Origin of the sequence: Streptomyces sp. NPDC005533 (genome assembly GCF_042871845.1) — a bacterium.
In the GTDB taxonomy this organism is placed as follows: Bacteria; Actinomycetota; Actinomycetes; order Streptomycetales; family Streptomycetaceae; genus Streptomyces.
Genome location: NZ_JBIAJH010000001.1, coordinates 1 through 55,643, shown reverse-complemented (window position 1 = coordinate 55,643; position 55,643 = coordinate 1). Strand labels below are relative to the sequence as shown.

Here is a 55,643-nt window from a genome sequence, read left to right as displayed (position 1 = left end):
TCACCGTCGCAGATCGCGTTGAACGCGGTGATCGACTCGTCGAGCGGAACGTCCGAACCGTCGACACCGGTGAACTGCTTCGCCACGTGGGTGTTCTGCGACAGGAAGCGCTCGACGCGACGGGCACGGTGGACAACGAGCTTGTCCTCCTCGCCCAGCTCGTCGATACCGAGGATCGCGATGATGTCCTGGAGGTCCTTGTACTTCTGCAGGATCCCCTTGACGCGCATCGCCGTGGCGTAGTGGTCCGCCGCGATGTACCGCGGGTCGAGGATGCGGGACGTCGAGTCCAGCGGGTCCACGGCCGGGTAGATGCCCTTCTCGGAGATCGGACGGGAGAGAACCGTCGTCGCGTCGAGGTGGGCGAAGGTGGTCGCCGGCGCCGGGTCGGTCAGGTCGTCCGCGGGGACGTAGATCGCCTGCATCGAGGTGATCGAGTGACCACGCGTCGAGGTGATGCGCTCCTGCAGCAGACCCATCTCGTCAGCCAGGTTCGGCTGATAACCCACTGCGGACGGCATGCGGCCGAGCAGCGTGGAGACCTCGGAACCGGCCTGGGTGTAACGGAAGATGTTGTCGATGAAGAAGAGCACGTCCTGCTTCTGCACATCGCGGAAGTACTCCGCCATGGTCAGACCGGCGAGCGCGACGCGAAGACGGGTGCCCGGGGGCTCGTCCATCTGGCCGAAGACAAGCGCCGTCTTGTCGATGACGCCCGAGTCGGCCATTTCCTCGATGAGGTCGTTGCCCTCACGGGTACGCTCACCGACGCCCGCGAAGACCGACACACCGTCGTGGTTGTTGGCGACGCGGTAGATCATTTCCTGGATCAGAACGGTCTTGCCGACACCGGCACCACCGAACAGACCGATCTTTCCACCCTTGACGTACGGGGTGAGAAGGTCGATGACCTTGACGCCGGTCTCGAACATCTCGGTCTTCGACTCGAGCTCGTCGAAGCGAGGCGCCTTGCGGTGGATCGGCCAGCGCTCGGTGACGTTGGCGTTCTCCTCCGGGTAGTTCAGCACCTCACCGAGGGTGTTGAACACCTTGCCCTTGGTGAAGTCGCCGACGGGGACGGTGATGCCCTCGCCCGTGTCGGTCACCGCGGCCTGGCGGACCAGACCGTCGGTCGGCTGCATCGAGATGGTACGGACGATGCCGTCACCCAGGTGCTGCGCGACCTCGAGGGTCAGGGTCTTCAGCGCGCCGTCCTCGGCCGGGTCGGCGACCTGGACCTTCAGCGCGTTGTAGATGTCGGGCATCGCGTCGACGGGGAACTCCACGTCGACGACCGGGCCGATGACCCGGGCGACGCGGCCCGTGGCGGCGGCCGTCTCAACAGAGGTCGTCATTACTTGTCACTCCCCGCGGTCGCGTCGGCCATGGCGCTGGCGCCACCGACGATCTCGCTGATTTCCTGGGTGATTTCGGCCTGGCGGGCCGCGTTGGCAAGCCGGGAGAGGCTCTTGATGAGGTCTCCGGCGTTATCGGTCGCCGCCTTCATCGCGCGGCGGCGGGCGGCGTGCTCGGAAGCGGCCGACTGCAGCAGTGCGTTGTAGATACGGCTCTCGACGTAGCGCGGCAGCAGGGCGTCGAGGACGTCCTCCGCCGACGGCTCGAAGTCGAACAGCGGAAGGATCTCGCCCTTCGTACCGCTCTCCTCCGCAGCCTGGTCGAGGCTGAGCGGCAGCATCCGGCCGTCGACCGGGTTCTGCGTCATCATCGACACGAATTCCGTGTAGACGATGTGCAGCTCGTCGACGCCACCCTCGGCCGTCTCCGTCTGGATGGCTTCGATCAGCGGCCCCGCGACGCGCTTGGCGTCGGCGTAGGCCGGGCTGTCGGTGAAGCCGGTCCACGAATCCGCGACCTTGCGCTCGCGGAAGCCGTAGTAGGCCAGACCCTTGCGGCCGACGATGTACGTGTCGACGTCCTTGCCCTCAGCGCGCAGCCGCTCGGTGAGCCGCTCCGCCTGCTTGATGGCGTTCGAGGAGTAGCCGCCGGCCAGACCGCGGTCGCTCGTGATGAGCACGATCGCGGCCCGGGTCGGCGTCTCGACCTCGGTGGTAAGGGCGTGCTTGGTGTTCGAGCCGGTGGCCACCGCGGTCACCGCACGGGTGAGCTCGGTCGCGTACGGCATCGATGCCGCCACCTTGCGCTGCGCCTTGACGATGCGCGAGGCGGCGATCATCTCCATCGCCTTGGTGATCTTCTTGGTCGCCGTGATGGCACGGATGCGACGCTTGTAGACCCGGAGCTGCGCTCCCATGAGTCAGGTCCCTTCCGTCGTCACTTGGAGACGTTGACGGCCGGTGCGTCCTCGCCCAGGAGCTTGCCGTCCGAGGTCTCGAACTGGCGCTTGAAGGAAGCGATGGCGTCCGCGATCGACGTCAGGGTGTCGTCCGACATCTTGCCGCCGTCGGCGATGGAGGTGAGGAGGTCCTTGCGCTCGCGGCGCAGGTGCTCCAGCAGCTCCGACTCGAAGCGACGGATGTCGTTGACCGGGACGTCGTCCATCTTGCCGGTGGTGCCGGCCCAGACGGAGATGACCTGCTCCTCGACGGGCATCGGCTGGTACTGGCCCTGCTTCAGCAGCTCGACCAGGCGCTTGCCGCGCTCCAGCGAAGCCTTCGAAGCGGCGTCCAGGTCGGAACCGAAGGCGGCGAACGCCTCCAGCTCGCGGTACTGGGCGAGGTCCAGGCGCAGACGGCCGGACACCTGCTTCATGGCCTTGTGCTGGGCGGAACCACCGACACGGGAGACCGAGATACCGACGTTCAGCGCCGGGCGCTGGCCCGCGTTGAACAGGTCGGACTCCAGGAAGCACTGGCCGTCGGTGATGGAGATGACGTTGGTCGGGATGAACGCCGACACGTCGTTCGCCTTGGTCTCGACGATCGGCAGACCGGTCATCGAACCGGCACCCATGTCGTCGGACAGCTTCGCGCAGCGCTCCAGCAGACGGGAGTGCAGGTAGAAGACGTCACCCGGGTAGGCCTCGCGGCCCGGCGGGCGGCGCAGCAGCAGCGACACGGCGCGGTAGGCGTCGGCCTGCTTCGACAGGTCGTCGAAGATGATCAGGACGTGCTTGCCGGCGTACATCCAGTGCTGGCCGATGGCGGAACCGGTGTACGGCGCCAGGTACTTGAAGCCGGCCGGGTCGGACGCCGGGGCGGCGACGATCGTCGTGTACTCGAGCGCGCCGGCGTCTTCCAGGGCGCCGCGAACGGACGCGATGGTCGAGCCCTTCTGGCCGATGGCGACGTAGATGCAGCGAACCTGCTTGTTCACGTCGCCGGAGCGCCAGTTGTCGCGCTGGTTGATGATCGTGTCGACGGCCAGGGCGGTCTTACCCGTCTGGCGGTCACCGATGATCAGCTGACGCTGGCCGCGGCCGACGGGGACCATCGCGTCGATGGCCTTGTAGCCGGTCTGCATCGGCTCGTGGACCGACTTGCGGACCATGACGCCGGGGGCCTGCAGCTCGAGGGCGCGGCGGCCTTCGGTCGCGATCTCGCCGAGACCGTCGATCGGGTTGCCGAGCGGGTCGACGACGCGGCCGAGGTAGCCCTCGCCGACGCCGACGGAGAGCACCTCACCGGTGCGCTGCACCGGCTGGCCCTCCTCGATACCGCTGAACTCGCCGAGGACGACCGCACCGATCTCGCGCTCCTCGAGGTTGAGGGCGAGACCGAGGGTGCCGTCCTCGAACTTCAGCAGCTCGTTCGCCATGGCGGAGGGCAGGCCCTCCACCTTCGCGATGCCGTCGCCGGCAACGCTGACCGTTCCGACCTCCTCGCGCGAGGCCGCGTCCGGCTGGTACGACTGGACAAAGTTCTCCAGTGCGTCCCGGATCTCCTCCGGCCGGATCGTGAGCTCCGCCATCTGGGTTCCCTGCTCTCCTTGTTGGGCCTGAAGCTTCTTAGGGGTCTGGGGGCGACCCCCAGGAATCTTCTGCAAGTTCTGCACGGCCCAACCGGGCCGCTAGGAATGCTTTGTTCTTTTGGTGGCTGGTCAGCCGGCCATGCGGCGGGACGCCTCTGCGAGGCGGTCCGCGATGGTGCCGTCGATGACCTCGTCGCCGACTCGCACCGAGATCCCGCCGAGGACCTCGGGGTCCACGTCGAGGTTCAGGTGCATCTGGCGGCCGTACAGCTTGGCCAGCACCGCGCCGAGGCGTGCCTTCTGCACGTCGCTGAGCGGAACCGCGCTGGTCACGGTGGCGACCATGCGGTCACGGCGCTCGGCGGCGAGCTTGGAAAGGGACTCGAGTCCCGCTTCCAGGCTACGTCCACGCGGGTGCGTGACAAGACGGATCACCAGGCGCTCGGTGACGGCGTTCACCTTGCCGCCGAGCAGGCTGCGCAGCAGCGCGCTCTTGGCGGAGGCGGTGGCCGCGCGGTCGGTCAGCGCGGAACGCAGCTCGGGGCTCGAGGAGACGATCCGGCCGAACCGGAACACCTCGTCCTCGACGTCGTCGAGCGCGCCGGCCTGCTGGGCCGCCGTGAGGTCGGCGGTGGCCGCCAGCTCCTCCAGCGAGTCCACCAGGTCGCGGGACTGCGACCAGCGGGACCGGACCATGCCGGACACCAGGTCGAGGGTCTCCCCGCCGACCTGGCCGCCGAGCAGCCGCCGGGCCAGCTCGGCCTTGGCCTCGCCGGACTGCGCCGGGTCGGTGAGGACCCGACGCAGCGAGACCTCACGGTCGAGCAGCGCGGTGACGGCGGCCAGCTCATCGGCGAGCTTCGCCGCGTCGACGGACGTGTTGTCCGTCAGCGCGTCGAGACGCTCACGCGCGGAGGCCAGCGCCTCGCGGCTCGCTCCGTTCATCGGGCCGCCTCGGCCTTCTCCTCAAGCTCGCTGAGGAAGCGGTCGATGGTGCGGCTCTGTCGGGCGTGGTCCTCAAGGGACTCGCCGACGAGCTTTCCGGCCAGATCGGTGGCGAGCTTGCCCACGTCCTGACGCAGCGCGTGGGAAGCGGCCTTGCGGTCCGCCTGGATCTGGGCGTGGCCGGCAGCGATGATCTCCTCACGCTGCCGCTGGCCCTCTGCGCGCAGTTCTTCCTTGAGCGCAGTGCCCTGCTCCAGCGCTTCCTGGCGCAGGCGCGCGGCCTCGTGCCGGGCTTCGGCGAGCTGGGCCTTGTACTGCTCCAGGACGCTCTGGGCCTCGGTCTGAGCGGCTTCCGCCTTCTCGATACCGCCCTCGATGGCCTCGCGGCGCTCTTCCAGAACCTTGTTGATGTTCGGGAGGAGCTTCTTCGCGAGGAAACCGAAGACGATGACGAAGGCGATCAGACCGATGACGAGCTCGGGGATCGGCGGAACGAGGGGGTTCTCTCCACCCTCAGCCGCGAGAACCAGGAGGTTCACATCAGTGCCTTTCGTCGGTTCGGACTAGTGATCGCGGTTCGTCAGCTGTAGACGAACGGCATGACCAGACCGATGAGGGCGAGCGCCTCACAGAAGGCGAAGCCGAGGATCTGGTTGGCACGGATCAGACCGGCAGCCTCGGGCTGACGGGCAAGGGCCTGCGTGCCGTTACCGAAGATGATGCCGACGCCGACGCCGGGGCCGATGGCCGCGAGACCGTAACCAACGGAGCTGAGGGAGCCGGTGACGGCGGCAAGGGTCTGGGACATGCCAGTTCTTCCTTCTCTTTCACGGACCGGTGGGGGTTGGCCACCGGACGAATACGGGGTGCTGAGCGGGGCGGGCGTGGCTCAGTGGTGCTCGGCGAGCGCGCCCTGGAGGAAGCTGCAGGCCAGGAGGACGAAGACGTACGCCTGGACAGCCTGGATGAAGAGCTCGAACGCGGTCATCACGATGACCATGACGAACGAGACGCCCGCGTACGCGATGCCGATCCCGTTCAGCAGGTACCAGCTGGCGATGGTGAACAGCAGCAGCAGGGTGTGACCGGCGAACATGTTCGCGAACAGTCGGACCGCGTGGGTGAAGGGCCGGACCAGGACGTTCGAGAAGAACTCGATGACCATGACGAGCGGGAGGACCGGGCCGAGCGACTTGTCGTAGCCGGTCAGGTTCTTGAAGCCGCCGACGAAGCCGTGGCGCTTGAACGTCACGCTCATCCAGATCACGTAGACGATCAGCGCGAGGCCGGCCGGGTACGCGATGATCGAGGTCACCGGGAACTGGGCGAGCGGGATGATCGACCAGAGGTTCATGACCCAGACGAAGAAGAAGATGGAGACCATCAGGGGGACGTACTTCTCCCCCTCCTTCTTGCCGAGCGTCTCGTAGACGATGCCGCGGCGCACGAAGTCGTAGCCGGCCTCGGCGACCATCTGCAGCTTGCCCGGGACGACCTTCGGCTTGCGGAAAGCCATCCAGAAGAAGCCGACGATGATGACGGAGCCGAGAAGGGCCAGCAGCATCGTCTTGTTGAAGTACAAGTTGCTGTCCGCGTCGCCGAAGATCGGCTGGAACAGGAACGAGTGCAGGCCGGGAGCCGGGAAGCCACAACCGTCGAAGATGTGGCAGTCGGTCTCGAAGGCGAGCACCGTCGTCGGGTCAGCACTCACCGCGGGCTCCTTCAGCGTGGCGCATAGGTACGGCAACCTCGTTGTGTCGGCGCGGCGGACAGCCGCTGTTCGGCACTGGACTGGTGTTACGGGTGTGGGGGCGGCGGTCAGGCATCGAGCCTCGCGATGGGACAGGCGTCAGCTCAGATGCCCGCGCCCGCAGTGCCGCAGTTGGCAGCACCGGACGATAGCAGGATCTCGAACGCCCGCTTATCCCGGCCCTACCCTTCACGACTTCGGCCCCGGATTTTCGGGCTTGTCGCCCTTCACCGAGTCCGGTTCGACGTAAAGAATCTTGGCCTTCATATGAGCACGCGTCTGCGCGCCGATCCACACCAGGGTGGTGGCGACGAGCGTGATGGCGAAGGCCTTGGGATTGAACAGGGTGGTGTTCTTGAACACCGCGACGAACACGAAAAGCAGCAGGATCTGGGCCGTGTAGAGCATGAGCCCCATGGCCTGGAAAAGGTGCGGGAGTGACTTCGCCGTGCGCTGCAGAACGACGAATCCGATGCCCATGAAAAGAATCACGACCAGCGTCGCGACGACGGCCCCGACCGCGCCCTTGCCCCCGACGACCAACGCGCTGATCGCTGCGGCGAGAGCGCCGGCGACAGCCGTGGGTACGGCGGCTTGCAGGAGGGATCGGACGTCATCTGACCGCATGGCGGTTTGCTCCGCGTGGTGGTGGGGGCACGGGACTCGTACGGGACGAGCGTAAGCCCGGTCCGAGAGGGAACCTCGGGCCAAGGGGCCGTCGCACTACGGTCCTTCGGCTCTGTCGCCGGGTTTAGTGAACGGTATCACAAACTATTTGATGAGAGCTTTACCTGCCCGGTGTGCTCACTGTCACACATGAGAGGGACCCTGCGCGTGTGTGCGCGACAGGCGTGCGGGTTGTCTGGTAAAGGGCATCCATGTCCGACATGCGACGCGGCTGTCAGCGGGTGGATTCAGCCTTACGCCGGTCGGGGAAGCGCGAACGGGGGCCCACGGCGGTCGCCCCGTTGACGCCGGAGACGCCCGCCGCGATCGGCCTGGCGGGCTGCGGCTCCGCGCCCGAGGCATCCAGTGCGGCCGCTTCCGCGGCCGCCTCGGCCGCCCGTGCGGCGTGCCGGTACCGCGGCGGAACCAGACCCTCCGCCCAGCGCGGGGTGCGCGGGGTGAAGCGCGGCAGGAGCAACAGGATCAGGCCCAGGGCGCTGAGCGCGGCGATCGCGAGCACGATCCACATGGTGGCGGAATGCACCGAATACGCCACCGTGCCGAAGGCGATGAGCCCCGACCAGAAGTACATGATCAGGACCGCGCGGCTGTGCGAATGCCCGAGCTCCAGCAGCCGGTGGTGGAGGTGTCCGCGGTCGGCCGCGAAGGGCGACTGGCCCTTCCACGTACGCCGCACGATGGCCAGGACCAGGTCCGCCATCGGGATCGCGATGATCGTCAGGGGCAGGATCAGCGGGATGAAGACGGGGAGCATCGCGTGCGTCGCGTTGCGCTCGCCCTGCGCGTACAGGGCGAGGGCGTCGGGGTCCACCTGGCCGGTGATGGAGATGGCGGCGGCAGCGAGCACCAGTCCGATCAGCATCGAGCCGGAGTCGCCCATGAAGATCCGCGCGGGATGCATGTTGTGCGGCAGGAAGCCGAGGCACATGCCCATCAGGATCGCGGCGAAGAGGGTGGCCGGGGCGGCCGCCTCGATGCCGTAGCCGAACCAGATCCGGTACGCGTACAGGAAGAACGCCGCGGCGGCGATGCAGACCATGCCGGCGGCCAGGCCGTCGAGGCCGTCGACGAAGTTCACCGCGTTGATGGTGATCACCACGAGGGCCACGGTGAGCAGGTTGCCCTGCCACTGGGTGAGCGCGACCGTGCCGAAGAAGGGGACCGGGATCCACAGGATCGTCAGGCCCTGCATGACCATCACGCCGGCGGAGATCATCTGCGCGCCGAGCTTGATGAGGGCGTCGATCTCGAACTTGTCGTCGAGCACGCCGACCAGCCAGATCAGGGCCGCGCCGGAGAGCAGGGCGCGCGGTTCGTTCGACAGCTCGAAGACGCCGTTGAGGTTGCGCAGGTGGTCGGCGACGAGCAGGCCCGCGCACAGACCGCCGAACATGGCGATGCCGCCCAGCCGTGGCGTGGGCTCTCGGTGCACGTCGCGGGCACGGATCTCCGGCATGGCCCCGGCCGCGATCGCGAACTTCCGCACGGGCCCGGTCAGCAGGTAGGTCACCGCGACCGTGACGCAAAGCGTCAGCAGATATTCACGCACGGGCTGCCCCAGATGTATCGCCGGCCATCTCAGCCCCACACATTAGCTGCGATGTCCCCTCCCCAGAGGACGCGAGGGGCCCGTATCCCGGTTCCACTACGCCCCTCTTGTCCCACTTACTCCCCGTAAGGGGGAAATTCCTGCGCCAGCTCATTGACCTCCGTACGGGTCTTCGCGCCGTCCCCGCGCAGGCTCGCGGCGAACAGCGCCGCGATCCTGCTCATCTCCGCCTCGCCCATCCCCTGGGTGGTCACCGCCGCCGTGCCCAGCCGGACCCCGCGCTGGTCCCCGTACGGGAGGGCGCAGGTGTCGAGGACGATCCCCGCGGCGGCCAGCCGGCCGCGCGCGGTCGGACCGTCCATGCCCAGCGGCGCCGGGTCGGCGGTGATCAGATGGGTGTCGGTGCCGCCGGTGGTGAGGGTGAATCCGTGCTCTTCGAGGGCGCCGGCCAGCGCCCGGGCGTTGGCGACGACCCGGTGGGCGTAGGTGGTGAAGGCCGGCCGGGCCGCCTCGCCGAAGGCCACGGCCTTGGCGGCGATGGTGTGCATCTGGGCACCGCCCTGGGTGAACGGGAACACCGCCCGGTCGATGCGCTCGGCGAACTCGGCGCCGCACAGGACCATCCCGCCGCGCGGTCCGCGCAGCACCTTGTGCGTGGTCGCGCAGACGACGTCGGCGTAGGGCACGGGGCTGGGCGCGGCCCCGCCGGCCACCAGCCCGATCGGGTGGGCCGCGTCGGCGATCAGGTAGGCCCCGACCTCGTCGGCGATCTCCCGGAAGGCCGAGTACTCGGGGTGGCGGGGGTAGGAGATGGACCCGCAGACGATCGCCTTGGGGCGGTGCGCGCGGGCGAGGTCCTGCACCTGCCGGTAGTCGATGAGACCCGTCTCGGCGTCGACCCCGTACCCGACGAAGTCGAACCAGCGCCCGGAGAAGTTCGCGGGCGAGCCGTGGGTGAGGTGCCCTCCGTACGGGAGCCCCATCGCCAGCACGGTGTCCCCGGGCCGCAGCAGCGCGGCGTACGCGGCCAGCACGGCGGAGGAGCCGGAGTGCGGCTGGACGTTCGCGTGTTCGGCCCCGAACAGCGCCTTGGCCCGTTCCACGGCGGTCTGCTCGGCCAGGTCGGCGTATTCGCAGCCACCGTGGTACCGGTTGCCGGGGTACCCCTCGGCGTATTTGTTGGCGAGCGGCGACCCCAGCGCGGCCAGCACGGCGGCGGAGGTGAAGTTCTCGGCGGCGATCAGCTGCAGGCTGCCGGCCTGCCGCCGCCGCTCCCCGTCGAGCACGTCGGCCATCTGCGGATCCTGCTGCCGCAGCAGGTCCGTGGGCTGGGTGAGGACGCTCATGGCACGACTCCAGGTGGTACCGGGTACCAGCCACTGTAGGCCCGCGACCCTCACCCCGCCCTGCGGCGCCACGTCCGGCCCCGCCGACACACATCCAGCCCCACCGGCACAGATCCAGCCTCGCCGGCACACATCCAGCCCCGCCGGCGTTTGAGGCGCGGGGTCCGGGGCGGAGCCCCGATCTTTCAGCCCCGCCGACACATTTCAGCCCCGCCGGCGTTTGAGGCGCGGGGGCTGGGGGCGGAGCCCCGATCTTTGAGCCCGGCCGGCGCTTGAGGCTCGGGACCTGCGGAGCCCCCGGCGGGCCCGGCAGGGTCAGCGCGCGGCCGTGACGCCCGTCAGGGCCGTGACCACGGGGTCCAGCGCCTGGTTGATCTCGTCGCCGATCGAGCGAAAGAAGGTGATCGGCGCGCCGTACGGGTCGTACACCTCGTCGGCGTCCGGCGAGGGCGCCAGCAGCCACCCGCGCAGCGCCGCGGCGGCCCGCACCAGCGCCCGCGCGCGCTCCGCCATGCCGTCGTCGAGCGGCGGCAGCGTGGCCGGATCTATCGCCCGCACCAGCCGGGTGAACTCCTTCAGCGTGAAGGTCCGCAGGCCGGCGGAGTGGCCCATCGAGATGACCTGCGCCCGGTGGTCACGGGTGGCGGTCAGGACGAGATCGGCGCGTATGACGTGCTCGTCCAGCAGCTCGCGCCCGGTGAAACCGGAGGCGTCGGCCCCGAAGTCCGCCAGGACGGCGGCCGCGTTGGCCTCCATCGGGGCGCCCTCGTGGCCCCACGTACCGGCGCTCTCCACGATGAGGTCGCCGGTGACGATCCCGCCCAGCCGGTGCGACAGGGCGTGCCGCGTCAGCCGCTCGGTGATCGGCGAGCGGCACACGTTGCCGGTGCTGACGTGGAGTATGCGGAAAGTGTTTCCCCCAGCTATGCCACGCCCCTCAGGGCTCACGGGGCGACCTCGAGGTCGGGTACGACCTCCCGCAGCTGCTCGGCGCTGAGCGCGCCCTCCCGCAGCAGGACGGGAACCTTCCCGGTGACGTCGACGATCGACGAGGGCTGGATGCCGGGCGTCGGGCCGCCGTCCAGGTACACGGACACGGAGTCCCCGAGCATCTCGCGCGCGGCGTCGCAGTCCTCGGGCGCCGGCTGCCCGGACAGGTTGGCCGAGGACACCGCCATCGGGCCGACCTCGGTCAGCAGCTCGATCGCGACGGGGTGCAGGGGCATGCGGACGGCGACGGTGCCGAAGGTGTCCCCCAGGTCCCACGCCAGGGACGGCTGGTGCTTGGCGACCAGCGTCAGCGCGCCCGGCCAGAAGGCGTCGACGAGCTCCCACGCCTGCTCGGAGAAGTCCGTGACGAGGCCGTGCAGGGTGTTCGGGGAGCCGATGAGCACCGGGGTGGGCATGCCGCGGCCCCGCCCCTTGGCGGCGAGCAGGTCGTGGACGGCCTCCGGGCTGAAGGCGTCCGCGCCGATCCCGTACAGGGTGTCGGTGGGCAGCACGACGAGCTCGCCGCGGCGCACGGCGGATGCGGCTTCACGCAGACCCGTCTTACGGTCCGTCGCGTCGTTGCAGTCGTATCGCCGGGCCATCAGCGGGCCTCCTCGTGCAGCAGGGGGGTGGCGGGGATCGTGGCGCCGGTCACGGCAGTGCCTTGCGCGCGGTCGCGAAGCGGGGACGGTTGTTGAGGTCCGGGTGGTCGGCCGCGTCGGCCCAGCCCCGTTGCTCGGCGAAGATCCACGGGACCTGGCCGCCCTGGGTGTCGGCGTGCTCGATGACGACGATGCCGCCGGGTCGCAGCAGCCGGTGGGCGGTGCGCTCGATGCCGCGGATGGTGTCGAGGCCGTCCTCGCCGGAGAAGAGCGCCATCTCCGGATCGTGGTCGCGGGCCTCGGGGGCGACGTACTCCCACTCGGTGAGCGGGATGTACGGCGGGTTGGAGATGACCAGGTCGACCTGGCCGTCGAGCTCCGGCAGGGCGCTCAGGGCGTCACCCTGGTGGACCGTGACCCGGGAGCCCTCGGCGTTCTTGCGGGTCCACCGCAGGGCGTCCTCGGACAGCTCGACCGCGTGCACGCGCGAGCGCGGCACCTCCTGCGCCATGGCGAGCGCGATGGCGCCGGAGCCGGTGCACAGGTCCACGATCATCGGCTCGACCACGTCCATCGCCCGGACGGCGTGTATGGCCCAGTCGACGACCGACTCGGTCTCGGGACGGGGCACGAACACCCCGGGCCCGACCTGGAGCTCCAGGTACCGGAAGAAGGCGCGGCCGGTGATGTGCTGGAGCGGCTCGCGCGCCTCGCGGCGGGCGACGGCCTCCCAGTAGCGGGCGTCGAAGTCCGCGTCCTTGACGTGGTGCAGTTCCCCCCGCTTGACGCCGTGCACGAAGGCCGCGAGCTCCTCCGCGTCGAAACGCGGTGAGGGCACGCCGGCGGCGGCCAGCCGCTGGGTGGCCTGGGCCACCTCGGCAAGCAGCAAGTTCACGCTGGTCCTCCGGGCTGCTGTCGAACGGGGGGGGGTGGAGCGGGGATCAGGTCAGTGCGCGGCCGCGAGCTTGGCTGCGGAGTCGGTGTCCACGCAGGCCTGGATGACCGGGTCGAGGTCACCGTCGAGCACCTGGTCCAAGTTGTACGCCTTGAAACCGGTCCGGTGGTCCGAGATCCGGTTTTCCGGGTAGTTGTACGTACGGATCTTCTCGGACCGGTCCACGCTGCGCACCTGGCTGCGGCGCACGTCGGAGGCCTCCTGCTCGGCGGCTTCCTGGGCGGCGGCCAGCAGGCGCGAGCGCAGGATGCGCATGGCCTGCTCCTTGTTCTGGAGCTGGCTCTTCTCGTTCTGGCAGGAGGCGACCACACCGGTCGGGAGGTGCGTGATGCGGACGGCCGAGTCGGTGGTGTTGACGGACTGGCCGCCGGGGCCGGACGAGCGGTACACGTCGATGCGGAGGTCGTTCATGTTGATCTCGACCTCGACCTCCTCGGCCTCCGGGGTGACGAGCACGCCGGCGGCGGAGGTGTGGATGCGGCCCTGGGACTCGGTGGCCGGAACCCGCTGGACGCGGTGCACGCCGCCCTCGTACTTCAGGCGGGCCCACACGCCCTGGCCGGGCTCGGTGGCGCCGTTGCCGCCCTTGGTGCGGACGGAGACCTGGACGTCCTTGTAGCCGCCGAGCTCGGACTCGGTGGCGTCGATGATCTCGGTCTTCCAGCCCACCCGCTCGGCGTAGCGCAGGTACATGCGCAGCAGGTCGCCGGCGAAGAGCGCCGACTCGTCGCCGCCCGCGCCCGCCTTGACCTCCAGGAGCACGTCCTTGTCGTCGCTGGGGTCACGCGGGACCAGCAGCAGACGGAGCTTCTCGGTGAGCTCCTCGCGCTGCTGGGTCAGCTCCTTGACCTCGGCGGCGAAGTCCGGGTCGTCGGCCGCGAACTCCTTGGCCGTCTCGATGTCCTCGGCCGACTGCTTCCAGGCACGGAAGGTCGCGATGATCGGGGTCAGCTCCGCGTAGCGCTTGTTCAGCTTGCGCGCGTTGGCCTGATCCGAGTGGACCGAAGGGTCGGCGAGCTTCTTCTCAAGATCGGCGTGTTCGCCGACCAATTCCTCGACCGCCTCGAACATCGGGGGCTCCTGTGGTGAAAGTACGAACGGGGTGACTTGGCGAGACGACGACAAAGGCGCCGGTCCGGCCGCCCCCGAGTGGACAGGGGGCGGCCGGTGACCGGCGCCTGGGTCGCGCTACTTCTTGGCCGCACCCTTGCCGAAGCGCGCCTCGAAGCGGGCCACGCGGCCACCGGTGTCGAGGATCTTCTGCTTGCCCGTGTAGAACGGGTGGCACTCGGAGCAGACCTCGGCTCGGATGGAGCCCTCGGTCAGGGTGCTACGGGTGGTGAACGACGCGCCACAGGTGCAGCTGACCTGGGTCTCGACGTACTCGGGGTGAACATCGCGCTTCAAGGTGTCTCCTAGATTCGGGAGGGCGCCGGGTCGCAGGAGCCGAATTGCGCACTGCGTGAACCGGGGCCGACAGACCAGTCTGCCAGGACCGGGCTGCCTGTCAAAATTCTGAGGACGCCTCCCTCAACGGAGGGGGGCCGCCGTCTATTCCGCGCCCTCGCGGAATGCGTCCGAAAGCCGGCTGAGCAGGGGCTCGCTACTGGACGATGCCGCCGACGGTGCCCTTGTCCCCCATGGACTTCTCGGTGGCCTCGGCCGGGATCGGCTGGTCCGCGAGCAGCGCTTCCCAGACCAGCTTCGACTCCTTCGTCAGCGGGGCGACGCGGTCGGCGTCGCGCGGGTCCACCGTGACCGGCAGGGTGATCATGTGCATGTTCTGGGCCTCGATGCCCTGCAGGCCCTGGGCGAAGCCCATGAGGGACTTCACGTCGCCGAGCGACTTGTCGGTGGTGAGCGCCTTGGTCGCGGAGTCGGCGAGGTCGACCAGCCGCTTCGGGTTGTCGAACACCCCGATGCTCTTGACCTGCTTGATCAGTGCCTTGATGAAGGCCTGCTGGAGCTGTATTCGGCCCAGGTCGCTGCCGTCGCCGACGCTCTTGCGGGTCCGCACGAGGCCGAGGGCCTGTTCGCCGTCGAGGTGGTTCGGGCCGGCGGCGAGTTCGAGGTGGCTGGCGCCGTCCTTGATCGGCTTGGTGGTGGTCACGTCGACGCCGCCGAGGTTGTCGATGATCTTCTTGAAGCCCGTGAAGTCGACCTCGATGTAGTGGTCCATCCGGATCCCCGACATCTTCTCGACGGTCTTGACCGCGCAGGCGGCCCCGCCGATGGTGTACGCCTCGTTGAACTGCTTGCGCGGGCCGCCGGGGTCGGTCTTGCCCTTGCCGGTGGGGCATTCGGGCCGGGCCGTCATGGTGTCGCGGGGTATCGATACGACGGCGGCCTGCTTGTGGCCCTCGTAGAGGTGCACGATCATCGCGGTGTCGGAGCGGGCCGAGCCGCCGTCGTCCTGGCCGTACTCGCCGTTGGCGCCGCCGCGGGAGTCGGAACCGAGGACCAGGATGTCCATCGAGCCGTTGTCGACGTTCTGCGGGCGGTCGGTGCCGAGGGCCTGGTCGATGTCGACGGTCTTCAGATTGCCGTTGAGCTTGAAGTAGAAGTAGCCGAGGCCCGCGCCCCCCAGCAGGACCACCCCCGCTGCGCTCCACGCGGCGATGACGAGAGCCCTGCGGCGCTTCGCCGGTTTGCGTCGGCGCCGGCCCGCGGCACGTCGGCCGCGGCCCTTGCTGTCCTCGGTCATGCTCTCCTCAGTCCCTGAGTCCGGTCCCCTGGTCCGTTCCGGGCCGCCGTCCACTGCGCGGGCCCCTCTCACACAGACGGGCGAACGCCCTGCAGGGTTCCGGCGCGGCGTGTGGTGAAGCCCGCACCGGCCGCGCCCGGGGAGCCCGTACGAGGCCCTGGGGACGCGCAGCAGCCCCCGCCGCTGGTGCGGCGGGGGCTGCTGGGGTGATGCCGCGGGTCAGGCGTCGGACGCCCGGCCCCGGACCTCAGTCGTCGTTCTTGCCCGACGGGGTCGTCTTCGCGATCTGCATCAGGAACTCGGCGTTCGACTTCGTCTGCTTCATCTTGTCGAGCAGCAGCTCGATCGCCTGCTGCGAGTCGAGCGCGTGCAGCACCCGGCGCAGCTTCCACACGATGGCGAGCTCCTCCGCGTTGAGGAGGATCTCCTCCTTGCGGGTGCCCGACGGGTCGACGTCGACGGCCGGGAAGATGCGCTTGTCGGCGAGCTTGCGGTCGAGCTTGAGCTCCATGTTGCCGGTGCCCTTGAACTCCTCGAAGATCACCTCGTCCATGCGCGAGCCGGTGTCGACGAGCGCGGTGGCCAGGATGGTCAGCGAGCCGCCGTCCTCGATGTTGCGCGCGGCACCGAAGAAGCGCTTCGGCGGGTACAGCGCGGTCGAGTCGACACCACCGGACAGGATGCGGCCGGAGGCGGGCGCCGCGAGGTTGTACGCGCGGCCCAGACGGGTGATGGAGTCCAGCAGGACGACCACGTCGTGACCCAGCTCGACGAGACGCTTGGCGCGCTCGATGGCCAGCTCGGCGACGGTGGTGTGGTCCTCGGCCGGGCGGTCGAAGGTCGAGGAGATGACCTCGCCCTTGACCGACCGCTGCATGTCGGTGACCTCTTCCGGACGCTCGTCGACCAGGACGACCATCAGGTGGCACTCGGGGTTGTTCGTGGTGATCGCGTTGGCGATCGCCTGCATGATCATGGTCTTGCCGGTCTTCGGCGGGGCCACGATCAGACCGCGCTGGCCCTTACCGATCGGCGACACGAGGTCGATGATGCGGGTGGTCAGCACGCCCGGGTCGGTCTCCAGACGGAGCCGGTCCTGCGGGTAGAGCGGCGTCAGCTTCTGGAACTCGGGGCGGCCACGGCCGGATTCGGGCGCCATGCCGTTCACCGAGTCCAGACGCACGAGGGCGTTGAACTTCTCGCGGCGCTCGCCGTCCTTGGGCTGACGGACCGCACCGGTGGTGTGGTCGCCCTTGCGCAGGCCGGCCTTGCGGACCTGGGCGAGGGACACGTACACGTCGTTGGGACCGGGCAGGTAGCCCGAGGTCCGGATGAACGCGTAGTTGTCGAGGATGTCGAGGATGCCCGCGACGGGGATCAGCACGTCGTCGTCGGCGACCTGCGGCTCGTTCGGGGCGAACTCGTCACGGCCGCGACGGCCACGGCGGTCGCGGTAGCGGCCGCGACGGCCACGGCGGCCGCTCTCGTCGTCGAAGTCGTCCTGCGGGCCGTTGTCCTGGCGGTCCTGACGTTCCTGACGGCCCTGCTGACCCTGGCCCTGGCCCTGGCCGCGGCCGCCCTGCTGCTGGCGGTCCTGACGGTCGGCGCGGTCCTGACGGCCGCCGCCCTGGCCGCCCTGCGGGGCCGCCTGGCCCTGGCCGGCCTGGCCCTGGTCGTCGGCCTTGGCACCGCGGTCACGGCGGTCGCGCTGGCGGTCGCCGCGCTCGGCGCGGTCCCGGCGGTCGCGACGGCCGCGGCCCTCGCCGTCCTGACCCTGCGCCTGGCCGGCGGAGACCGCCGTGGCGTCGGCCTTGACCTCGGACTGCGCGGGAGCGGCGGTCACGGTCTCGGTCTTCTGCTCGACCTGCACGGCGACCGGGGCCGAGGCCTCCGGGCTGCCGGTGGGGGCCGTGGCCCGACGGCGGCGGCGCTCGCCGGCCGGCGCGTCGTCTCCCCCGCTCTCGGCTGCGCTCGAGCGGGAGGGGCCCCCAGCCGGCTGGCCCGGGATCTCGATCTGCGCCTGCGTCGCGGCAGGCTTCTCGGCGGGCGCCTCGGCGGCGGCCTCACCCGTACGGGCCTTGCTGGTGGCGCGGCGCTTCGGCTTGGCCTCGGCGGTGTCCCCGGCGGCGGGGGCCGCGGCCTTGGGAGCACCGCTGCCCGCCTGCGCCTCCTTGATGACCTCGATCAGCTGGCTCTTGCGCATCCGCGCGGTGCCCCTGATCCCGAGGCCCGACGCGACCTGCTGCAGCTCGGCCAGGACCATGCCGTCAAGGCCGGTGCCGGTGCGGCGACGCTTGGGTGCGCCCGCGGCGGGGGCACTGGTGTCGACAGAGGTGTCGGCAGCGCCCATCAGATCGGTGGTGTCGCTCACGAAGGGTCCTTCCCTGGAGCGGACGTCGGCCTGTCTGGCTCGGCGACCGGTTGTGCTGTCCGACAACAGTCCTAGGTGTGGACCGTGCCGGGGCGGTGGTCCGCCGATAGAGATACGGCGGAGAGAAAACGTGCGTGGGTGGTTCCGGCGAGAAGCCCCCGAGCTGAAAGCGTGGGAATGTCACGCCGATTCCGGAGCGTGCTCGAAACTGCTGGAAGTGATCAAAGCAGTCGGGGAGGCTCCCGGAAGAAATGTGGTCCCGGATGGGGACACTGAGCACCGAGCCATGGCGGCTTCCGATGCGCACTTGAGACTAACACTACCGGATCCAATAGATATTCCCCCTCTCAATCACCGGCAATCGCGCCCTTCCGCGCGGGCGGCCTGCCCTGGCCGCCCGCCCCTGACCGGCTGCGCACCCCACGGGAACGGCTTCAGCCGCCCTGGGTGCCCAGCGGAAGTACGCTCGCGCCCGCGGCGTCGAGGGCGAGCCGGTTGGCCGCCCATCCCTCGCCCGCGAGCTGCGCGACCTTGTCGGCCGCGCCGTTGTCGACCAGCGCGAGGACCGTGGGGCCCGCGCCGGAGATGACCGCGGGGATCCCGTCCGCCCGCAGTCGGTTCACCAGGGCGACGCTCTCGGGCATCGCCGGGGACCGGTACTCCTGGTGGAGCCGGTCTTCGGTGGCGGGCAGCAGCAGCTCGGGACGCCTGGTCAGGGCTTCCACGAGCAGGCCCGCGCGGCCCGCGTTGACGGCCGCGTCCACGTGCGGGACGCTGCGCGGCAGCAGGCCGCGCGCGGTCTCCGTCAGGACCGGCTTGGACGGCACGAAGACCACCGGAACGATGGACTCGGCGGGCTCCATTCGGATCGCCTTGGCACTGCCGCCGTCCATCCACGCCAGGGTGAATCCGCCGAGCAGACAGGCGGCGACGTTGTCGGGGTGTCCCTCGATCTCGGTGGCGAGCTCCAGCAGCGCCGCGTCGTCGAGCCTGGCCTCGCCGCCTATGGTCACGGCGCGGGCGGCGACGATGCCGGCGCAGATCGCGGCGGAGGAGGAGCCGAGGCCGCGGCCGTGCGGGATCCGGTTGGCGCAGACGACCTCGAGGCCGCGCGGCTGCCCGCCCAGCAGGTCGAAGGCGGTGCGCATGGAGCGTACGAGCAGGTGGCTCTCGTCCCGCGGGAGGGTGTCGGCGCCCTCGCCCGCGATGTCGATGTTCAGGCCGGAGTCGGCCACCCGGACGACTACGTCGTCGTAGAGCCCCAGGGCCAGGCCCAGGGCGTCGAAGCCCGGGCCGAGATTGGCACTGCTGGCGGGGACGCGCACCCGTACGGCGGCGGCGCGGAACGCTGGACCGGCCATCGTCCGATGACACTCCTTGTGACTGTGCGAGATCTTCGCTCTTCGCTGGCTCGCTGCGAATGTACTGGAGAACGTACGACACCCGAAGGCCCTCGGGGCAGCACCGCGTCATATGCGCGGTGGCGGATGTAAGTACAGCGTATCGAAGGAAGGTTCTCTCGCGACATAGGGCGCACAGGAGGCGCACGATGCGTGTCGCGGGCTTCGACGGCTTCGGCCGCACTTTTGTTGTCGTACGGGGTGAGTTGCCGGGTTCCGGAGGGCCTCGGAAGCCCTCCGGAACCGGCTCACACGTGGTGTGCGTTACTCCCGGGACCGGGCAGGACCGGGCGCGTGGGCGCCGGGTCCCCGCACCGGATCCGGCCTAGACCAGACCCAGACGGACGGCGGCGGCCTCGGCGTCCACCGGAACGGTGACCGGCTGCGGAGCGCCCGCGATCGCCCAGTCGGGGTCCTTCAGGCCGTTGCCGGTGACGGTGCACACGATCTTCTGACCGGGATCCACCAGGCCCAGCTCGGCGGCCTTGAGCAGGCCGGCCACCGAGGCGGCGGAGGCGGGCTCGACGAAGACGCCCTCCTGGGCGGCCAACAGCCGGTAGGCGGCCAGGATCTGGCGGTCGGTCACCTCGTCGATGAAGCCGCCCGACTCGTCGCGCGCCTGCAGGGCGTACTCCCAGGAGGCCGGGTTGCCGATGCGGATCGCGGTGGCGACGGTGTGCGGCTCCTTGACGATCTCGCCGCGCACGATCGGCGCGGAGCCGGAGGCCTGGAAACCCCACACGCGGGGCGTACGGGAGGACAGGCCGTCGGCCTTGTACTCCTTGAAGCCCTTCCAGTACGCCGTGATGTTGCCGGCGTTGCCGACGGGCAGCACATGGATGTCGGGGGCGTCGCCGAGCGCGTCGACGATCTCGAACGCGGCCGTCTTCTGGCCCTCGATGCGCACCGGATTGACCGAATTGACCAGCGCGACCGGGTAGTTGTCGGAGAGCGCGCGGGCCAGGTTCAGGCAGTCGTCGAAGTTGCCGTCGACCTGGAGGATCTTGGCGCCGTGCACGAGGGCCTGGCCCATCTTGCCGAGCGCGATCTTGCCGCGCGGCACGAGCACCGCGGAGACCATTCCGGCGCGCACCGCGTACGCGGCGGCGGAGGCCGAAGTGTTGCCGGTGGAGGCGCAGATGACCGCCTTGGCGCCCTCCTCCTTGGCCCTGGTGATCGCCATGGTCATGCCGCGGTCCTTGAAGGACCCGGTGGGGTTGGCCCCCTCGACCTTCAGGTGGACCTCGCAGCCGGTGCGCTCGGAGAGCACCTGCGCGGGGACGAGGGGAGTGCCACCCTCACGAAGCGTGACCACCGGGGTCGTGTCCGTGACCGGCAGGCGGTCCCGGTACTCCTCGATGATGCCGCGCCACTGGTGGGTGCGATTGCTGCTCATGGGTCCTTACTCCCCTTCAACACGCATGATGCTGGCGACACCGCGGACGGTGTCCAGCTTCCGCAGTGCCTCGACGGTCCCGGAGAGGGCGGCGTCGGGCGCGCGGTGAGTGACGACGACGAGGGAGGCCTCGCCGTCCTTGCCCTGCTGACGGACCGTGTCGATGGAGACACCGTGCTCCGCGAAGGTGGTCGCCACCTGGGCGAGGACGCCCGGCTTGTCCGCCACATCGAGGCTGATGTGGTAGCGCGTGACGACGTCCCCCATGGGGCTGACCGGCAGCTGGGTGTACGCGGACTCGCCGGGCCCCGTTGCCTCGGCGAGCTTGTTGCGGGCGACGGCGACGAGGTCGCCGAGAACCGCGGACGCGGTCGGCGCGCCGCCCGCGCCGGGCCCGTAGAACATGAGCTGCCCGGCGGCCTCCGCCTCGACGAAGACGGCGTTGTACGCCTCGCGGACGGAGGCGAGCGGGTGGGTGAGCGGGATCATCGCCGGGTGGACGCGGGCGGTGACGGACTCGCCGTCCGCGGCGCGCTCCAGGATGGCGAGGAGCTTGATCGTGCAGCCCATCCGCTTGGCGGAGGCGAAGTCGGCGGCGCTGACCTCGGTCATGCCCTCGCGGTACACGTCGTCCAGGCGAACGCGGGTGTGGAAGGCGATGCCGGCCAGGATCGCGGCCTTGGCGGCGGCGTCGTAGCCCTCGACGTCGGCGGTCGGGTCGGCTTCGGCGTACCCGAGGGCGGTGGCCTCGTCGAGCGCCTCCTGGTAGCCGGCGCCGGTCGAGTCCATCTTGTCGAGGATGAAGTTCGTCGTGCCGTTGACGATGCCCATCACCCGGTTGATCTTGTCGCCCGCGAGGGACTCGCGCAGCGGGCGGACCAGCGGGATGGCGCCGGCGACGGCGGCCTCGTAGTACAGGTCCAGCCCGTGCCGCTCGGCCGCCGCGTGCAGCGCGGCGCCGTCCTGGGCGAGCAGCGCCTTGTTCGCGGACACCACGGAGATGCCGTGCTCGAAGGCGGTGGTGATCAGGCCGCGGGCGGGCTCGATGCCGCCGATGACCTCGATGGCGATGTCGATGTCGCCGCGTTTGAGGAGGGCGGTCGCATCGGTGGTGATCAGGGAGGGGTCGATGCCCTCGCGCACCTTCGAGGGGCGGCGCACCGCCACACCGGCGAGCTCCACGGGCGCGCCGATCCTCTGCGTGAGGTCGTCGGCGTGCGTCGTCATGATGCGGGCCACCTCTGAGCCGACCACTCCACAGCCCAGCAGCGCCACCTTCAGCGGACGCGTACGCATCATTCGACCTACGCCTTTCGATCTTCCATCAGTACCCCGCGCGCGGGTTGCGCGCCGGGTGGAACCAGTCTCACTCAATGGACAGCAGTTTCCATCCTCGGTCCATTGAGTGAGACACCGATTTCATTATCCGAGGTCGAGACGCAGGAGATCTTCCTCCGTCTCGCGCCGGACGATCACTCGGGCCTGTCCGTCACGCACGGCGACGACCGGCGGGCGGAGCGCGTGGTTGTAGTTGCTGGCCATGGAGCGGCAGTACGCGCCGGTGGCCGGGACGGCCAGGAGGTCGCCGGGGGCCAGGTCGGCGGGCAGGAAGGCGTCCTTCACGACGATGTCGCCGCTCTCGCAGTGCTTGCCGACGACGCGTACGAGCATGGGCTCGGCGGTGGAGGTGCGGGAGACGAGGGAGATGGAGTACTCGGCGTCGTACAGGGCGGTGCGGATGTTGTCGGACATCCCGCCGTCGACGCTCACGTACGTACGGAGTCCTTCGAGGGGCTTGATCGTCCCGACCTCGTAGAGGGTGAAGGCGGTCGGGCCGACGATGGCGCGGCCGGGCTCGACCGAGATCCGGGGGGCGCGCAGCCCGGCGCTCTCGCACTCCCGGGCCACGATCTCGTGCAGGGCCTTGGCGATCTCGTGGGGCTCGCGCGGGTCGTCGTTCGAGGTGTAGGCGATGCCGAGGCCGCCGCCGAGGTCGATCTCGGGCAGCTCCACACCGTGCTCGTCGCGCACGGCGGCGAGCAGCCGCACGACGCGCTTGGCGGAGACCTCGAAGCCGGCCATGTCGAAGATCTGCGACCCGATGTGGGAGTGGACGCCGAGCAGCTCCAGGCTGTCGTGCCCGAGCGCGCGCCGCACCGCCTCGGCGGCGGACCCGTCCGCGACGGCGATCCCGAACTTCTGGTCCTCGTGGGCGGTCGCGATGAACTCGTGCGTGTGCGCCTCGACGCCGACCGTCACGCGGATCTGCACGGGCTGGCGTACGCCCAGCTCACGGGCGATGTGCGCGACGCGGGCGATCTCCTGGAAGGAGTCGAGGACGATCCATCCGACCCCGGCCCCGACGGCCCTGCGGATCTCGTCCTCGGACTTGTTGTTGCCGTGGAAGGCGATGCGGGAGGCGGGCATCCCGGCGGCGAGGGCGGTGGCGAGCTCCCCGCCGGAGCAGACGTCGACATTCAGCCCCTCTTCCTTCAGCCACTTCACGACGGCCTTGGAGAGGAACGCCTTCCCGGCGTAGAAGACGTCGGCGTCGGGACCGAAGGCGTGCGCCCAGGCCCGGCACCGCGCCCGGAAGTCCTCTTCGTCCAGGAAGTACGCGGGCGTGCCGAACTCCTCGGCCAGCCTGGTCACTTCGATGCCGCCGACGGACACGACCCCGTCGTCGTCGCGCGTGACGGTCCGCGCCCAGACCTTCTCGTCCAGCGCGTTCAGGTCGGCGGGCGGCGGGGAGTAGTGCCCCTCGGGCAGGACGTCGGCGTGGCGGGGTCCGGCGGGGTGCGCGGAACGGCTCATCGGTATCTCTCTTCGCGGTTCACAGTCGTGTCGGTGCGTCTATGCCGAGCAGGGCCAGGCCGCCGGCCAGCACCGTCCCGGCGGCTTCGGCAAGAGCCAGCCGGGCGCGGTGGGCGGCCGAGGGTTTCTCGTCGCCCCGGGGCAGTACGCGGTACTGGAAGTCGAGCAGCGCCTCCGCCAGCTCGACGAGGTCCCGGGTGAGGCGCTCGGGCGCACGGTGGTGCGCGGCGGCCTCGAGGGCGAGGGGGTGGTCGGCGAGGGCGCGCAGCAGCGCGGGCGCGTCGGGGACCTCCCCGGTCTCGGGGTGGAAGCCCAGCTGGTCGGCGTTCCTGAGCAGGGCCCGGCTGCGGGCGTGGGCGTAGCGCACCCGGAAGAACTCGTTGCCCTCGCCCTGGAGGAGCAGGTCGTCGGAGAAGACGGGGGTCTCGCGGGCCGGCACGGAGAGCATCCGCCAGTGCGCGGCGTCGGCTCCGTACCGGGCGACGACGTCGCCGTCCCGCTTGGCGAGGGGGGCGACGGGCAGGCTCGCGGGCAGGTCGCGCGCGGTACCGCCCTGGGCGTGCACGAGCCGCAGGACGCTGCGGCGCACGACGCGCTCGCGCAGCCCGGGGCCGGGCCGGGGCCCGGTGGGGTGGTCGGGGGCGGGCTCGTCGTCGGGGGCGGGCTCATCATCGGGGGCGAGCTCGCCCTCGGGGGCGGCGAACATGGCGCCGCCGCGCACATCCCGGATGACGATGTCGCGGAGGAGGGCGTCGCGGACGAGGGAGGGCGCGCAGGGCGCGGCCAGTACGAAATTGAGGAAGCCGGCGCCGGTGACCTCGACGCGCTCGATCCCGGGCTCCGCGCCGAGCCGGCGGGCCAGTACGTCCGCCACGTCACGGGGCGGACAGCCGGCCGTCCTGGCGACCTGGAAGGCGACGGGGGTGGCGTACTCCCCCACCCCGCCGGGCCGGGTCCGCTCGATCACGACCCGCTCGGGCGGTGCCGCACCGGCGGCCAGCTCCCCGTCCGCGACGGCGCAGCGCACGGCGCGTACGACGCAAGGGGAGAGGTCTGCGGGGGTCACGGGACCAGCCTAGGGGAGACGCAGTGTCATCCCACGAAGGGTTTCGCCATGTGAACAGGAGGCGCGACGTCAGCCCCTGCCCCGCCCGGCGGGCGCCCCTTTCCTCCCGTCGCGCCGGTCCTTGCGCTCGACCAGCCTGCGTACGACGCGCACGAGCTCGGCGGGCTCGAAGGGCTTCGCCAGGAAGGCGTCCACCCCGGCCTCGATCCCCGCCTCCACCTCCGGCTGCGTGCAGGCGCTCACGATGGCCACGGGCACGTCCCTGGTGCGCGGATCGGCCCGCAACTGCGCGGCCGCCCCGAACCCGTCCAGCCGCGGCATGACCACGTCGAGCGTGATCACGTCGGGGCGCACGCGATGGACCACGTCCAGACACTCGGCACCATCGTTCGCGGTCACGACCTCGAAGCCCTCCAGCTCGAGATTGACCTTGATCAGCTGCCGGATGACCTTGTTGTCGTCGACAACAAGCACCCGGCCCGAGACGCCTGACACAACTCGAGAGTAGGTCGAGCCGGGCCCCCGCGTCCGGGTTTTTGCCACTTCCACCCCCTGCGGGCGACCCACCCCCTCGTCCCCCCGAAACCAGTTCCTGATCACCCCACGGAAGCTGGTAGTGTTCAACCCGTCGCCGCAACACCGGCGACCGCGCCCCCGTAGCTCAGGGGATAGAGCAACGGCCTCCGGAGCCGTGTGCGCAGGTTCGAATCCTGCCGGGGGCACTCCTGCTGGACCAGCGTGAAACACCCGCTGACCTGCACGAGTGCCAAGCACGAAGACCTGGACCCAGTCCCACTGAGTCCAGGTCTTTGTCGTTGTTATGCACTGATCGCGATAGACCTGCGATAGAGCAGTCGGAACCAGTGACGGCCGATCAACGAGCACCTAACGTGTCGCCATGGCACCGCAACAGGACAACCCAGCTGCGCGACTTCGAGACGTACTGCTCGCCGTACACGCCAGGTTCCCCGGCCAGCGAGACCAGGAACAGGTCCTCGCATGGACCGCGTTCGCCCAAACACTTGAGGTGGGCGAGAACACCGCGGACGGCGTACACGCCATCGCCAGTGTGATCCAGCTTCCCAGCCAAATCATCGCGGCGGTACGCGCCCTGGGCGAGGAGCAAGACGAGGAAGAGCACCTCCTCCACGGCCTCGACCTCCTTGAAAGGGCGGCAGCCGGAGTCGCCGCACGCAAGCCGCTCTACCAGGTGTTCTCCGAAATCGTCCACGGTGGGCACATACCCCAGAGCGCGGCCGTCCACGGGCTACTCTCCGTTAGTCGCGTATTGCATCGCGCCAACCCGGTCCAGTTCTTCTCTGAAGACGACCTCGCACGGCTCGAAAGCCTGATCACCGAGATGATGAGCGAGGTCGGCACGGCTGCACTCCCCGGGCAGCTCCGAATTTTGCTCCTTTCCCACCTGCACTCCATGCTCCAAGCAGTGCACGTCGCCCGAGTGACAGGCCGCGAAGACATTGAGGCGACATTCGATGCTCTTTTCGGATCCGTCATCCGAAGACCCGAACACGTCGAGTCGATGCGCGAGGCAGGATTCGTCGACAGGTTCCGCGATTGGATCAATTCCATCAACGGGATAATCAGCATCGGCACCGGCGCAGTCGGGCTCGGCCAACAGGTAATGCGGATGCTCGGCTGAACAGCTAGAACTCCCAATCCAGCTCCGCTTCAATCTTCGAGTTCATAGCTGCTTCCTGTCCGTAGATGCAGCCCTCATAGACACGGTGGATTACCTCGGGCGAGTTGCCCACCCGACGGGCGACTTCGGCTACCGGAACCCCAGCGTTCAGCCAGGTCGTGATGCAGGTGTGCCTGAGGTCGTACGGCCGGCCGCCGAGGATGGATTCCTGAAGGTCCGGCGGGAGAGCGTACTCGCGGGCGTCCTTCCAGACGCGCCAGTAGGTGCTGCTGCCGACCAGGCCGAGCCGCTCGTTCGTAAACAGCCTGCCGTCCTTGGCGGTGCCGAACTCTCGAAGGTGGTCACGGAGTATGGCGACCAGCGGCGGCGGGATCGGGACCGGGCGGTCCTCCTTGGCTTCGCGGGACTTCAGGCCTCGCTTGTCGTGGCGCTCGCCACTGTCGGTCCACTGCTTCCCGGACACTGGATTCGTATCGCGGAGGGTGAGTGTCCCCCACCCCTGGTCGGGCAAGTGGCAGTCCCTCTGCTTCAGCCCCACAGCCTCACTCGGGCGGAGCGCCGCGAAGTACATGACGGCGAAGAAGGCGACCAGTCGGCGCCCCTTCTTGCGGTCCCATGTCCCGATGTAGGAGACCGCGGCCAGCAGCTGGGCGGCCTGTGTCTTGTTCACGAGAACCCGCGGGTCCACGCGGTCCGACGCCGAGGTCTTCACCTTCTTGAGTGCCACAAGGGGGTTCTCCATCAGAAGCTTCCGCTCGATGGCGTACTCCACCGCCGTATTCAGGGCTCGGCGCCGCCGGCGTGCCGTCTCCCCCGCGGCCGGCGCACCATCCAGCTTGAACGAGAGGCGGTAGTGGACGTCTCGCAGGATCTTCGGGTCCTCCAGAGCCGAAACGAGCAGCGCTCGTTCTGACAGCCATTGGTGAGCGTCATCGAGTTCGGCCGGCGGCTCCAGCTCGGCGTTCGCTGGCACAACGGCCCAGCGAAAAGCGAGGCGCAGTTCCTCCACCTCGGGCATCTGCTTGTCCTGCTCCACCATGGCCAGGGTCACCGCCGCGAGGCCGTCCGCGATGCCCTCACGAGTCTTGGCAGCAGCTGTGGGCCAGCGCATGGCCATGTACTCACGGCAGAACGTGAACCAGGACAGTTCCTCGCGGGCATCCTCGGGCTCTGCGACCCGCGCGGCGGCTCGGACTTCAGACTCAGGCAGGCCGTCCTTGATACGGAAGGCCTCGCCGCGCTTCATGGCCAACCACAGTTCGGACCGGCGGCTTCCAGCAAGCGCCACGGTCGCGAACGTCTTACTGCTGACCTTGCCTCCTACGATCCAGCGAAGTTGATAGGGGCGGGTCTTGCTCTGGGCCTTGGTCACATTCCATAGCCGGATGTCGAGGGAAAACCCTTCCGGGCCCGAGCCATTGATCTGCTCGGACCCGGAATCAGCGCCGTTCGTCACGCGGTTTCCTCTCGCATCTCCAGCCAACGGGTCAGCTCAGACCGCCGGATGCGCACGGACCCGTTCGGGAGCTTGATGGACTTGGGACCCTTCTTGCACTGCCGCCAGCGGTAGAACGTGGCTCGCGGAACACCGATTTCTTCGACCACCTGTGGGATGGTCAGCATTTCGTCGCGAGGCTTGGCCACGGCGAGGCTCCTTCAGGGAGACAAGGGGATGGGTTGCGGAGCAGAAACCCTCGGACCACTGACAGAACTGACAGAACCTGGGTGAGAGCGCGCTGACCTTCGAGTTCCAGGCCTGGAGCAGCTCTGACAAAACTCGCGGAAACTCTGACAGAACCTCCGGCGGTGAGCTCTGCCACGGTCTGAGGGTGGGTTCTGTCAGGGTTTCCAGAGGTTTTGTCACGACGGCCGGAAGGGCTGTTTACGCAGGTCAGCGCGCTAGGTCGGAGGTTCTGTCAGTTGTGTCGGTCTGACCGGGGTTCTGTCAGGCGTCGCCACGCACGAGGCGGGGGTGCGTGTCGTACTTCGGGGAGGGTGGCCGGCCTCCGCGTCCGGTGCGCGGGATCGGGGGCTGCTGACGGAGCCAGCCGTGTTCCTCCAGCAGGGCCAGGGCCGGATCGAGGTCGGCCATGGCTGGAAAGTCTCCGCGGGAGAGCTGGCGGAACAGGTCCCGCTTGGTGAATCCGCTCAGCCTCGCGTCCCTGATGTGGGTGAGGAGCTGGCGCGCTGCTTCCTGCGCCGGGTCGGCGCCCATAGCGTCGAATACGTGCTGCGCGTGGGCGGTGAAGTAGTCCCCGAGACGGCTGGCATCCGCAAGCGTGGCGGCGGCGATCGGTCGGGTCCACCCGTTGTCGGGGTGGGTGGCCAGGTGGAGCAGGCCGGCGATACGGGCGACCGCGCCGTCTCGCTTGCTCGCCCACTTGACGATGCCCGAGAGGGAGCCGCCCTTCCCGATGCGGGATTCGGTGACCTTCTGGTAGGCGAGCATGACCGCATCGGCCTCGGGTGTGAGGGTGAGTACCGCTGGGTCGGTCCAGCCATTCAGGGCCATGGCCAGCCCGCCGAGCTGCCGGGTGTACGCGTCGGCCACATCGTCGGGGATGAGGTCCGGGGTGAGGTTGCGCCGACCGACCAGCGATTCGGGCTGCGCGTACAAGAACCGGGCCAGCAGTCCGCGGCCATCGGCCCCCTTGATCTGCCCGATGGATTCAAGGACTTCAGGTTGAACGGCGAGGCCCATCGTGACTGCGGGGCGTTCGACGTGCTGCGCTTCGCGGCCCTGCCGGTTGACCCTCACCATGTCCCCGGCATGGCCTTTGAGGAAGATCTCCATGTTGGGTGCCCCGCTGTAACGGCCCGAGATGATTTCGAAAATTCCGCCTTCCGGGGAGAGGACGGAGATCCGGCCTTCCTGCTCGGTAAGCAAGGTGGCCAGGTTCTCCGGCGTCACGTCATCCGCGACGAGCTGAGGCTTGCAGGGGACCTTGATCTCCTCGGCGGCCTGGGCAAGAGCGACGGCTTCGGCGGTGAGTTGGTCTCGCATACCCGCTTCGGCGTTCGCTGCCTTGGCCGCTGCTTTGTCGGCGGCAGCCTTGGCAAGGCGCGCGGTGGTCTCGGCCTCGGCGCGGGCCGGGCCGGAGAGTTCCACGAGTGCCTTCTCTACGGCCATGAGTGGCTCGGTCATCAGGGCGAACACGGCGCTCTTGCGGTTGCCGGGGTCCAGGGCCACAGCGGTGTAGAGGTTGACCGGCTCGCGCCACCGGCCGCGTACACATACGGCGGCCCGTCCGCCGGCAGCCGTGGCGATGACGGCCAGGCCCAGGCATCCGGCGAGGTCTGCAGGGGTCTGGGTCTCCTCGGCGACGGCGGCCACCATGGTGGCCAGCCACGGCGGGAGCGTGTCCACGGGGAAGGCGGGAAGCTCCCGGCGGCCGGTAAGTGGGACGGGCTCGTCCCAGACCGGTCCGGTTACCTCCTCGGCGGCGAGGGCGTCGAATCCGGCCCACAGATCCGAGTCCACAGGCTGTGTGGTCACGCCGCTCCTCCCAGGGTGTTGCGGGCGCTGCGGTGGATGCCGTCGCGGAGGCTGGCCGCGATCCGGGAAGGCGCGAGCCCCTCCGGCGCAGCGGCGGTGAGCGCGTCGGTGACTTCCGTCTCCGTGAGGGCGCCCGCGGCGATGAGGCGGCCGAGGGCGTAGGCCGCGTTGTACAGCGTCGTGTTCTGGGCGCCAGTGACGGCAGCAGCGACCTTGGCAACCTCACCGTTCAGGGCGGCCGTCGCGTACCGGTCTGCCTTGCCGATGCGGGAGCGGAGAACGGCCACAGGGACGGGGGCGGGCGCTGGCGGCGTGATGAGCAGGTCACCGAGCCACGTGGGGAGGGGGGCCGGGGGTGCGTCGTGAATGATCTCGTAGGACCCGGTGCCGACGGTGCTGCCAGCCGCGACCACGTACCCGCCCCAGGCTCGCGTGTCGACCTTCCACCCCAGCCGTCCTGCGCTCCCACGTAGCTGCTTTTCGGCGGGGGCGGTGAAGTACAGGTGCTGTCCGCCACGGCGGGTCCGCACCATGAACGTCTCGGTCGGCAAACGCTCACCGGCCCGCTCGCAGATCATGGCGAACACATCCAGTCCATCGGTCGCCCCCGCCCAGTCCTCGGGCGCGGGCCCGTCGTCGTCCTTGGGGATGTCGAGGTCGACGACCAGGAGTCCGGCGGGGCCGGTGGCGATGCCGACGTTGTACGTGGCGCTCTGCCAGCACGCAGCGATGTGCCCGTGGTCGAGGGTGGCGCGCTGTTCGGGGGTGCGGTGGCCGTCCGTGCAGCGGCCGGTGTGGGGGCAGTTGCGTTCGGGGTGTCCGGCGGGCCGCTTGTCCCCAGGCCGGAGCGGGAAGACCGGCCAGCCGCGCTCTGCGGCGGCCAGGGCGGCGCGCAGCAGCGCCGGGGTGGGGGTTGGTGTCATGCTGGGGGTCTCCTGTTTCTGCGAAGGGACTGGGGAAGCCGGGGCGGTCGCGGTCTTGTGGTGAGAGGCGACCGCCCCGGGCATAGCTAGAGGTCGGTGAGTGCGGCGGTGGGGATCTCGTAGACATCGATGACGTCGTTCACGCCGTGCCAGCGGCCCGGGGTGTGGTGGATGTAGACGACGTGAAGCGGGATTCCGTCGCGGCTGGTGAAGGCGTAGACGTTGACCGCGTCGACGTTCTTGGGGCTCTTGCGGGCGCTGCGGATGTGGGACAGGGCCGCGATCACGCTGATGCGCTCGGGCCGGTAGCTGAGGCCATCGACCTGCGTGTGCATCGTGGGGTGCTGCGTGGCGCTGAGGGCGGGGCTGGTGCTCATGGCGTTCTCTCCTCAGTGGTGGCGGATCCAGAGGGCGTATTCCTGGCGGGCGTAGCCGCGGGGTTCGCGGACGCTGTCGGGGTGGTCGGGGGTGTAGGGCCCATCCGCGTAGCCGGACGGGCCGAGGCCGGCGGCATGGTCGATCTCCATCAGCCGCCGGGCCGCTCCGACCGCGCACGTGATGGCGTCGCCGCTGACGGGGTCGTCGTCGGTGAGGGCGATACGGTCCAGGAGCGCGGCCTTGCGGAGCCAGAACTCGCGGACCTGGACTCCGTGCAGGCAGTCACGGGCGCCTCGGAAGGTCCTTCCGATCTCGCTGATGATGCTCGGCGCGGTGGCGTACGCCGCTTCGGGTGTGGGCCAGTGGCGCATCACGAGTGGTCCTCCGGCGTCCAGGCCACGGTCTGCCAGGCCTTCCACTCTGCGCGGTTCACGCCGAGGCGGTGCGGGGCGAAGGCCGTGGCGGCCGCGAGTGCGAGGGTGGCGTGGACCTGCGCGGCGGTGACGTAGTACCGCTCCAGGTCGGATCCGCTGGTCTTGCTCAACGCCTCCTGGAGAAGCTCCTCGGCCTGAAGATAGTGCTCGGGTCCGGTCATCGGTCTTTCCTTTCGGCGGTGGGAAGCTGCGGGAGTCCTGCGTCGGTGAGGGCTTGCGGGTTGAATCCGGGAAGGCCGGCGCGGGTGATGAGGGCGCTGGCGAGCTGTTCGGCGTAGGCGACGCCGGAGCGGGCGACTTCGATCTGTGCTCCGGCGCGCAGCGCTTCCACGCGCTCGATGTGGGCGTGGTCCTCTCGGCGGCCGAGGGTCTGCCGCTGGTGGGCGACGGTTTCGCGGCGGTCGGTGCGCCAGTAGCGGGCGGCGAGTCCGTAGGCGACGGCGGTGGCGAGCGCCCACAGCAGGATCGGCAGGGAGAGGCCATCGGCGTATCCGGCGACTCCGGCCAGGGCCAGTCCACCGGATGCGGCGAACGCGGTTCCGGCGATCACGCTGTCACCGGACCGGCCGCCCGAGGCGAACGCGCCGGCCGTCGCGGCCCCGGTGGCGAGGACGACCATCAGGGCCGCGTTGCCGACGGAATGTTCGGCGCCGTTGGCGTTCCAGATCCGGCCCAGGATGAGCACGGTCGTGGTGGCCAGCGCGGGCGCTGCCTTGGGGGCGAGGTCGATGGCCCAGTGCCGGTAGGTGAGGGGTTCGTTCATCCCTGGCCCCCCATGTCCGAGACGGCCTTGATGATCGCGGTGGTGAGTTCGTTCATGGGGCCGGATGCGCCGGTGGAGGCGAGGAAGAAGCCGAACATCATGGCGACGAACGCGGAGCCGTAGCCGAGGGTCTTGGAGCGGAGGAGGAAGAACAGGACCAGCCCGAACAGGGCGACGAGCGAGACGGTGACGGCCATGGGTTATCCCTTCGGGGCGAATGTCTTGCGCGGGGCGGGGTTGGCGTCGCGGTAGAGGCGCAGCCACAGGTTGTAGAGGTGGCGGCCGGTGCGGATGCGCTTGCCGTGGCCGTCGCAGCGGCGGCAGTGCTTGCCGCGCTTGAGGCGGCCCTTGCGGTCGGTCTTCATCGCGAAGCCGAAGCCGCGGCACTTGCGGCAGGTGCCGAACGGCGATCCCGCACACAGGCTGACGTAACCGAGTGTGATGATGAGCAGGCATGCGCTAGCAAGGAGGATGAGGGCCATGGGGTGCCTTCCGGGCGGGGTTTCCGGTGTTTTCGCAGGTCGGCTGCTAGGTGCGAGATCGCTGATGGGAGCCGGTTCGGGGTGCTAGCGGGGGTGCTAGACCTAGCAGCGTGGGCCGCTAGGTCTAGCAGCGGTGCGAGTCAGCTCCCGGACTACTTACCGTCACGTTGGGTAATGGCGGTGGTGATGTCGGCGCGGGCGATGCCGCGGCGGGTGGTGCCCTTGCCGGAGGTGGTGGAGCCCCAGACGTCCTGGGCGGTGATGCCGTGCGGCTTGAGGTTGGTGGTGACCGTCTCGGCCTTCCAGCCGCTGTAGACCTCGGGGCGCAGGGCGGCGAGGCGGGCGGCGACCTTCTCGTTCCAGACCTTCTCTTCATCGGCCGGCACGACCTTGAGGATGTCGGCGAGGAGGTCGAAGGAGGCTTCGCCGCTTTCGGGTTCCTGGCCGATGGCGTGGCCGGTGACGTTGCCGTACTCCTCGCGCATCCGGCGGGCCCGCACGACGACCTGTTCGGCGCCGAGCGCGTCCACGAACGCGGAGGCGACGATGCGGGGGTCGTCCCCTTCACCGGCCATCCAGCAGATGCCGCGGTCGGTGCGGGAGAACATCGTGGCCCGGTACCCGGCCTTGTACATCGAGGTGCCCAGGACCATGTCGTTGGCGGGCTGGCCCATGACCTTGAGGCAGAACCGCAGCACCGCGTTCGCGGAGATGCCGGTGGGCAGCGACTTCGCGTCGGGGCGCTGGGTGCCGAACAGGGTCACCATGCCGAGGGCAGGGCCGCGCTTGCCGAGGTCGGTGCAGATCTCTTCGATCTCGGCGCCGTACTTGTCGTGCTCGAAGGGGACCTGGCACTCATCGAACGCGGCGACGATCGGGTGCAGCCCGAGGCTCTTGTCGTTGGCCAGGTCCGGGGTCACCTTCGACTCCGGGCAGCGTGAGCGCGGCAGGGACTTGATGACCTTGGCTCGGCGGCGCAGCTCGGCCCGCAGTTCCCTCAGCGATTCGAGGACGTAGAGGATGTCCTCGTCCTCATCCCCGGCCCGGTAGCGGTGGCAGACCGGTTCCAGAGCGCCGAAGTCGCCGGTGCCCTTGAAGTCGAACGCATACAGCTGGGCGCGCGGGTCGAGAGCGGCGATGAGCAGGAACAGGCGCATCAGGAACGTCTTGCCCATGCGCGGGATGGACCCGACGACCACGCTCGCGAACATGAGGGTCACGGCGACGTCGCCCATGCGCTGGTCGTTGCCAAAGACGACCGGCTTGAACAGGTCCACGCTGCCCGACTTCAGCAGCGGCCAGGCAGGCTTCTTGGTCTCGTTCATGGGCTTGTCGCCCACCCACAGGATCAGTCGCCCTTCGTGTTCTGTCGGGTCGGCAGAGGGCCAGACGGAGCCGACCTTGCGGCGCAGGCCGGAGGCCAGCGGCTTGCGGGCCTCCATGATGTCCTCGGGCGTGACACCCCAGGGAAGGTCGAGGTCGGCGCGGTAGCCGGGCCCGTCCCGGGTGATCTCCGAGGTGAAGCGCAGGCCGTTCATGTCGCCGCCCTTCTTGATGGCGGCCGTCAGCTTCGCGTTGCCGATGTTGTCCAGCGCCCGGAGCACGAGCGTGCCCGTGAGCTTCTGGAGTTCGGTCTTGAGGACGGCGGGCCCGATCACCGGCTGGTCCTGGGGGGCTCCCCAGAAACCGGCGGTGAGTACAGCGGCCGAGGCGAGCACGGCGAGCCAGCCGGGAGCCATCACGTACATGGTCAGCGCGAAGCCGGTACCGAAGATCAGCGCCACCACGGTGACCAGCGTCCGCAGGCGTACCCGGCTGTCCCGCTGCCGCGACAGCTTCAGGTACTCGGCGGTGTTCTCCTTGTAGACCTCATAGGCCCGGAGCGGGGCCGCCTCGGCGTCCCACACCCACCTGTTGGTGTCGCGGACCAGCCGGGCCATGCCGCGCGGGGCGAGCAGACCGAGCTGCAGCGCGTACCAGGGGGTGCGGATCCCGTGGAAGGCCGTGGCGTAGAACGCGTTGCTCGCGGCGCGCTGCGTGGTGGAGACGAACCCCGGCTTCGACTTCAGCCAGGAAGGGATGATCGGGAGCCGCTTATAGGTCGTGATCCCGGGGGGCGGCAGGTCCGGCGAGTCGACCGGCCGCAGCCGCGGCGACTCGTCTTCGTCGTCCAGGTCGGCCGGCGGGGCGGCCGGGGCCGAGACGGTGGGGCGCTTGGTGGTGATGTCGAAGACCTCGGCGCCGGGGCGCTCAAGTTCTTCGCTCTGCTCTGTGACGTGGACATCAGACACGGTGGGTCTGCTCCCTCGTAGCGAGTGGGCTGGTGGAGGTTCAGGCGGCGCGCTGTTCTTCGGGGTAGGCGCAGGGCACGCACATGCCGAGAGAGGCCGGGATGACGTATCCGGCGTCGGCACGGCACTCGGGGCAGGTGCGGCGGGCGAGCATCGCCAGAGCGAGCGCACCCCACTTGCGAGAGGTCATGGGCCGCACGGGCTTGGCCAGCTCGATTCGGTAGAGGTAGGCCACCAGCGGCCCGCGCCGGAATCGGGGCCGCAGAAGCTGCGCGGCGATCGGCTGGCCGCCGGGCCGCAGCCCCTCGGCGCGGAGCTGCCGGCGGGTGGCCATGCCGTCGGGGGCGAGGCGCCACGGGTAGGTGGGTATCCCGAAGCGGGTGCCTTCCGGGTCGAAGCACTTGCCGTATGTCACGGCCCCCATCACGCAGCTGCCTGTTCGGCGCGCTCGGCCTTGAGCGTGTCGCGCAGCAGGCGGCCGTTGGCGGACGACGTACGGACCGCCTTACGGATCGCCTCGGCCGTCAGCTCGCCATCGGACCAGTTGGCCGTGACCGACCGGGCTTCATCCAGCAGCTCATCCGAATCACGCGCCGGCCGGGGTGTGCGAGCCGACTTCGGTACCCGACCGGTCGCCCGACGCGGCGCCGACTCGACAGCCGCAACCGCCTTCACCGGAACCGACTGGGCAAGCTCGACCGGCTCGACCACCGCAACCGACTCGGCCGCCTTCACCGGCTCGATCACCGGCACCGGATCGGCCGACTCGGAGGCGGGAAGTTCGGCCGCCGCAGTCGGGACCTTGGGGGCCGACTCGCGCAGGTCAGACCCCAACCGATCTACGGTGAATTCAGATGATTCGTGCTGGTTTGCGGAGGCGGTGAACATGGCGGTCAGGGCGGCATCCGCACCGCTGGCGAGTCGGTCTCGCTGGACGTCCAGCAGTCGGGCGCCCAACGACGCGTCGCCCAGCCCGACTTTCCGGGCCAGCCGCCAAGACGTCCGGTCGGACCACTTGCGGACCCAAGGCGACGGGTGGTTCGCGGCACGGGCCCGGTGGTAGGCCAGGGCCCGCACGACGGTGGCCGCCTCGGCCTCGGCCTCGGCGTCGCGGCCGTCCTGGTGGACCACGATCCGCCGGGCCAGGAACGCCATGCCCTCGGCCGCCACACACATGCCCATCGGGGTCACGGCGTAGATCACGGTCCGGCCCGGGTCATCGGCGGCCATCGCCGCCATCACCGAAGCGGCAGCGGGCAGGGCCCACAGCCCCACCCTGATGATCCGGGGCGAGGACTGGCCCAGCATCGTCAGCCCGAGCAGCACCAGGGCCAGAACGGCGGTCGCACCCTCACCGGCCGCCACCGCGCCGAGCGCGGTGCCGGATCCGTAGGCGCGGCTGATGTTGCTGAACGTCCCTACCCCACCGGCGACGCCGGTGGCGAGCATGGGCACGAACGCGGCCGTCAGCACTACCTTCTGCACCCTGGTCAGTAACCGGCGAGTCGTCATCACGCCGCCTTCCCGCTGGTGCCCCGGCGGCCGTCGCGACGGCCGTTAACCGTGAGCGTCTCCGGGACGGTCAGTCGGTGTGCGACGCGCCAGCCACCGCCGAGCTGCTTGGCCTTGTACATCTGCTCGTCCGCGCGGCGCAGCAGCGTGGACAGCTCGCCCGGGCCGGTGCGGTAGTAGGCGGCGCCGATGGAGGCGCGGACTTCGATCGGCCGGCCGCCGAACGGCACGGGCTGGTCGATTCGGCCGGTCAGCATGAACAGGTCGACGCGCAGCTTGTCGATGCTATAGCCGGGGATGACGGCGGCGAACTCGTCCCCGCCGAGCCGTCCGGCGATGCCGGCGTGCTCCTCGGCCCACCGGCCAAGGCGCTGGCCGGTCGTGCGGATGACCGCGTCTCCGGCCGCGTGGCCGAGGGTGTCGTTGATCTCCTTGAACCGGTTGAGGTCCAGGACGAGAACGGCGCACTGGGATCCCCGGGACAAGCTCTTGCGGGCCCGCTCCTCGAAGGGATCCCGCGTCCACAGGCCGGTCAGCGGGTCACGGCGGGCCGTCTCGATCCGGCGCCGCATCCACAGGCTGTGAACCGACCAGCCGGACACGAGGGGAAGAGCGGCGGACAGGGCCGTCATGGTGTGGCTCATGCCGCTTCCCCCATCCAAGCGGACCGGCCGGCATCGCGGGCAGCGCCCCGCAGGAAGGGGACCGTGCGGGTGAGCGCGTCGGCGTAGAGCGCGTCCCACGCGGCGATCTCGTCGCCACCCTCGCCCAGTGCAACCAGCTCGGCGATGACCTCTCGGGCCACCGCCTCGCGGGCCGCTCGCTCCTGGGCGGTCTCCGGGGTGAGCGGGCCATGGAACAGGTCCCTGTCGAGCCCGAGGGGCAGTTCGTCGAAGCCGAGCGCCAGTTCCTCGAACTCGGCGGGGTTCACAATCTCGTGGTTACCGATGTACGTACGCATGTGGATCTCTCCTGATGAGCGAAGGGAACCGGGGCGCCTGGGTCCGTGGTGAGAGGCAGCGCCCCGGGGTGAAGCCCGAACTTCGCGGCTCCCCAATCCCGCCCGTACGAGACGGGCGGGGGAGGCAACCGGCCGCAGCACTGCAAGCGCTGCGGAAGGTGAGAGGCCGAGCGGGCGGTACCGGGCCGAGGCCCGATCCGCCTCTCTCGGCGGCTGTGCAGCGACGCGAAGGGCAACCGCGAACGCATCGGTCCAGCGCGCTCGGGGCCCACAGTCTTAAGCGACTCATCACAACCTCCGTGGATAGACGGGAACGGGTACTGCACTGCAAGGGGGACCAAGTCCCCACCCTCCGGCCGTTGCTCGCGGTCACCGGGCCACCTCGCCAGTCAGGCCGTAGCCCTGCCACCTGGCCTTTAGCGGGATTGCAGCGTCCCCGCCCTCTGCATCCGTGCGGTGGTCCTGAGCCCCTTGCGTCCGCTTCGGGACGCTTGGGGACCAGGCACCCCCCCAGCTCAAAGAACCCGAGGAGTCGAGCGACCTAGGTCGCTTGCCGTTGACGTGAAAGCTACCTAGGTCGCTCGACTGTCGTCAAGCGCCTGTACGCCTAGATTCCGAGCGACCTAGGTCAAGTACGCTGTCGGGATGGAGTCAGAGGAGAAGAGGAAGCCCAACGCCCGCGAAATCGCCGCCAGAGTCAGGGGCGAGATCGCCGCTGGCACGTTCGGCCCCGGAGACCGTCTCCCTGGCGGTCGGGCCTACGCCAAGAAGCTCGGCGTATCCCTGATGACCGTTCAGAACGCTTACACGCAGCTCCGGGAAGAAGGGCTGCTGGAAGGCGTCTCGGGGAGCGGAACCTATGTCCGCGACACCGCTCCCGGCGAGCAGGGGCCCCGCGAGGCAGCCCAGCGCATGACCGACCTGCAAGCCGACGTTGCGCGCCTCTCGACCGAGCTGCGCGATGAAGTCGCGGGTCTCAAGTTCGAGTTGGCGGGGCTCCGCGAGCGGCTGAGCGTACTGGAAGGGGACCAGGGTTCGATTTGATGCGGCCTGGGGCTGTCCGTACGGGGCAGCCCCACCCTTGCTGTGGCACATGTGCACCTCCTCGGTAGGCGTGGTTCTAGTTCACCGCCACAGCGAGGAAATCGGTATCACACACAGCTACTTGACAAACTCTCAGCTGTTTTACACATCCGCTTACACACGCGCTATCACGAAGTTTGCTGGACCTAGTCGGACCGCTACATTAGCGGCTCCAACAGCTATCTAGGAGGGGCAGATGGCTCGCAAGCACCCAGACTGGAACCCGGAACTCCTGCGCCAACACCGAGAGAAGTTCGGGCTGACCCTGGAAGACGCGGGGGAAAAGCTGCGCGAGATCGCAGAGCGGCACGGCTTCAACATCGCAGCCAACTTCCAAACTGTCTGGGGCCACGAACGAGGATCGATTTACCCGGGACCGCACTACCGCCGGGCCTATTGCCGCCTCTATCGTCGCAACGAAGCCCAGCTTGGCTTCCGTGCAGCCCTGCCCGGAGAGGATGCCCCTGTGGATTCCATCCCGGTGGCCGCAAACCGAACCGCGCCCGACCAGTCCCAGGCCGTCAGGCAGGCACTCGGCAGCATCCGCGCCGGAACTACCGACGTGGACAGCGAGGCCCTGCGTGACCGAGTGGTCGACGCATGGCGCCGTCGCACTACGGGCGGAAGCGGCGAGGGTCCGTCCGTCGTACTGGTGGGAGGATTCGCCGGATCCGGCAAGTCCGAGTTCGCGAAGTTCCTTGGCAGCGTGACCGGCTGGCCCATCCTCGACAAGGACTCCCTGACACGCCCACTGGTCGATCAGCTGCTGATTGCACTTGGCGGGGAGGCCCACGACCGGAGTTCGGCGCTATACCGCGAGAAGGTACGTCCGCTCGAATATCGATGCCTCATGGAAGCGGCCTGGGACAACGTCGACTGCGGGATCTCAACAATCCTCGACGCACCGTTCGTCGCCGAGTTCGCTCAGGCCGATTGGATGCAGCGATTCCAGAACCGGTGCAGGTCTAAGCGAGTGTCCGTGGCAACGATATGGGTCGAGTGCGATACCGATTCCATGCGGGAGTACATCGAGTTCCGTGGCGCGGCCCGCGATGCCTGGAAGATGGAATCGTGGGACGAATACATCGCCACCGTTGACATGGAACTTCGCCCCCAGGGGCCCCACTTCGTGGTGGACAACCGGCTCGGCGGGGCCGTGGCCCTGGTTGATGAGGCCCGGGACGTACTGAGCGGAGCCGACCTGTGACCCGGTCCGGCGTGATCCTCTACGGGCCTCCCAGCTCGGGGAAGGACACGGTCTCGGCGGAGCTGTCTCGGCTCCGCCCGGAGTACGAGCTCTTCCAGCGCCTCAAGGCGGGCCCCGGCCGGACGACGGGCTACCGGCTCACCACGGCCGAGTACATCGAGAAGCTGGCCCAAGAGGGCGGACTCCTGTACCGGAACGCCAGGTACGACGCCGAGTACGCCATCGACACGCTCGGAGTGTCCGCGCTCGTGGACTCCGGGCGTATCCCTGTCCTGCACATGGGCCAGGTCGCCGGCACCAGGGCAGTCGGTGCGTTCCCGATGCCCTGGGTGAAGGTACTGCTTTGGTGCCCGCGCGCTGTCACGGAGGAGCGTTGCCAGGGCCGTGGCGACAAGGACGTGGAGACGCGGCTCAAGGTCTGGGATGAGACCCGGCAGGATCTCTTGGACCACGCGAATGAACCGTGGTCCCTTGTGGTCGAGACCCAGAATCTCGCCCCCGCCGAAACGGCTCACGCCATTGATCAAGCCGTACGCGGCGGAGCATCCGCCGAAGCACGCGACATCGCAAAGTTGGTCGGATGACGGCGCTGGGAATTCTGCATCCCGGGAGCATGGGCGCTGCCGTTGCTGCCCAAGCCAAGCGCACGGGGGCAGAAGTCCTTTGGTGCCCGGCCGGGCGCAGCAAGGCTACCCAAGAGAGGGCTCGGCAGTACGGCCTCAGCGAGGCACGCGACCTTGCCGAGATGGCCCAGCGCTGCGAAGTCATTCTCAGTCTCTGCCCGCCGGCCAATGCCGAGGAAGTCGCGACAGCGGTTGCCGCGGAGTCTTTCGCTGGGATCTACGTCGACGGGAACGCGATCTCGCCTGCCCGCATGGGGAGAATCAGCTCCGTGCTGACCTCGGCAGGCGCGACGGTCGTTGACGGCTCGGTCATCGGCTCCCCTCCGTCCGAGACGAAGACCCCGCGGCTGTATCTCTCTGGGCAGGATGACGCTCTGGCCGCGGTTGCCCTGCTGTTCGAGGGGACCGCCGTGGTGCCGCACCTCCTGGAGGGTGGAACCGGGAAGGCATCTGCACTGAAGCTCGCCTACACGAGCTACCAGAAGAGCAGCCGGGTACTGGCAGCCGTCGCGTACGCCCTCGCCGATGACCACGGAGTGGGAACCGAACTCCTCTCCATCGCGCAGGGCCGTTCCACCAGCTACCTCGCTGAGATTGCCTACATCCCCAAGGTGGCAGCACGGTCATGGAGGTGGGCACCGGAGATGCGGGAAACCGCGGACGCGCTCGCGGAGACTGGCCTACCGAGCGACCTTGCGGCAGCCGCAGCGCTGGTCATGGACCGCTGGGCAGGCTCCCGGGACCAGAAGCTGAACATCGGTGAGGCCCTCGCGCGGCTTCACGCCTCGCCGGAGGAGTGAGTCACACCTTGCCCTCGCAGGCAGCCGATTGCCTCTGAGGCGGTCTCCGCCACCAGGTCGGGGCTGCGGACACCTGCCGGCCACTGCCGTCCGGCGGAGACCCACGCAGTCCGCAGCCCCGCCGCACGCCCACCCTCAACGTCCGTCTCTGGGTTGTCGCCCACCATCCACCCGCCCTTGGCGAGGGTGGTGCCGCAGCGCTCTGCTGCGACCTGGAAGACCTGCAAGGCGGGCTTTCGCGCACCGACCTCTCCCGACGTGCAGACACCTTCAAACAGCCCGGCCAGCCCCGCACTCTCCAGCTTGGCAAGCTGGATGTCCGCGGCGCCGTTGGTGACCACTCCGAGTGTCCAGCCGTCTGCCCGCATCCGCCCGAGGGCAACAGGCAGCCCGGGGAAGCAGCGTGCACGGGCGGACATGCCGGTGACGTACTCGCCCCACAGGGCGTCAACCGAGCTACTCAGTCCGAGTTGGCCCCGAAGCCGATCGAAGTCCGCCGGGTAAGCCCTCTCGCGGAGCGTGTCCCAGAGCAAGAGTTCAGCGTCAGGCACGAGTCCCCGGGCCGCGCCGAAGTCCTTGATCCACCACTTGAGGGCGGCCTGTCGATCGATCAGGGTGTTGTCGAGGTCGAAGAGCGCGAGCAGCTGCACGGTCGGTACCGTACTCGGGCCAGGCGCAGGCTCGCACTGCTGGCGCGCGATCCAGACCACCTGCGGTCTTCTGGCCTGGCTGCCCGTCTCACCTTCCGTCTCGTTCATCCCTGTTCGCTGCCGTCCAAGGACGTTCATGCGACTCTGCCGATCATTGTCCGCGTACGGGATTGAACGTCCTTGAACGCGTCCGGATCATGCTGGTTCGCACCTGATGATGTTTGGGAAGCAAACCTCCCCAGGCCAGCAGCTCTGCGGGCAGCCGGGCTCACTCTGCGGACAAGCCTGGACGCCCTCACGCAACCAGGTTGACTCGTAGATCTCGCGCCGGATGCGCCTCAGTGGCATACCATTCACAATTCCCGCGAGATCGGTTTGCCGGATGTTCCCTACTGGCCATTTACGTGCCATTACACATGGGAACACCTCACCGTCCGGAGCAACGCAAAGCTTGCCATTCCAGCAGTGGCCACACAGGCCGGTCATCTGCGCTTCGCGGCCTAGGACTTCCTCGCCTCGGCCGAACTCTCGCACGTCCGATGAGCGGACATGTGGCACGCCAAGATCCAGCAGAAATTTCCGGGTCTGGTCCATCTCTGTGCCGCTCTGGTTGACCCTGATGACGCCTGCTCGGGTGGCGACACCAGCGCCGATGAGCCGTCGGAGGTTGTCGATGGTCTTGGCGTGACTGCCGCGCACCCTCGTGATGGCGTCGTGGGTTGCGGCGTCATCTGAGTAGACCGAGGTAGCGAAACGGATACCGTTGATTTCGGCGTAGCGGAGCGTGTCTTCTGGCAGGAACGTAAGGTTAGTAAATACCTCGATGAATGGAAAGCCGATCCGTGTAGCCTCAGCGAGGAGTGTCGGGAATTCGCGGCCGAGTTGGGGTTCCCCCCCGATAAACTGGATGCTCCGGCAGGCTAGGGCGAACGCCTCCTGCATGATAGACACATAATCCTGGACGTCCAGCTTGTCTCGATCACCGGACTGCGGGCTGGACTGGGTGTAGCAGTGGACGCAATACAAGTTGCATCGATTGGTCAGCTCAAGCCACAGGAAATCCAACCGTACCCCCTCTGGGGTCGGAACAGTATTGACTGTCGCTGCTTGAGTGGTGGGGCGGTTCATTACTTCCTCCCTCGGCCCTGGCGGGAATCATGCACCCTCCAGCACAGGCGCTTTGACGGTCCGCCGGTTACCGAATCCGGAAAATACGCCAGCCGGGGACGGTGCGAGTCAAGTAATAGAGCAGCAAGGTTGATCGCTGCGGCTTCTCGCGCCAAGTGTAGGTTTCTCGGACCAGCGCAACACTTTCGAAGTCGGTCTCGCGGTGGATGTGCAGGACCTCGATGGCCAGATTCTGCAGTGACAGGTATTCGTCGATAGAACTCAGATCGATCTCAAAGAGCTGGGTTGACCGGAACGCCTCGCGATCCGTTTCCTGGACCGCTGCTGTGCGCACGGCAAACAGCTCCTGAATCTCTTCGCTCATCGAATCAATCCCATCATGTTTCGAACGCGAGGCCAGTTCAACGCCCGCTCACCTAAGTAGATCAGTGAACAATTCGCACAGAACGCGGCGAATTTCAGCATCGAGCCTTTAGGTGGCGCCGATCAATATGGCACCCCAAACAGGCAAACCCATGGAAGCCGCGCACACACGTGAGCCGATTGGACTAAGGATTGCCTGGTAACCGTTGGTCACTAATAGTGAGATGATCTCAATGCGGCTAGTGTGATCACGACGCAGAGCCATTCTCTCTATATCCTCGTTTGCCAGACTGAGCCCTCACTGTTTCGGCAAGCTCGTGACCGTGCCTCGGCGTGAGGGTGCAGGCGCGGCCCGCAAGGACCGACCGTGGAGCCTGCCGCTGGAGGACCATGCTCTGCCGCTCGCGGTTTAAGAACTGCAGCCGCCGAAGGCAACTTCCGCTAGCGCTCCCCGTCTCAGTTTCCGTCTCGTTCACTGCCGTACTCAGTCGTTCATCCGCGTTCTCGGTGAGGGAGAGAGGCACATTTCGCACGGTGGCGAACGCGCAGGAACGACTCTGGACCGTGGTCCGGCCAGTGGCGACAGACCTGCAAAGCGAGTTATGCCAATGGGTTCCAACGACCGTCGAGGCCGAGTGCGGGCGGGGCACGCTGGCAGCATGCTCGTTGGCGCTTGTAGCTGGGGACACCTCGTCGGGGCGCTCCGCGCACGGTATGCGATAGACATGACCCCGGACAGGAGCTGCAAACCAGGAAGTGCCAGGTCAGAACTCGTTTGCACGTCGCCTACGGCATCCCCTCCGGAGCCGTGTGCGCAGGTTCGAATCCTGCCGGGGGCACTCCAGCCAGACCAGCACCGCAAGGCCGCTGACCTGCCGAAGTGCCAAGCATGAAGGCCCGAACTCAGTCCCACTGAGTCCGGGCCTTTGTCGTTGCTACGCACTGGTCCCGTGTGAGGGGCGTGTGGGCCGCGCGTCAGCCTGACGCATCGCTGATCACCCGTCGGGCGCGCTCGTAGAACTCCTCGCGAGTGCCGTCCAGCCCAGCGGCATCGGGTCGCCTCGTGAGATTCGACAGCGCCTCAGCAGTGCCGGCCGCCCAGTCCCCGTAGGCCTCGAAGACGGCGTTGGCGCGCTGCCGGAGTTCCAGGTCAGGCATCACCTCGATGACGGGCAAGGCGTCGTCATGGTGCCGGCGGACGATCGCGGAGCACTCGTCGTACAGGAGCGTGGCGGCCAACGTGTCCGCAGCCTCCGTCGCCTCACCGATCTTCGCCCGGAAGTCCTGGAGCATCTTCGAGATCGTCCTGGAAGTGGCGATCACCTGCTCGCGGATGCGCTGCTCGTGCGTCAGCTTGGCCTCGTGCTCGCGCTTCGCAGCCTCCTGGACATCGGCGTGCTGCTGCCTCCTCTGCTCGGTCCGCCCGGTGAAGTAGTGGGTGATCCAGGCCGCGGCGGCCGAGCTGATGAGCACAGCTCCGGCAGAGATCGCCGCCGTGACCCACTGACTGTCCTGCACCACCGTCGTGGTCACGTCACCCGTCGTGGTGGCCGTCCGCCCGCCACCGCACCCCGGATATGACCGTCAGAAGCCCCAACAGCCCCAATCGGTGCACCACTTGTCGCATGACCGGCAGATTAGTGCGGACCGCTCCTTGCAGTCCGCGAGGTCTGCTCGCACGAGCCGCGTGTGAGTAGACCTCTGCCCCACCCTCCCAACAAGCACAAAGCAGGCACCTCGACCAGGACTGCAGCAGGGGAACGGAGCGTCTAGGGCATGCGCGTGCGCGCTAAGCAACTACCCGTGTACCGTATGCGGGCCTCGCGCGTGAACAAAGGAGAGCGACGGGTGCCGAATCCCTTCCCCTCGCTGAAGTCGCAAGCCATGCTGCGAGTCCTGCTCGGACTTGGCTACATGATCGTCCGGCAGAGAGGGTCCCACCGCCGCCTTGAGGCGGACGGAATGCCGCCGCTCACGTTCGCGTTTCATGACGGGGCCAGCTTGTCCCCCGGTGAAGTGCGAGACATCCTGGTCAAGCAGGCAGGGCTCTCAGAGGACAACGCACTGAAGGCGGTGGGCGCGAAGTGACATACGACCTCATCCACCTGCTAGTGCGCCAAACATCAGGTGGCCTGTACGCAACGTCCCCCCAGGCCCCCGGCTTCACGTTCGGGCGCAAGTCCCTAAAGGAATTGCGAAACGATCTGGAAGACGCATTGAGCTTCCACTTCGATAAGCCAGGACCATTCCACGTCCTGGAGCATCACGAACGTCACTACGTAATTTCCGGCGGCGAACTCGTAACACGCATCGCCAACGATAAGTACAAGGATGATAGGGAAGCCGTTTATGCTCGCCTTGGTGAAATCATCAAAGATGACAGGCAAGCCAAGGCTCTAGCTCACGGCGTTACTAATCCTGTCGGCGAGTCGGTGTACGTGTGCGCTCTTCCACAGGACACCGTTGGCTGGCTAATGGATCAGCTAGATGAAAGAGGCGACGCAGTATCAGCTGCCGTACTTGTGGCGGACAAGATGCTGCTGACTCTCCCGATCGCCTACGGGGATTCTTATGGGGAGATTGACGGCACTTTCACACTTGCCGAAAGCAGCTTCAACCACACCACGACCCTCAGTGAGATCATCCAGGCCACTAATGTTGTGACGCCTGTCCCCCTAAGGCCGATCACTCGAAAGCCAACAACAAACATTCCCTAGAATCGTAATGGCGCGGCGACCTCCGCGAGCCGGAGTGCGGAGGCCGCCTGCCGTCACATGGTGATTTAGCAGCTCAGTCAGTGGGCACTTCAGCCCACCCCATGGCAGCAGCGATTTTCTGGTTGTTCAGCTCCTCATAACCATCGATATACCCCTCGTAGCGGCGGTGGATGACCTCAGGCGAGTTGCCCGCGCGGCGGGCGACCTCGGCGACCGGGACCCCGGCATTCAGCCAGTTGGTGATGCAGGTGCGCCGCAGGTCGTACGGCCGCCGCGCGAGCAGTGAGGCAGCCCGGTTAGGAGGCAGGGCGAATGTCCGTGCCTCCTGCCAGACCGGGACGAATGCATGAGCGCACCGTCGGCGTCACGTGCGCCAGGGCTGAGAACTCCCCTGCCTTGCCCTCGAGTATGGAACGTAAGCCAACGGCTTCCCCCAGCGCTCAGCACCAAGCCATGGATGTCTCGCTCACTCCGTACAGATTGTGACGAGAACCCGCCACTCCAGATAGAGCGCAATTCGGCCACAAGTATGAATTTCGACCGAATCAGACGGTTCGGTGTCTGTCTGGGCGCCGGGTGCTGAGACGACCCACCGTGTGAGTGACGCGTGAGCTCACGCGCAAGGGGCGTACCGGTTCGCATTTGCGCAGCCAGATGGCCCTTTCGGAGGGCTCTCGATCACGCCCGCCGGAGCCGTGTGCGCAGGTTCGAATCCTGCCGGGGGGCTTCGCAGGAAGTGCCCAAAGACCCCGCCATCAGCGGTAACGCTGAAGCCGGGGTCTTCGCGTATGTGCAGCCATGTGCCAGGCCAGGCAGCCCCATGACAGCCCCTGCGGCCTGTGCGCGGCCTGGGACTCTCCACAACTGTTCAGGGCAGCCCGGGAACACGAGGCCCCGGGTTTCCCCAGGCACTTGGTGTATCGGCCGAGGAGGACCTCCACGCTGTTGCTCACTTGCGCCGCGGACTTGGTCGGGGTGGCAGCCGTGTTGAGCCAGGTGGGGAGCGCGGGGTGCCGGAGGTCGGGCGGCCGCGTCAGAGCCGGGAGCAGCGTCTCCTGCCAGGCCCAGCAGGTGGGGTTGGGCGCCGACTTCCGAGCGGGCCCACGACTGCCGCCGAGGGTTTCCTGCATAACGGACGAGGGAAACGTGAGCGCATGGGTATTCCAATCAGATTATGCTGGCCTTAGGAGTCGTTACCGCCCTCGTGGCAATTATCGGCTATTGGTCGAATCAGCACATGAAGCGTCGTGAAGTGAGATCCCAGATGTACGCCGCAGCTATTCAGGAGATACACGCTTACGAGGAACTCCCTTATATCATCAGGCATCGAAGGGGCTCCACCAGCGAGGTGAGGACAGAGATCGCAGAAAAAATGAGTGCGACGTTTTCCGGGATCAACTACACCAGACGTTGCTGACCATGGACTCTCCCGTTGTCGGGCAGGCGTACGCGGATTTGTTCGCTGCCACGTGGCGACACGGAGGGCCGCACCGAAGAGAGGCATGGAACACAGCACCGGTCACTTCCGACGATCAGATGCCCGGCGGTGCTTATTTCCCTTACGACAATAGTCGTGAAATCGCCTCGTGTCTGTTGGCCATGAGGCGTGAACTCTCTCCGTGGGGGTGGGTCTTCCGCCGGTCCACGCGACGCCGGATAAGGGGATTGCGCGACAGCCGCCCCTCCTGGTGGGAGCCTGAGCACATGCGACACAGGCGGACGCAGCTTTTCAGCAGCGACAACTGAGCAGTTGACACGTGCTCGCGACGCGGGCTCGGTCGGGTCGTACACAACCGCTGACCGAATGGTCCGCCGGAATTGCGGTGAGTGTCCTTCAACGGAGGGGGCGCAGGACGGCTGTGTAGTTTTCTCCGCCGTACAGGGACTCGTAGTGGATCGTGAGCGCAAGACGACCGTTGATCAGGTCGGCAACTTCGGCGTGTTCCTGGGGGCTATAGCTTGGAACGCTCAGCAAGTACTGTTCGTAGTCGGTCGCGATGATCTCGGGCTCGTTGAAGGTCACAGCGGAGGGACGCACCGTCATTCCTTCGCGGACGCGGTCGACACCGGGTTCGTTCCACGCCCCGATCACTTCGCCGTCGACGGTGAGGGTGCTGCCGACGATGACCGCTGGACCGAGCCCGGAGTTGATGAGCCGGATACCCGCTCTTCCTCCTGCCGGCCAGCCTCGGTGCAGTTGGAGTATCGGACGCACCGAGTGACGGTTGTGTTGCCGCATCGCGCGCGTCTGGTAGACCGAGACGACCAGCGACGCTACAGCGATCACGACCGCGCATATTGCCGTGACGGTCTCTGCTTTCATCCGTCCCCCTGGTGAAGTCTCTTTGCTCAGACAGTATCCGAAGCGATCAACGTGCCTCAGTCTGGAGCCAGTTGGGGTAGCTGTTACCCAGGAGGCACGAGGTGCGGCGTCCGGAGCTGCGTACCGGGGCGCGGTCATGCGGCGAGCCAGGTGCGGCGGTCTCGGGCGACCGCGTAGATCTGGTCGACCTGAGGGGTGCTGAACACGCCCGCGAGGGGGGCGAGGGCCGCGACCTCGCGTTCCCGGTAGACGCGGATCGTGAGTTGCGTGGCGACGACGTCGAGCGTGAAGACGTCGACGAAGACCAGGACCGGTTCGACGGGGACGGCGAAGTCGCAGTGCTCTTCGAGGACCTTCCGGGCGCGTTCGGCCTCTGACCGACTCTTGATCCCGTACGGCTGGGCCTTGCCGCCGTTGACCTTCACCATGTCGTCCCCGACCCAGACGGTCTTCTGCGGATGCCGCTTCGTGTTGACGGTGAAGACCCCGCCGGGGCCGATGAGCAGGTGGTCGATGTCCACCTGGCGCGGCAGGGGCACGGAGTGCAGGACGCGCCACCCCTGCCGGGTGAGCCGGTCCAGTTCCTCGCCGACCCGGCGCTCGCCGGCCAGACCGGTGCGCCACGAGTCCCCGTCCGTCCCGCGGCGGAGCAGCCGGGCGACCGCACGCCCCAGGAGGCCGGGCCCCGTCTCCCCGAGGCGTTTGCGCAACTGCTCGCCGGGGCGATGGGAGGCGAGGTCGTGCTCCGGTGTCAGCGGGGGCAGCGTCGGCCCGGGAAAGGCGTCGGCGTCGGCGGCGGCGTCCGGGGCGTCCGGGGCGTCTGACGGTACGTAAGCCGACCGGCGAGCCAGCGCGTCCAGGACGGCGTCCCCGTAGCCGGTGCGCAGGAACGTGATCCGTCCGGTGGCGCGGTCCGCCCACGCCACCGCCGTCCCGTCCGGCAGGTTCACGTACAGGCGGTCGTGCCCGTACCGCTTCCACGCGGTGACCCGCAGTCCGTCCACCCGTCCCCCCGACGCTCACGGCGACCCCTCGAGCCATGGCAGCAGCGGGCCCCCGCCCCCACAAGGGCGCGCGCGGGTCGCAGGCGTTCGCGCCCCCGCGCTCAGGTGAGGGTGTTGGTGAGGTGGGGGCCTATGTAGCCGACGAAGATGCCGTGGGTGGCGCAGGAGGCGTCGTGGTAGTGGAGGCGGGGGGCGACCGTGTTGCCGCCTCCGATCCTGATGTGGGCGCCCATGAAGACCTTGCGGGTGGGGTCCACGTAGTCCGGTACGGGGAAGGTGCGTTCCCTGCGCCAGTCGGTCTTGCTCTTCACCGACTTCGACTCGTCCCGGATGATCTTCCGCGGGGAGATGGCGTGCATGCCCTCGGGCACGTCCTCGCACCACTGTTTGAAGTCGCGGGAGGTGTCGCCGCCGGCCGCGGCGTCGGCGTAGTCGCGGAGCGCCAGCAGGGCGTCCCAGGTCATGCGCCCCCAGGACGAGCCGTACGCCTGGTCGTCGAGTTCGAGGGTGATCTTGCGGGAGCCGGTGAAGTGGACGCGGGGCATCTCGGCGATCCGGGCCAGGATCTCTGAGAAGGACGCCGGCTCCGCGGGTCCCGGCTCGACCGGCATGTACGCGGCCTCGCCGGCGTGGAGTACCACGAGCCTCTTCTGCAGGGCCCGTACCTGGGCCTTGGCGCGCTGGAGGTCCCGGTACTGCTCGTCGTACTCGACCGTCAGCAGCGATTCGCCCTGCCGTGCGCTCTGCAGTTCCTGCTTCAGGTCCCGGATCTCGTCGGCCCGGACCCGCTGCTCGCGCCCCGCCTCCTCCAGGATCTCGAAGAGGGCGTGGTTCTCGTCCTTCAGCCGTTCCAGCTCGGACGTCCCGGCGCTCTCCTTGGTGCGGGCGCGCAGGAGCGGAACGGAGTCGAGTGCCGGCGGCAGCGGGGCGTGCGTCGCCAGGCTCTGCGGCAGCTGGGCGAGGAGGTGGCGGGCGCGCGCCGGGCTCTCGGTGACGGCCTTGCGGGACATCACGCGGTGGCGCTGCCCGTCGGCCGCCCAGGCCGGGTCCACTCCCGGCAGGTAGGTGCGGATCCCGCCGGCGAAGACCTGGTGGTGTTCCAGGGCGCGGTTGAAGCGCGGCTCGGCCTCGGGCGCGAGGACGTAGAGGACGGCGAGGCCGGCCAGCGGGCGGACCAGCGGGTCCACGGTGTCTTCCAGCCACGCGTCGAAGTCCACGCCGTACGGGGTGCTGGCGACGACGACGGGCAGGCGCCGCCGCTCGTCGCACAGCTCGTCGATGACGGAGTCGACGTCGTCGACCTCGATGACCTGCGGCATCCGCGTCACGTCGGCGAGCCCGTCGCGCGCCTGGAGTACGTCGAGCAGGTTTCCGGCGAGCCGGGGCGTCTTGGCCGGTACGGGAAGGGCGTGGGGGTCGTCGGGGAGGTGCTCCACGTCCAGCTGGACCCAGGTCGGTCCGGCTCCGGCCTGCCGGATCACGACGGTCGTCTGCCAGGTGCCGTCCGGGGTGGTCTCCCGGAGCCGCCAGCGTCCGTACGTGCCCGACGCCCCGGTGGCGGAGTCGTGGTCGAGGGTCACGCCCCGGGCTATCTCGTTGCGCCCCTCGGCGAAGGCGTCGATGTCGTACTGCTTGGGGGGCTCCTTCAGCCAGTTCCGCAGCCGGTCGTCGACCCGGGCTCCGGTTCCGACGTAGTCGAGTCCGCTGGTGACGACCATGCGGTAGCGGCGGGTGTCCACGTGGCGCGTTCCTTCCTTCCGTACGGCGGTGCCGTCAGGGCCCGGTGGTGGCGGACGGCATGGCGCGCAGGAGTTCCGTGACGTCGGCGTGCCAGGCCTTCACCTCGGCGGGTGTGGGCGGCAGTTCGTAGGTGTGGTGGTGGCAGGCGGCGCTGAGGGCGGACCAGACGACGTACCACTGGCGGGCCACCGAGGGGTTCACGTACCAGTCCAGGCAGAGCGCCTTGGTCCGGCCCCTGCTGTGGACCATGCGGGGGCTGACGCTCCGCCAGAAGTCGTCCATGGCCTCGTCGAGGGCCAGCCGCAGCAGGGCGGCCGCGGCGCGGGCGCGCAGGCCGGGCGCCAGGGTGTGCGGGGTGCCGGGCGGGGGCGTGAGCAGGTCGCCGGCGGCGGCCACGAGGGGGTGCGGGGGGCGGGTCACCGGTGCTGCACCGCCCTCGCCAGCCGCTCGGTGTCCCGGACCAGGTCCAGGGGGGCGCGGGACGGGTCGGGGGCCTGGTGGGCACCCGCGTTGCACCGCTCGATCAGGAGGCGTGCCCACGGGCCGTGGTCCTGGGCGACCGCGGCGAGCACCTCGGCCGGTGCCATCGCGCTGTCGTAGAACGCGAGCGCGGCCAGCTCGGTGAGCTTGTACGTCCTGCCGATCCGCGCCTCGACCTCGTCGTGGCTGTGTCCGTCGGCGCGCAGCCGGCGGCGTGCGGGCTCCAGGTACGCGGCCTCCAGCGCTCCCCGGCACATCTGGGGCAGCACCCGGTCGGCGACGTCCTGCGGCAGGTTGCGGTCGCTCGCCACGGCCCGGGCCTCGCCCAGGGCGAGGGAGACCGGGTCGTCGGTGCGGGTGACGCGTACGACGGAGTCGGTCTGACGGGAGACCTGCATGATCGTGGCGGGCACGCGCAGGTGACGGATGGCCTGCTGGAGCCGGGTGTCGTGGGTGAAGACGACCACCTGGCGGTGGCGGGAGTGGAGGTGGAGGACGCGGGCGAGTCCTTCGACCTTCTCCGGGTCCATGGACTGCACCGGGTCGTCGATCACCAGGAAGCCGAAGGGGCTGTCCGGGTGGGTGGCGCGCGGGAGGAACAGCGAGAGCGCGAGCGAGTGGAGTTCGCCCTGGCTCATCACGCCGAAGGCGGGTGCGTCGATGGTGTCCACGGAGGCGTCGAGCACGACCTTGCGCTGGTTGGCGGTGCCCGCGAGGCCGATCGAGCCGAGCGAGACGCTGCTGCGCTCGCACAGCAGCTTCCAGATGGTCTGCGACTGGTCGGCGAAGGGCCGCAGCCGTTCCTCGCGCAGCTCGTCGGTGACCTTCCTCAGCCACGCCCGCCCGTCCTTGATCTGCTTGACGAGCGGCCGGGCGGCCTCGGCCCGCTCCAGCTCGCGCAGGCATTCGGTCAGGCGCAGGGCGAGCGGCTGCCACCGGCCGTCCTGCTCCGCGACCCGGTCCGCGGCCTCCTCGCTCAGCTGGCGGCAGGCGTCGGCCATCGCGGCGGCCACGCGCTCGACCCGGTCCGCGAGTGCGCGCGGGTCGTTGACGTCCCGGCAGCCGGCCCAGTCCTGCCAGAGCGCGGCGAACGGCGAGGCATCGCCGTGGAGCCAGGCCGGAACGGGCTGGACGAGGTCCCGTACGGCCCGCACCGCGGCCGCCAGGCCCGTACGGGCCGTCTGCGCCTCGGCGGCCTCCCGCCGGAGCCGTTCGACCTGGTCCCGGGCGCGCGCGGACCAGCCCTCGTCGAGGCGGTCTTCGCCGCCGCACACGGGGCAGTCGGCGGACCGCGGGTGGCGGCGGCGGTGGTCCAGGGCGCGCTCCAGCAGTTCGATCAGCTGCCGGGCGTCCTCGGCGGTGCCGAACCGCGCGTCCTCGGCGACGGCGGCGGCTTCCCGGAGCCAGCCGACCGCGCCCGCGATCGCGCGCGGGTCGGGGCCTTCGAGGCCTGCGAGGCGGCGCAGCCGGGCGAGTTCGGCGCCGTCCGTCGCGATCCGGCCCTTGAGCAGCGCGCGTAACAGGTCGAGGTCGGGTTGGCGTCCGCCGAGCGCCGCCGCGGCCTCGGCGGCGCGCGGGTCGTCCGACTCGGACAGTTCGGCGATGACGGCGCGGACCAGGTCAGCGGCGCCCGTCACCGTGTCGGTGAGCTTCTTGGCACGGGCCCGGGCCTCGGCGTCGGCGTCGGCGAGCGGGTCCAGACCGAGGATCTGCGCGATCGCGTCGTGCAGGGCGCTCGCCCGCCCGTTGATCATCGCGCCGAGCTCGCTGTACGAGAGGAACGGCCGGTAGGTGGTGAGGTCTTCGGCGTCGATGACCTCGCGGGGGTCCTGCCCGGGTCCGCCGGGGCGGTGGGCCACCGTCCGGGAGTCTTCCAGGCCGTTGCCGTGCCAGCTCCTGCGGACCGTCAGCGGGGCGCTCCCGCCGTCGGTGAAGAGCTGCACGGACACGTGGGGGGCGGTGGGATCGTGAAGGTTGCGCCAGCCCTCCTTCCAGACCTGAGTGCGGTCCTGCCAGCGGAAGTTGTCCCCGGTGAGCACGATCTCGGCCGCCTCGGCGAAGCTCGACTTCCCCGAGCCGTTGCGGCCGGCGATCACGGTGAGGCCGGGGCCGGGTGCGAGGTCGAGCGTCGCGGCCGGCCCGATGCCGCGCCAGCCGGCGGCCGAGATCGACCGCAGGTACACCGGCCCGGCCCGCCCGCCGCTCCTGGTCCGCACCTCGGGCAGCAGCCCGGCGACGAGCTCCCGCGTCGCGGGGGCCAGCCCGGAGGCCGCGAGGCGGCCGAGTACCAGGTCGCGGAGGGAGGGGTGGGACTGGTCGGGCACGGCGGCTCCTTGCGGTGGCGCGGTCCTTGCTGTGGCGCGGTCCTGGCGGTGGCACGGGCCCTTGTGACGGCACAGGTCCCCCTTGTGGCGCACGGGTGTCCCCGTCGTGACGGCAGGTCCTTGTGACGGCACGGGTCGGGTGGCGGTCCGGGGCCGGCGCCGGCGCCGGTCGGGCTGTGCGCCCATGGTGCCCGAGTCCACCGCCCCCGCGAGGCGAAACCGACCGGCGGGCACGAAGCAGCCGGCCGGTTCCCCGCGTGCGGGCCGGGGGCCGCGGTTCCGGTGGTCTGTACGAGGGAGGTGGGGCGGGGTCTGTGGGTTTGGGGGGTGGGTAGGGGTGGGGGGCGTGCTTAGGGTGGTTCTGAGGCCGCATTGTGCCGTTGACCTGGTGCTTTGCGGGGAGTGAGCTCGGAGTGGATGGGGCGGCACAGATGCGTGAGCTGGTGGAGACGGCACGGCAGTGGGTGGCCGAGGGGCGGGCGGGCCACCTGGCCCGGCCGGTGACCGAGCAGGGGTTCGGGCCGCGGGATCCGGCCGGGGCCGTTCTCGTCGATGCGCGGGGGGAGTGCGTCGGCTCCCTGTACCGGGGGGTCTTCGACGCCGAACTGATCGCCGAGGCCGGGGCCATGCGGCCCGGGGACACCGCGCGGGTGTGCGAGGTGTCGGTGCGTCTGGCCGAGGCCGTGGAGGCGAAGCTGACCTGTGGCGGCCAGGCCGAGGTCCTGCTCCAGCCCTTGTCGGCGATTCCGGCCGAGTGGTGGGAGCTGCTCGGCGAGGGCGTCGGCGTGGCGTTGGTGACCCGGCTGAACGAGGCCGCCGACCAGGCCTCCAGTGAGATCGTCCGGGCCACCGACGTGCCGCGCGACGATGCCGGGCGGCGGGCCGGCGAGCTGCTGGCCGTCCGGCGGCCCGGACGGGACGCGCTGTACGGGGAGTCCGGCCTGGTGCTGGTCGAGGCGCACCCGTCGGCCCCGTACGTGGTCATCGGCGGCAACGGCGAGCTGGCCGACCTCATCGAGCGGCAGGCGCTGCTGCTGGGCTGGGAGGCCGCGCTGGTCACGGGCCGGGAGGAGGCCGCCAAGCTGATCGAGGCGCGCCGCGACGCGGCCTGCGTGGTGATGCTGAGCCACGACGAGGAGTTCGACGTGCCGACGCTCCAGGTCGCGCTGGCCGCGGGGGTTCCGTACGTCGGGGCGCTCGGCTCCCGGCGTACGACCGCGCGGCGGCGGGCGGGACTGCTCGCCGCGGGCGTGAGCGAGGCCCGGCTGGCGCGCGTCCACGGCCCGATCGGCCTGGACCTGGGGGCCCGTACGCCGGCGGAGACCGCGCTGGCGATCTGCGCCGAGATCCTGGGGGTGCTGGGGGCCCGGACGGCGGGTGCGCTGCGGGATTCCGAAGGGCCCATCAACGCCTAGTGACCTGAGTCAGAGATTCGGTGGCAGTAGGCGGCGACTCTGTCGAGGATCTCGTCGGCTGTCTTTGTCCAGACGAAGGGCCTGGGTTGGTCGTTCCAGTCGGCCAGCCAGGACCGGATGTCGCGTTCGAGGGCTTGGACGGAGCGGTGGACTCCGCGCTTGAGTTTCTTCTGGGTGAGCTCGGCGAACCACCGTTCCACCAGGTTCAGCCATGAGGCACTGGTGGGTGTGAAGTGCAGATGGAAGCGCGGGTGGATCAGCAGCCACTTCTTGATGTCGGGTGTTTTGTGGGTCGCGTAGTTGTCGAGGATCAGATGGACCTGGAGGTCGGCCGGGACCTCCTTGTCGAGCTTGGTCAGGAACTTCTTGAACTCGGCGGCCCGGTGGCGGCGGTGAAGCGACCCGATGACCTTGCCAGTCGCC

The 55,643-nt window shown here is 69.0% G+C and carries 56 protein-coding genes, 1 tRNA gene and 1 pseudogene (1 of these 58 running past the window's edge); 10 read left to right on the top strand and 48 right to left on the bottom strand.

Going from position 1 to position 55,643, the window contains the following annotated elements:
* From atpD to ACFYP3_RS00180, 23 genes are all read right to left on the bottom strand, one after another.
* On the bottom strand, positions 1-1,355 hold the 5' portion of the coding sequence (gene atpD, locus ACFYP3_RS00290) for a F0F1 ATP synthase subunit beta (protein WP_388824395.1). It extends 88 nt beyond the left edge of the window; 1,355 of the gene's 1,443 nt are visible here — the first part of the coding sequence; it begins with the start codon at positions 1,353-1,355; the stop codon falls past the left edge of the window.
* Positions 1,355-2,272: a F0F1 ATP synthase subunit gamma gene (locus ACFYP3_RS00285; RefSeq protein WP_030708150.1), complete on the bottom strand. Its 918-nt coding sequence runs from the start codon at positions 2,270-2,272 to the stop codon at positions 1,355-1,357. The genes atpD and ACFYP3_RS00285 overlap by 1 nt, the downstream gene beginning before the upstream one ends.
* Positions 2,273-2,292: 20 nt before the next feature.
* Complete coding sequence (gene atpA, locus ACFYP3_RS00280) at positions 2,293-3,888, bottom strand: F0F1 ATP synthase subunit alpha (RefSeq protein WP_365480922.1); 1,596 nt, start codon at positions 3,886-3,888, stop codon at positions 2,293-2,295.
* A 129-nt stretch (positions 3,889-4,017) separates the two neighbouring features.
* Positions 4,018-4,833: a F0F1 ATP synthase subunit delta gene (locus tag ACFYP3_RS00275; RefSeq protein WP_388824391.1), complete on the bottom strand. Its 816-nt coding sequence runs from the start codon at positions 4,831-4,833 to the stop codon at positions 4,018-4,020.
* The gene (locus ACFYP3_RS00270; RefSeq protein WP_388824388.1) at positions 4,830-5,372 is read right to left on the bottom strand and encodes a F0F1 ATP synthase subunit B; all 543 of its coding nucleotides are present in this window, start codon (positions 5,370-5,372) and stop codon (positions 4,830-4,832) included. The genes ACFYP3_RS00275 and ACFYP3_RS00270 overlap by 4 nt, the downstream gene beginning before the upstream one ends.
* A 41-nt stretch (positions 5,373-5,413) precedes the next feature.
* A complete protein-coding gene (gene atpE / locus ACFYP3_RS00265; protein WP_030386954.1) occupies positions 5,414-5,641 on the bottom strand; it encodes an ATP synthase F0 subunit C in 228 nt (75 codons plus the stop codon).
* A gap of 81 nt (positions 5,642-5,722) precedes the next feature.
* The gene (atpB, locus tag ACFYP3_RS00260; protein WP_037805558.1) at positions 5,723-6,559 is read right to left on the bottom strand and encodes a F0F1 ATP synthase subunit A; all 837 of its coding nucleotides are present in this window, start codon (positions 6,557-6,559) and stop codon (positions 5,723-5,725) included.
* Positions 6,560-6,772: 213 nt separating this feature from the next.
* Complete coding sequence (locus ACFYP3_RS00255) at positions 6,773-7,210, bottom strand: hypothetical protein (RefSeq protein WP_030708140.1); 438 nt, start codon at positions 7,208-7,210, stop codon at positions 6,773-6,775.
* Between the two features lie 274 nt (positions 7,211-7,484).
* Positions 7,485-8,831, bottom strand: coding sequence for an MraY family glycosyltransferase (locus tag ACFYP3_RS00250; protein ID WP_388825194.1), 1,347 nt, complete (start codon positions 8,829-8,831; stop codon positions 7,485-7,487).
* 104 nt (positions 8,832-8,935) lie between these two features.
* A complete protein-coding gene (gene glyA, locus ACFYP3_RS00245; protein ID WP_388824383.1) occupies positions 8,936-10,165 on the bottom strand; it encodes a serine hydroxymethyltransferase in 1,230 nt (409 codons plus the stop codon).
* A gap of 315 nt (positions 10,166-10,480) precedes the next feature.
* On the bottom strand, positions 10,481-11,113 hold the full coding sequence (locus ACFYP3_RS00240; RefSeq protein WP_388824380.1) for a protein-tyrosine-phosphatase: 633 nt from the start codon (positions 11,111-11,113) through the stop codon (positions 10,481-10,483).
* Positions 11,110-11,757, bottom strand: a complete 648-nt coding sequence (locus ACFYP3_RS00235) for an L-threonylcarbamoyladenylate synthase (protein WP_388824377.1) — start codon at positions 11,755-11,757, stop codon at positions 11,110-11,112. Before ACFYP3_RS00235 ends, ACFYP3_RS00240 begins: the two co-directional genes overlap by 4 nt.
* A 49-nt stretch (positions 11,758-11,806) precedes the next feature.
* Positions 11,807-12,652 carry a peptide chain release factor N(5)-glutamine methyltransferase gene (prmC, locus tag ACFYP3_RS00230; protein WP_388824374.1) on the bottom strand — a complete coding sequence of 282 codons (846 nt, stop codon included), beginning with the start codon at positions 12,650-12,652 and terminating at the stop codon, positions 11,807-11,809.
* A 51-nt stretch (positions 12,653-12,703) separates the two neighbouring features.
* Entirely contained in the window at positions 12,704-13,783 is a 1,080-nt protein-coding gene (prfA, locus tag ACFYP3_RS00225) for a peptide chain release factor 1 (RefSeq protein ID WP_388824371.1), read from the bottom strand.
* Positions 13,784-13,900: 117 nt separating this feature from the next.
* Complete coding sequence (gene rpmE / locus ACFYP3_RS00220) at positions 13,901-14,119, bottom strand: 50S ribosomal protein L31 (protein ID WP_030708126.1); 219 nt, start codon at positions 14,117-14,119, stop codon at positions 13,901-13,903.
* A 196-nt stretch (positions 14,120-14,315) separates the two neighbouring features.
* Positions 14,316-15,416, bottom strand: a complete 1,101-nt coding sequence (locus ACFYP3_RS00215; RefSeq protein ID WP_388824367.1) for an LCP family protein — start codon at positions 15,414-15,416, stop codon at positions 14,316-14,318.
* Between the two features lie 247 nt (positions 15,417-15,663).
* Positions 15,664-17,787, bottom strand: coding sequence for a transcription termination factor Rho (gene rho / locus ACFYP3_RS00210; RefSeq protein ID WP_388824364.1), 2,124 nt, complete (start codon positions 17,785-17,787; stop codon positions 15,664-15,666).
* 434 nt (positions 17,788-18,221) lie between these two features.
* Complete coding sequence (thrB, locus tag ACFYP3_RS00205; protein ID WP_030708122.1) at positions 18,222-19,148, bottom strand: homoserine kinase; 927 nt, start codon at positions 19,146-19,148, stop codon at positions 18,222-18,224.
* 364 nt (positions 19,149-19,512) lie between these two features.
* Positions 19,513-20,583, bottom strand: a complete 1,071-nt coding sequence (thrC, locus tag ACFYP3_RS00200; protein WP_388824361.1) for a threonine synthase — start codon at positions 20,581-20,583, stop codon at positions 19,513-19,515.
* A 6-nt stretch (positions 20,584-20,589) separates the two neighbouring features.
* Positions 20,590-21,879, bottom strand: coding sequence for a homoserine dehydrogenase (locus ACFYP3_RS00195; protein WP_388825191.1), 1,290 nt, complete (start codon positions 21,877-21,879; stop codon positions 20,590-20,592).
* A gap of 126 nt (positions 21,880-22,005) precedes the next feature.
* Positions 22,006-23,397: a diaminopimelate decarboxylase gene (gene lysA / locus ACFYP3_RS00190; RefSeq protein WP_388824358.1), complete on the bottom strand. Its 1,392-nt coding sequence runs from the start codon at positions 23,395-23,397 to the stop codon at positions 22,006-22,008.
* Between the two features lie 19 nt (positions 23,398-23,416).
* On the bottom strand, positions 23,417-24,463 hold the full coding sequence (gene nrtL / locus ACFYP3_RS00185; RefSeq protein ID WP_388824355.1) for an ArgS-related anticodon-binding protein NrtL: 1,047 nt from the start codon (positions 24,461-24,463) through the stop codon (positions 23,417-23,419).
* A gap of 69 nt (positions 24,464-24,532) precedes the next feature.
* A complete protein-coding gene (locus ACFYP3_RS00180; protein WP_388825188.1) occupies positions 24,533-25,030 on the bottom strand; it encodes a PleD family two-component system response regulator in 498 nt (165 codons plus the stop codon).
* An 83-nt stretch (positions 25,031-25,113) separates the two neighbouring features.
* On the opposite strand from ACFYP3_RS00180, the gene ACFYP3_RS00175 reads away from it, so the two are divergent.
* A tRNA-Arg gene (locus ACFYP3_RS00175) sits at positions 25,114-25,185 on the top strand.
* A 176-nt stretch (positions 25,186-25,361) separates the two neighbouring features.
* Complete coding sequence (locus ACFYP3_RS00170; protein WP_388824352.1) at positions 25,362-26,123, top strand: hypothetical protein; 762 nt, start codon at positions 25,362-25,364, stop codon at positions 26,121-26,123.
* Positions 26,124-26,127: 4 nt separating this feature from the next.
* Here ACFYP3_RS00170 and ACFYP3_RS00165 read toward each other — a convergent pair whose 3' ends face one another.
* The 15 genes from ACFYP3_RS00165 to ACFYP3_RS00095 form a co-directional block, all read right to left on the bottom strand.
* Entirely contained in the window at positions 26,128-27,579 is a 1,452-nt protein-coding gene (locus ACFYP3_RS00165) for a tyrosine-type recombinase/integrase (protein ID WP_388824349.1), read from the bottom strand.
* A complete protein-coding gene (locus ACFYP3_RS00160; RefSeq protein WP_128637127.1) occupies positions 27,576-27,767 on the bottom strand; it encodes an AlpA family transcriptional regulator in 192 nt (63 codons plus the stop codon). Before ACFYP3_RS00160 ends, ACFYP3_RS00165 begins: the two co-directional genes overlap by 4 nt.
* Before the next feature lie 301 nt (positions 27,768-28,068).
* Positions 28,069-29,604 (bottom strand): YfjI family protein, encoded by a 1,536-nt coding sequence (locus tag ACFYP3_RS00155; protein WP_388824346.1) that lies wholly within the window; start codon positions 29,602-29,604, stop codon positions 28,069-28,071.
* Positions 29,605-29,615: 11 nt separating this feature from the next.
* On the bottom strand, positions 29,616-30,542 hold the full coding sequence (locus ACFYP3_RS00150) for a bifunctional DNA primase/polymerase (protein WP_388824343.1): 927 nt from the start codon (positions 30,540-30,542) through the stop codon (positions 29,616-29,618).
* Positions 30,543-30,628: 86 nt separating this feature from the next.
* The gene (locus tag ACFYP3_RS00145; protein WP_388824340.1) at positions 30,629-30,919 is read right to left on the bottom strand and encodes a hypothetical protein; all 291 of its coding nucleotides are present in this window, start codon (positions 30,917-30,919) and stop codon (positions 30,629-30,631) included.
* A 12-nt stretch (positions 30,920-30,931) separates the two neighbouring features.
* Positions 30,932-31,291 (bottom strand): hypothetical protein, encoded by a 360-nt coding sequence (locus tag ACFYP3_RS00140; protein WP_388824337.1) that lies wholly within the window; start codon positions 31,289-31,291, stop codon positions 30,932-30,934.
* Positions 31,291-31,515 carry a hypothetical protein gene (locus ACFYP3_RS00135; protein ID WP_388824334.1) on the bottom strand — a complete coding sequence of 75 codons (225 nt, stop codon included), beginning with the start codon at positions 31,513-31,515 and terminating at the stop codon, positions 31,291-31,293. The genes ACFYP3_RS00140 and ACFYP3_RS00135 overlap by 1 nt, the downstream gene beginning before the upstream one ends.
* On the bottom strand, positions 31,512-32,117 hold the full coding sequence (locus ACFYP3_RS00130; RefSeq protein WP_388824331.1) for a hypothetical protein: 606 nt from the start codon (positions 32,115-32,117) through the stop codon (positions 31,512-31,514). The genes ACFYP3_RS00135 and ACFYP3_RS00130 overlap by 4 nt, the downstream gene beginning before the upstream one ends.
* Positions 32,114-32,314 carry a hypothetical protein gene (locus ACFYP3_RS00125; RefSeq protein ID WP_388824328.1) on the bottom strand — a complete coding sequence of 67 codons (201 nt, stop codon included), beginning with the start codon at positions 32,312-32,314 and terminating at the stop codon, positions 32,114-32,116. The genes ACFYP3_RS00130 and ACFYP3_RS00125 overlap by 4 nt, the downstream gene beginning before the upstream one ends.
* 3 nt (positions 32,315-32,317) lie before the next feature.
* Positions 32,318-32,599 (bottom strand): hypothetical protein, encoded by a 282-nt coding sequence (locus ACFYP3_RS00120; RefSeq protein WP_388824325.1) that lies wholly within the window; start codon positions 32,597-32,599, stop codon positions 32,318-32,320.
* A 152-nt stretch (positions 32,600-32,751) separates the two neighbouring features.
* Complete coding sequence (locus ACFYP3_RS00115; RefSeq protein WP_388824322.1) at positions 32,752-34,890, bottom strand: cell division protein FtsK; 2,139 nt, start codon at positions 34,888-34,890, stop codon at positions 32,752-32,754.
* 40 nt (positions 34,891-34,930) lie between these two features.
* On the bottom strand, positions 34,931-35,314 hold the full coding sequence (locus tag ACFYP3_RS00110) for an RRQRL motif-containing zinc-binding protein (RefSeq protein WP_388824319.1): 384 nt from the start codon (positions 35,312-35,314) through the stop codon (positions 34,931-34,933).
* A complete protein-coding gene (locus ACFYP3_RS00105) occupies positions 35,314-36,402 on the bottom strand; it encodes a conjugal transfer protein (protein WP_388825185.1) in 1,089 nt (362 codons plus the stop codon). Before ACFYP3_RS00105 ends, ACFYP3_RS00110 begins: the two co-directional genes overlap by 1 nt.
* Positions 36,402-37,046, bottom strand: a complete 645-nt coding sequence (locus ACFYP3_RS00100; RefSeq protein ID WP_388824316.1) for a GGDEF domain-containing protein — start codon at positions 37,044-37,046, stop codon at positions 36,402-36,404. Before ACFYP3_RS00100 ends, ACFYP3_RS00105 begins: the two co-directional genes overlap by 1 nt.
* Entirely contained in the window at positions 37,043-37,363 is a 321-nt protein-coding gene (locus ACFYP3_RS00095; protein WP_388824313.1) for a hypothetical protein, read from the bottom strand. Before ACFYP3_RS00095 ends, ACFYP3_RS00100 begins: the two co-directional genes overlap by 4 nt.
* A 645-nt stretch (positions 37,364-38,008) precedes the next feature.
* On the opposite strand from ACFYP3_RS00095, the gene ACFYP3_RS00090 reads away from it, so the two are divergent.
* The 4 genes from ACFYP3_RS00090 to ACFYP3_RS00075 all read left to right on the top strand — a co-directional run bounded on the left by ACFYP3_RS00090 (position 38,009) and on the right by ACFYP3_RS00075 (position 41,076).
* Positions 38,009-38,407: a GntR family transcriptional regulator gene (locus ACFYP3_RS00090; RefSeq protein ID WP_388824310.1), complete on the top strand. Its 399-nt coding sequence runs from the start codon at positions 38,009-38,011 to the stop codon at positions 38,405-38,407.
* A gap of 235 nt (positions 38,408-38,642) precedes the next feature.
* Entirely contained in the window at positions 38,643-39,653 is a 1,011-nt protein-coding gene (locus tag ACFYP3_RS00085) for an AAA family ATPase (RefSeq protein ID WP_388824306.1), read from the top strand.
* A gap of 11 nt (positions 39,654-39,664) precedes the next feature.
* Positions 39,665-40,237, top strand: coding sequence for a guanylate kinase (locus tag ACFYP3_RS00080; protein ID WP_388824303.1), 573 nt, complete (start codon positions 39,665-39,667; stop codon positions 40,235-40,237).
* Positions 40,234-41,076 carry a DUF1932 domain-containing protein gene (locus ACFYP3_RS00075; protein ID WP_388824300.1) on the top strand — a complete coding sequence of 281 codons (843 nt, stop codon included), beginning with the start codon at positions 40,234-40,236 and terminating at the stop codon, positions 41,074-41,076. Before ACFYP3_RS00080 ends, ACFYP3_RS00075 begins: the two co-directional genes overlap by 4 nt.
* On the opposite strand, the gene ACFYP3_RS00070 is transcribed toward ACFYP3_RS00075, so the two are convergent.
* The 3 genes from ACFYP3_RS00070 to ACFYP3_RS00060 all read right to left on the bottom strand — a co-directional run bounded on the left by ACFYP3_RS00070 (position 41,055) and on the right by ACFYP3_RS00060 (position 43,218).
* On the bottom strand, positions 41,055-41,726 hold the full coding sequence (locus ACFYP3_RS00070; protein ID WP_388824297.1) for an HAD family hydrolase: 672 nt from the start codon (positions 41,724-41,726) through the stop codon (positions 41,055-41,057). The genes ACFYP3_RS00075 and ACFYP3_RS00070 overlap by 22 nt on opposite strands.
* 195 nt (positions 41,727-41,921) lie before the next feature.
* A complete protein-coding gene (locus ACFYP3_RS00065; RefSeq protein WP_388824294.1) occupies positions 41,922-42,854 on the bottom strand; it encodes a radical SAM protein in 933 nt (310 codons plus the stop codon).
* Positions 42,855-42,921: 67 nt separating this feature from the next.
* Positions 42,922-43,218: a hypothetical protein gene (locus tag ACFYP3_RS00060; RefSeq protein ID WP_388824291.1), complete on the bottom strand. Its 297-nt coding sequence runs from the start codon at positions 43,216-43,218 to the stop codon at positions 42,922-42,924.
* A 262-nt stretch (positions 43,219-43,480) separates the two neighbouring features.
* Here ACFYP3_RS00060 and ACFYP3_RS00055 point away from each other — a divergent pair.
* Positions 43,481-43,624 (top strand): annotated as a pseudogene (locus tag ACFYP3_RS00055) (IS5/IS1182 family transposase); the annotation flags it as partial.
* Positions 43,625-44,192: 568 nt separating this feature from the next.
* On the opposite strand, the gene ACFYP3_RS00050 reads toward ACFYP3_RS00055, so the two are convergent.
* Positions 44,193-44,750, bottom strand: coding sequence for a hypothetical protein (locus ACFYP3_RS00050; RefSeq protein WP_388824288.1), 558 nt, complete (start codon positions 44,748-44,750; stop codon positions 44,193-44,195).
* Between the two features lie 315 nt (positions 44,751-45,065).
* On the opposite strand from ACFYP3_RS00050, the gene ACFYP3_RS00045 reads away from it, so the two are divergent.
* Together ACFYP3_RS00045 and ACFYP3_RS00040 are read left to right on the top strand one after the other, a co-directional pair.
* Positions 45,066-45,305 (top strand): type II toxin-antitoxin system HicA family toxin, encoded by a 240-nt coding sequence (locus ACFYP3_RS00045; protein ID WP_388824285.1) that lies wholly within the window; start codon positions 45,066-45,068, stop codon positions 45,303-45,305.
* Complete coding sequence (locus ACFYP3_RS00040; RefSeq protein WP_388824282.1) at positions 45,302-45,934, top strand: hypothetical protein; 633 nt, start codon at positions 45,302-45,304, stop codon at positions 45,932-45,934. The genes ACFYP3_RS00045 and ACFYP3_RS00040 overlap by 4 nt, the downstream gene beginning before the upstream one ends.
* Before the next feature lie 1,834 nt (positions 45,935-47,768).
* On the opposite strand, the gene ACFYP3_RS00035 is transcribed toward ACFYP3_RS00040, so the two are convergent.
* The 5 genes from ACFYP3_RS00035 to ACFYP3_RS00015 form a co-directional block, all read right to left on the bottom strand.
* A complete protein-coding gene (locus ACFYP3_RS00035) occupies positions 47,769-48,257 on the bottom strand; it encodes a hypothetical protein (RefSeq protein WP_388824279.1) in 489 nt (162 codons plus the stop codon).
* Positions 48,258-48,391: 134 nt separating this feature from the next.
* Positions 48,392-49,261, bottom strand: a complete 870-nt coding sequence (locus ACFYP3_RS00030) for a nuclease-related domain-containing protein (RefSeq protein ID WP_388824276.1) — start codon at positions 49,259-49,261, stop codon at positions 48,392-48,394.
* A gap of 101 nt (positions 49,262-49,362) precedes the next feature.
* Complete coding sequence (locus ACFYP3_RS00025; RefSeq protein WP_388824273.1) at positions 49,363-51,000, bottom strand: hypothetical protein; 1,638 nt, start codon at positions 50,998-51,000, stop codon at positions 49,363-49,365.
* Between the two features lie 34 nt (positions 51,001-51,034).
* On the bottom strand, positions 51,035-51,421 hold the full coding sequence (locus ACFYP3_RS00020) for a hypothetical protein (protein WP_388824270.1): 387 nt from the start codon (positions 51,419-51,421) through the stop codon (positions 51,035-51,037).
* Positions 51,418-53,805 (bottom strand): AAA family ATPase, encoded by a 2,388-nt coding sequence (locus tag ACFYP3_RS00015; RefSeq protein WP_388824267.1) that lies wholly within the window; start codon positions 53,803-53,805, stop codon positions 51,418-51,420. The genes ACFYP3_RS00020 and ACFYP3_RS00015 overlap by 4 nt, the downstream gene beginning before the upstream one ends.
* Before the next feature lie 431 nt (positions 53,806-54,236).
* Between ACFYP3_RS00015 and ACFYP3_RS00010 the strand changes: the two genes are divergently transcribed.
* Positions 54,237-55,220, top strand: a complete 984-nt coding sequence (locus ACFYP3_RS00010; RefSeq protein WP_388824264.1) for an XdhC family protein — start codon at positions 54,237-54,239, stop codon at positions 55,218-55,220.
* Here the strand turns inward: ACFYP3_RS00010 and ACFYP3_RS00005 are convergent.
* Positions 55,217-55,643: IS630 family transposase (locus ACFYP3_RS00005; protein WP_388824261.1), on the bottom strand; the 427-nt coding region annotated here is incomplete at its 5' end. The genes ACFYP3_RS00010 and ACFYP3_RS00005 overlap by 4 nt on opposite strands.

What these genes read in the sequence shown, in the direction of transcription:
- ACFYP3_RS00170 (WP_388824352.1), top strand. Translation starts at nt 25,362, where the DNA reads ATGGCACCGCAACAGGACAACCCAGCTGCGCGACTTCGAGACGTACTG.
- thrC (WP_388824361.1), bottom strand. Translation starts at nt 20,583, where the DNA reads ATGAGCAGCAATCGCACCCACCAGTGGCGCGGCATCATCGAGGAGTAC.
- ACFYP3_RS00010 (WP_388824264.1), top strand. Translation starts at nt 54,237, where the DNA reads ATGCGTGAGCTGGTGGAGACGGCACGGCAGTGGGTGGCCGAGGGGCGG.
- ACFYP3_RS00255 (WP_030708140.1), bottom strand. Translation starts at nt 7,210, where the DNA reads ATGCGGTCAGATGACGTCCGATCCCTCCTGCAAGCCGCCGTACCCACG.
- ACFYP3_RS00095 (WP_388824313.1), bottom strand. Translation starts at nt 37,363, where the DNA reads ATGCGTACGTACATCGGTAACCACGAGATTGTGAACCCCGCCGAGTTC.
- ACFYP3_RS00110 (WP_388824319.1), bottom strand. Translation starts at nt 35,314, where the DNA reads ATGGGGGCCGTGACATACGGCAAGTGCTTCGACCCGGAAGGCACCCGC.
- ACFYP3_RS00105 (WP_388825185.1), bottom strand. Translation starts at nt 36,402, where the DNA reads ATGACGACTCGCCGGTTACTGACCAGGGTGCAGAAGGTAGTGCTGACG.
- ACFYP3_RS00125 (WP_388824328.1), bottom strand. Translation starts at nt 32,314, where the DNA reads ATGGCCGTCACCGTCTCGCTCGTCGCCCTGTTCGGGCTGGTCCTGTTC.
- ACFYP3_RS00285 (WP_030708150.1), bottom strand. Translation starts at nt 2,272, where the DNA reads ATGGGAGCGCAGCTCCGGGTCTACAAGCGTCGCATCCGTGCCATCACG.
- ACFYP3_RS00035 (WP_388824279.1), bottom strand. Translation starts at nt 48,257, where the DNA reads ATGAAAGCAGAGACCGTCACGGCAATATGCGCGGTCGTGATCGCTGTA.
- ACFYP3_RS00235 (WP_388824377.1), bottom strand. Translation starts at nt 11,757, where the DNA reads ATGGCCCGGCGATACGACTGCAACGACGCGACGGACCGTAAGACGGGT.
- ACFYP3_RS00140 (WP_388824337.1), bottom strand. Translation starts at nt 31,291, where the DNA reads ATGCGCCACTGGCCCACACCCGAAGCGGCGTACGCCACCGCGCCGAGC.
- thrB (WP_030708122.1), bottom strand. Translation starts at nt 19,148, where the DNA reads ATGGCCGGTCCAGCGTTCCGCGCCGCCGCCGTACGGGTGCGCGTCCCC.
- ACFYP3_RS00135 (WP_388824334.1), bottom strand. Translation starts at nt 31,515, where the DNA reads ATGACCGGACCCGAGCACTATCTTCAGGCCGAGGAGCTTCTCCAGGAG.
- prfA (WP_388824371.1), bottom strand. Translation starts at nt 13,783, where the DNA reads ATGTTCGAGGCGGTCGAGGAATTGGTCGGCGAACACGCCGATCTTGAG.
- ACFYP3_RS00195 (WP_388825191.1), bottom strand. Translation starts at nt 21,879, where the DNA reads ATGCGTACGCGTCCGCTGAAGGTGGCGCTGCTGGGCTGTGGAGTGGTC.
- ACFYP3_RS00075 (WP_388824300.1), top strand. Translation starts at nt 40,234, where the DNA reads ATGACGGCGCTGGGAATTCTGCATCCCGGGAGCATGGGCGCTGCCGTT.
- atpE (WP_030386954.1), bottom strand. Translation starts at nt 5,641, where the DNA reads ATGTCCCAGACCCTTGCCGCCGTCACCGGCTCCCTCAGCTCCGTTGGT.
- ACFYP3_RS00215 (WP_388824367.1), bottom strand. Translation starts at nt 15,416, where the DNA reads ATGACCGAGGACAGCAAGGGCCGCGGCCGACGTGCCGCGGGCCGGCGC.
- ACFYP3_RS00130 (WP_388824331.1), bottom strand. Translation starts at nt 32,117, where the DNA reads ATGAACGAACCCCTCACCTACCGGCACTGGGCCATCGACCTCGCCCCC.
- ACFYP3_RS00065 (WP_388824294.1), bottom strand. Translation starts at nt 42,854, where the DNA reads ATGAACCGCCCCACCACTCAAGCAGCGACAGTCAATACTGTTCCGACC.
- ACFYP3_RS00060 (WP_388824291.1), bottom strand. Translation starts at nt 43,218, where the DNA reads ATGAGCGAAGAGATTCAGGAGCTGTTTGCCGTGCGCACAGCAGCGGTC.
- ACFYP3_RS00150 (WP_388824343.1), bottom strand. Translation starts at nt 30,542, where the DNA reads ATGACACCAACCCCCACCCCGGCGCTGCTGCGCGCCGCCCTGGCCGCC.
- atpA (WP_365480922.1), bottom strand. Translation starts at nt 3,888, where the DNA reads ATGGCGGAGCTCACGATCCGGCCGGAGGAGATCCGGGACGCACTGGAG.
- ACFYP3_RS00085 (WP_388824306.1), top strand. Translation starts at nt 38,643, where the DNA reads ATGGCTCGCAAGCACCCAGACTGGAACCCGGAACTCCTGCGCCAACAC.
- ACFYP3_RS00275 (WP_388824391.1), bottom strand. Translation starts at nt 4,833, where the DNA reads ATGAACGGAGCGAGCCGCGAGGCGCTGGCCTCCGCGCGTGAGCGTCTC.
- ACFYP3_RS00120 (WP_388824325.1), bottom strand. Translation starts at nt 32,599, where the DNA reads ATGGCCCTCATCCTCCTTGCTAGCGCATGCCTGCTCATCATCACACTC.
- lysA (WP_388824358.1), bottom strand. Translation starts at nt 23,397, where the DNA reads ATGAGCCGTTCCGCGCACCCCGCCGGACCCCGCCACGCCGACGTCCTG.
- ACFYP3_RS00090 (WP_388824310.1), top strand. Translation starts at nt 38,009, where the DNA reads ATGGAGTCAGAGGAGAAGAGGAAGCCCAACGCCCGCGAAATCGCCGCC.
- ACFYP3_RS00100 (WP_388824316.1), bottom strand. Translation starts at nt 37,046, where the DNA reads ATGAGCCACACCATGACGGCCCTGTCCGCCGCTCTTCCCCTCGTGTCC.
- ACFYP3_RS00145 (WP_388824340.1), bottom strand. Translation starts at nt 30,919, where the DNA reads ATGAGCACCAGCCCCGCCCTCAGCGCCACGCAGCACCCCACGATGCAC.
- glyA (WP_388824383.1), bottom strand. Translation starts at nt 10,165, where the DNA reads ATGAGCGTCCTCACCCAGCCCACGGACCTGCTGCGGCAGCAGGATCCG.